Origin of the sequence: Trinickia mobilis, from assembly GCF_017315705.1 — a bacterium.
In the GTDB taxonomy this organism is placed as follows: Bacteria; Pseudomonadota; Gammaproteobacteria; order Burkholderiales; family Burkholderiaceae; genus Trinickia_A; species Trinickia_A mobilis.
The window spans coordinates 1-56217 of record NZ_JAFLRF010000032.1 but is presented as its reverse complement, the minus strand read 5'-3'; the positions used below and the strand labels follow the sequence as shown (position 1 = coordinate 56217).

At 65.4% G+C, this 56217-nt stretch carries 51 protein-coding genes, 2 pseudogenes and 1 riboswitch; of the genes and pseudogenes, 29 read left to right on the top strand and 24 right to left on the bottom strand.

Going from position 1 to position 56217, the window contains the following annotated elements; all coding sequences use genetic code 11:
* Positions 1-25: 25 nt before the first annotated feature.
* The 3 genes from J3489_RS28805 to J3489_RS28795 all read left to right on the top strand — a co-directional run bounded on the left by J3489_RS28805 (position 26) and on the right by J3489_RS28795 (position 3354).
* Positions 26-709, top strand: coding sequence for a DUF2848 domain-containing protein (locus J3489_RS28805; RefSeq protein WP_207004070.1), 684 nt, complete (start codon positions 26-28; stop codon positions 707-709).
* A gap of 5 nt (positions 710-714) precedes the next feature.
* Positions 715-2070: an amidase gene (locus tag J3489_RS28800; protein ID WP_207004069.1), complete on the top strand. Its 1356-nt coding sequence runs from the start codon at positions 715-717 to the stop codon at positions 2068-2070.
* Between the two features lie 159 nt (positions 2071-2229).
* On the top strand, positions 2230-3354 hold the full coding sequence (locus J3489_RS28795) for a branched-chain amino acid ABC transporter substrate-binding protein (RefSeq protein ID WP_374193499.1): 1125 nt from the start codon (positions 2230-2232) through the stop codon (positions 3352-3354).
* 123 nt (positions 3355-3477) lie between these two features.
* Here the strand turns inward: J3489_RS28795 and J3489_RS28790 are convergent, their stop codons facing one another.
* The gene (locus J3489_RS28790; protein WP_207004068.1) at positions 3478-5220 is read right to left on the bottom strand and encodes an IlvD/Edd family dehydratase; all 1743 of its coding nucleotides are present in this window, start codon (positions 5218-5220) and stop codon (positions 3478-3480) included.
* Positions 5221-5489: 269 nt separating this feature from the next.
* Here J3489_RS28790 and J3489_RS28785 point away from each other — a divergent pair, with 269 nt between their 5' ends.
* From J3489_RS28785 to J3489_RS28775, 3 genes are all read left to right on the top strand, one after another.
* On the top strand, positions 5490-6461 hold the full coding sequence (locus J3489_RS28785; RefSeq protein ID WP_207004104.1) for a dihydrodipicolinate synthase family protein: 972 nt from the start codon (positions 5490-5492) through the stop codon (positions 6459-6461).
* A gap of 80 nt (positions 6462-6541) precedes the next feature.
* A complete protein-coding gene (locus J3489_RS28780) occupies positions 6542-7468 on the top strand; it encodes a Gfo/Idh/MocA family protein (protein ID WP_207004062.1) in 927 nt (308 codons plus the stop codon).
* A gap of 325 nt (positions 7469-7793) precedes the next feature.
* The gene (locus J3489_RS28775; protein ID WP_207004060.1) at positions 7794-8255 is read left to right on the top strand and encodes a hypothetical protein; all 462 of its coding nucleotides are present in this window, start codon (positions 7794-7796) and stop codon (positions 8253-8255) included.
* A gap of 1 nt (position 8256) precedes the next feature.
* On the opposite strand, the gene J3489_RS28770 is transcribed toward J3489_RS28775, so the two are convergent.
* The 4 genes from J3489_RS28770 to J3489_RS28755 all read right to left on the bottom strand — a co-directional run bounded on the left by J3489_RS28770 (position 8257) and on the right by J3489_RS28755 (position 13685).
* Complete coding sequence (locus J3489_RS28770; protein ID WP_207004058.1) at positions 8257-8529, bottom strand: hypothetical protein; 273 nt, start codon at positions 8527-8529, stop codon at positions 8257-8259.
* A gap of 515 nt (positions 8530-9044) precedes the next feature.
* Positions 9045-9530 (bottom strand): SRPBCC family protein, encoded by a 486-nt coding sequence (locus tag J3489_RS28765; protein ID WP_207004055.1) that lies wholly within the window; start codon positions 9528-9530, stop codon positions 9045-9047.
* A gap of 58 nt (positions 9531-9588) precedes the next feature.
* Positions 9589-11856, bottom strand: coding sequence for an ATP-dependent DNA helicase (locus J3489_RS28760; RefSeq protein ID WP_207004053.1), 2268 nt, complete (start codon positions 11854-11856; stop codon positions 9589-9591).
* Positions 11853-13685 (bottom strand): VRR-NUC domain-containing protein, encoded by a 1833-nt coding sequence (locus J3489_RS28755; RefSeq protein ID WP_207004052.1) that lies wholly within the window; start codon positions 13683-13685, stop codon positions 11853-11855. The genes J3489_RS28760 and J3489_RS28755 overlap by 4 nt, the downstream gene beginning before the upstream one ends.
* Before the next feature lie 870 nt (positions 13686-14555).
* Here J3489_RS28755 and J3489_RS28750 point away from each other — a divergent pair.
* From J3489_RS28750 to J3489_RS28740, 3 genes are all read left to right on the top strand, one after another.
* Positions 14556-14696 (top strand): hypothetical protein, encoded by a 141-nt coding sequence (locus tag J3489_RS28750; protein WP_207004050.1) that lies wholly within the window; start codon positions 14556-14558, stop codon positions 14694-14696.
* 116 nt (positions 14697-14812) lie between these two features.
* Positions 14813-16483 (top strand): NRAMP family divalent metal transporter, encoded by a 1671-nt coding sequence (locus J3489_RS28745; protein ID WP_207004048.1) that lies wholly within the window; start codon positions 14813-14815, stop codon positions 16481-16483.
* 427 nt (positions 16484-16910) lie between these two features.
* Positions 16911-17141 carry a hypothetical protein gene (locus J3489_RS28740; protein ID WP_207004047.1) on the top strand — a complete coding sequence of 77 codons (231 nt, stop codon included), beginning with the start codon at positions 16911-16913 and terminating at the stop codon, positions 17139-17141.
* A gap of 94 nt (positions 17142-17235) precedes the next feature.
* On the opposite strand, the gene J3489_RS28735 is transcribed toward J3489_RS28740, so the two are convergent.
* On the bottom strand, positions 17236-18105 hold the full coding sequence (locus J3489_RS28735; RefSeq protein WP_207004046.1) for a DMT family transporter: 870 nt from the start codon (positions 18103-18105) through the stop codon (positions 17236-17238).
* A gap of 570 nt (positions 18106-18675) precedes the next feature.
* Between J3489_RS28735 and J3489_RS28730 the strand changes: the two genes are divergently transcribed.
* Together J3489_RS28730 and J3489_RS28725 are read left to right on the top strand one after the other, a co-directional pair.
* On the top strand, positions 18676-18999 hold the full coding sequence (locus J3489_RS28730) for a thioredoxin family protein (RefSeq protein WP_207004045.1): 324 nt from the start codon (positions 18676-18678) through the stop codon (positions 18997-18999).
* An 84-nt stretch (positions 19000-19083) separates the two neighbouring features.
* Complete coding sequence (locus tag J3489_RS28725; RefSeq protein WP_207004044.1) at positions 19084-19578, top strand: cupin domain-containing protein; 495 nt, start codon at positions 19084-19086, stop codon at positions 19576-19578.
* 97 nt (positions 19579-19675) lie between these two features.
* Here the strand turns inward: J3489_RS28725 and J3489_RS28720 are convergent, their stop codons facing one another.
* Positions 19676-19948, bottom strand: a complete 273-nt coding sequence (locus J3489_RS28720) for a hypothetical protein (protein WP_207004043.1) — start codon at positions 19946-19948, stop codon at positions 19676-19678.
* A 251-nt stretch (positions 19949-20199) separates the two neighbouring features.
* On the opposite strand from J3489_RS28720, the gene J3489_RS28715 reads away from it, so the two are divergent.
* From J3489_RS28715 to J3489_RS28700, 4 genes are all read left to right on the top strand, one after another.
* The gene (locus J3489_RS28715; protein WP_207004042.1) at positions 20200-21705 is read left to right on the top strand and encodes a hypothetical protein; all 1506 of its coding nucleotides are present in this window, start codon (positions 20200-20202) and stop codon (positions 21703-21705) included.
* A gap of 196 nt (positions 21706-21901) precedes the next feature.
* Positions 21902-22468: a TetR/AcrR family transcriptional regulator gene (locus J3489_RS28710; RefSeq protein ID WP_207004040.1), complete on the top strand. Its 567-nt coding sequence runs from the start codon at positions 21902-21904 to the stop codon at positions 22466-22468.
* Positions 22469-22640: 172 nt separating this feature from the next.
* The gene (locus J3489_RS28705; RefSeq protein WP_207004038.1) at positions 22641-23066 is read left to right on the top strand and encodes an organic hydroperoxide resistance protein; all 426 of its coding nucleotides are present in this window, start codon (positions 22641-22643) and stop codon (positions 23064-23066) included.
* Between the two features lie 37 nt (positions 23067-23103).
* Positions 23104-24132: an alpha/beta hydrolase gene (locus tag J3489_RS28700; protein ID WP_207004036.1), complete on the top strand. Its 1029-nt coding sequence runs from the start codon at positions 23104-23106 to the stop codon at positions 24130-24132.
* 215 nt (positions 24133-24347) lie between these two features.
* On the opposite strand, the pseudogene J3489_RS28695 reads toward J3489_RS28700, so the two are convergent.
* A pseudogene (locus J3489_RS28695) lies at positions 24348-24509 on the bottom strand (OmpA family protein); the annotation flags it as partial.
* Positions 24510-25301: 792 nt separating this feature from the next.
* Between J3489_RS28695 and J3489_RS28690 the strand changes: the two are divergent.
* Positions 25302-25547 carry an H-NS family nucleoid-associated regulatory protein gene (locus J3489_RS28690; protein WP_207004034.1) on the top strand — a complete coding sequence of 82 codons (246 nt, stop codon included), beginning with the start codon at positions 25302-25304 and terminating at the stop codon, positions 25545-25547.
* 180 nt (positions 25548-25727) lie between these two features.
* Here J3489_RS28690 and bluB read toward each other — a convergent pair whose 3' ends face one another.
* The 4 genes from bluB to J3489_RS28670 all read right to left on the bottom strand — a co-directional run bounded on the left by bluB (position 25728) and on the right by J3489_RS28670 (position 28743).
* Complete coding sequence (gene bluB, locus J3489_RS28685; RefSeq protein WP_207004033.1) at positions 25728-26384, bottom strand: 5,6-dimethylbenzimidazole synthase; 657 nt, start codon at positions 26382-26384, stop codon at positions 25728-25730.
* Positions 26368-27669, bottom strand: coding sequence for a cobyrinic acid a,c-diamide synthase CobB (locus tag J3489_RS28680; protein ID WP_207004032.1), 1302 nt, complete (start codon positions 27667-27669; stop codon positions 26368-26370). The genes bluB and J3489_RS28680 overlap by 17 nt, the downstream gene beginning before the upstream one ends.
* A 3-nt stretch (positions 27670-27672) precedes the next feature.
* Positions 27673-28275, bottom strand: a complete 603-nt coding sequence (gene cobO, locus J3489_RS28675; protein ID WP_207004030.1) for a cob(I)yrinic acid a,c-diamide adenosyltransferase — start codon at positions 28273-28275, stop codon at positions 27673-27675.
* A 69-nt stretch (positions 28276-28344) separates the two neighbouring features.
* Positions 28345-28743, bottom strand: a complete 399-nt coding sequence (locus J3489_RS28670; RefSeq protein ID WP_207004028.1) for a cobalamin biosynthesis protein — start codon at positions 28741-28743, stop codon at positions 28345-28347.
* Positions 28744-28883: 140 nt separating this feature from the next.
* Positions 28884-29151: riboswitch (cobalamin riboswitch) on the top strand.
* 150 nt (positions 29152-29301) lie between these two features.
* On the opposite strand from J3489_RS28670, the gene J3489_RS28665 reads away from it, so the two are divergent.
* From J3489_RS28665 to J3489_RS28645, 5 genes are all read left to right on the top strand, one after another.
* The gene (locus tag J3489_RS28665) at positions 29302-30363 is read left to right on the top strand and encodes a HoxN/HupN/NixA family nickel/cobalt transporter (RefSeq protein ID WP_207004026.1); all 1062 of its coding nucleotides are present in this window, start codon (positions 29302-29304) and stop codon (positions 30361-30363) included.
* A gap of 23 nt (positions 30364-30386) precedes the next feature.
* Complete coding sequence (gene cobW / locus J3489_RS28660) at positions 30387-31478, top strand: cobalamin biosynthesis protein CobW (RefSeq protein WP_207004024.1); 1092 nt, start codon at positions 30387-30389, stop codon at positions 31476-31478.
* Positions 31479-31500: 22 nt separating this feature from the next.
* The gene (gene cobN, locus J3489_RS28655) at positions 31501-35316 is read left to right on the top strand and encodes a cobaltochelatase subunit CobN (protein ID WP_207004022.1); all 3816 of its coding nucleotides are present in this window, start codon (positions 31501-31503) and stop codon (positions 35314-35316) included.
* Between the two features lie 83 nt (positions 35317-35399).
* Positions 35400-36437, top strand: a complete 1038-nt coding sequence (locus tag J3489_RS28650) for a magnesium chelatase ATPase subunit I (RefSeq protein WP_242540387.1) — start codon at positions 35400-35402, stop codon at positions 36435-36437.
* A gap of 86 nt (positions 36438-36523) precedes the next feature.
* Positions 36524-37108, top strand: a complete 585-nt coding sequence (locus J3489_RS28645; protein ID WP_309491437.1) for a vWA domain-containing protein — start codon at positions 36524-36526, stop codon at positions 37106-37108.
* Positions 37109-37161: 53 nt separating this feature from the next.
* Here the strand turns inward: J3489_RS28645 and J3489_RS28640 are convergent, their stop codons facing one another.
* The 3 genes from J3489_RS28640 to J3489_RS28630 form a co-directional block, all read right to left on the bottom strand.
* Positions 37162-38067, bottom strand: a complete 906-nt coding sequence (locus J3489_RS28640) for a flagellar brake protein (RefSeq protein ID WP_242540386.1) — start codon at positions 38065-38067, stop codon at positions 37162-37164.
* A 134-nt stretch (positions 38068-38201) separates the two neighbouring features.
* Entirely contained in the window at positions 38202-38546 is a 345-nt protein-coding gene (locus tag J3489_RS28635; protein WP_207004016.1) for a hypothetical protein, read from the bottom strand.
* A 241-nt stretch (positions 38547-38787) separates the two neighbouring features.
* Positions 38788-39327, bottom strand: coding sequence for a carboxymuconolactone decarboxylase family protein (locus tag J3489_RS28630; RefSeq protein ID WP_207004014.1), 540 nt, complete (start codon positions 39325-39327; stop codon positions 38788-38790).
* 203 nt (positions 39328-39530) lie between these two features.
* Here J3489_RS28630 and J3489_RS28625 point away from each other — a divergent pair, with 203 nt between their 5' ends.
* Positions 39531-40460, top strand: coding sequence for a LysR family transcriptional regulator (locus tag J3489_RS28625; RefSeq protein WP_207004012.1), 930 nt, complete (start codon positions 39531-39533; stop codon positions 40458-40460).
* Positions 40461-40564: 104 nt separating this feature from the next.
* Here the strand turns inward: J3489_RS28625 and J3489_RS28620 are convergent, their stop codons facing one another.
* Both J3489_RS28620 and J3489_RS28615 read right to left on the bottom strand, forming a co-directional pair.
* Positions 40565-40903: a superinfection immunity protein gene (locus J3489_RS28620; protein ID WP_255555295.1), complete on the bottom strand. Its 339-nt coding sequence runs from the start codon at positions 40901-40903 to the stop codon at positions 40565-40567.
* A 234-nt stretch (positions 40904-41137) separates the two neighbouring features.
* On the bottom strand, positions 41138-42874 hold the full coding sequence (locus J3489_RS28615) for an FAD-dependent oxidoreductase (RefSeq protein ID WP_207004008.1): 1737 nt from the start codon (positions 42872-42874) through the stop codon (positions 41138-41140).
* A gap of 291 nt (positions 42875-43165) precedes the next feature.
* On the opposite strand from J3489_RS28615, the gene J3489_RS28610 reads away from it, so the two are divergent.
* Entirely contained in the window at positions 43166-43471 is a 306-nt protein-coding gene (locus J3489_RS28610) for a HigA family addiction module antitoxin (RefSeq protein WP_207004007.1), read from the top strand.
* Positions 43472-43491: 20 nt separating this feature from the next.
* On the opposite strand, the gene J3489_RS28605 is transcribed toward J3489_RS28610, so the two are convergent.
* Entirely contained in the window at positions 43492-44259 is a 768-nt protein-coding gene (locus J3489_RS28605; RefSeq protein WP_207004005.1) for a ParA family protein, read from the bottom strand.
* A 487-nt stretch (positions 44260-44746) separates the two neighbouring features.
* On the opposite strand from J3489_RS28605, the gene J3489_RS28600 reads away from it, so the two are divergent.
* Both J3489_RS28600 and J3489_RS28595 read left to right on the top strand, forming a co-directional pair.
* The gene (locus J3489_RS28600; protein WP_207004003.1) at positions 44747-45109 is read left to right on the top strand and encodes a BON domain-containing protein; all 363 of its coding nucleotides are present in this window, start codon (positions 44747-44749) and stop codon (positions 45107-45109) included.
* A gap of 221 nt (positions 45110-45330) precedes the next feature.
* Complete coding sequence (locus tag J3489_RS28595) at positions 45331-45729, top strand: DUF427 domain-containing protein (RefSeq protein ID WP_207004001.1); 399 nt, start codon at positions 45331-45333, stop codon at positions 45727-45729.
* A 44-nt stretch (positions 45730-45773) separates the two neighbouring features.
* On the opposite strand, the gene cobJ is transcribed toward J3489_RS28595, so the two are convergent.
* Genes cobJ through cobG form a run of 4 tightly spaced genes read right to left on the bottom strand, consistent with a single transcriptional unit; the run spans position 45774 to position 50462 of the window.
* The gene (gene cobJ / locus J3489_RS28590) at positions 45774-47672 is read right to left on the bottom strand and encodes a precorrin-3B C(17)-methyltransferase (RefSeq protein WP_207003999.1); all 1899 of its coding nucleotides are present in this window, start codon (positions 47670-47672) and stop codon (positions 45774-45776) included.
* Positions 47669-48415, bottom strand: coding sequence for a precorrin-2 C(20)-methyltransferase (locus J3489_RS28585; RefSeq protein ID WP_207003997.1), 747 nt, complete (start codon positions 48413-48415; stop codon positions 47669-47671). Before J3489_RS28585 ends, cobJ begins: the two co-directional genes overlap by 4 nt.
* On the bottom strand, positions 48416-49042 hold the full coding sequence (locus J3489_RS28580) for a precorrin-8X methylmutase (RefSeq protein ID WP_207003995.1): 627 nt from the start codon (positions 49040-49042) through the stop codon (positions 48416-48418).
* On the bottom strand, positions 49035-50462 hold the full coding sequence (cobG, locus tag J3489_RS28575; RefSeq protein WP_374193498.1) for a precorrin-3B synthase: 1428 nt from the start codon (positions 50460-50462) through the stop codon (positions 49035-49037). The genes J3489_RS28580 and cobG overlap by 8 nt, the downstream gene beginning before the upstream one ends.
* A 214-nt stretch (positions 50463-50676) precedes the next feature.
* Here cobG and cbiE point away from each other — a divergent pair, with 214 nt between their 5' ends.
* The 4 genes from cbiE (at position 50677) to cobM (ending at position 54550) form a co-directional block, all read left to right on the top strand.
* Positions 50677-51918: a precorrin-6y C5,15-methyltransferase (decarboxylating) subunit CbiE gene (gene cbiE, locus J3489_RS28570; RefSeq protein ID WP_207003991.1), complete on the top strand. Its 1242-nt coding sequence runs from the start codon at positions 50677-50679 to the stop codon at positions 51916-51918.
* A complete protein-coding gene (locus J3489_RS28565) occupies positions 51911-53017 on the top strand; it encodes a cobalt-precorrin-5B (C(1))-methyltransferase (RefSeq protein WP_207004100.1) in 1107 nt (368 codons plus the stop codon). Before cbiE ends, J3489_RS28565 begins: the two co-directional genes overlap by 8 nt.
* The gene (locus tag J3489_RS28560; protein ID WP_207003990.1) at positions 53014-53745 is read left to right on the top strand and encodes a cobalt-precorrin-6A reductase; all 732 of its coding nucleotides are present in this window, start codon (positions 53014-53016) and stop codon (positions 53743-53745) included. The genes J3489_RS28565 and J3489_RS28560 overlap by 4 nt, the downstream gene beginning before the upstream one ends.
* 73 nt (positions 53746-53818) lie before the next feature.
* A complete protein-coding gene (gene cobM, locus J3489_RS28555) occupies positions 53819-54550 on the top strand; it encodes a precorrin-4 C(11)-methyltransferase (protein WP_207003988.1) in 732 nt (243 codons plus the stop codon).
* 82 nt (positions 54551-54632) lie between these two features.
* Here the strand turns inward: cobM and J3489_RS37940 are convergent.
* Positions 54633-54782 (bottom strand): annotated as a pseudogene (locus J3489_RS37940) (signal peptide protein); the annotation flags it as partial.
* Positions 54783-54904: 122 nt separating this feature from the next.
* Positions 54905-56143 (bottom strand): DUF3734 domain-containing protein, encoded by a 1239-nt coding sequence (locus J3489_RS28550; protein ID WP_207004098.1) that lies wholly within the window; start codon positions 56141-56143, stop codon positions 54905-54907.
* Positions 56144-56217: the final 74 nt, after the last annotated feature.

Sequence of the window (56217 nt, the reverse complement as noted above, 5' to 3'; positions counted from 1 at the left end):
GGTGGTCAAGCGAAAGGACGTTGCGATGAATAAAGTGACATGCGAAATCGAAGGCGGTCTACCGATGGAAGTGACGGCGAGCCGGCTCGTGATTGCGGGCTGGGCCGGCCGGGAGAGCGCCGAGGTCGAGCATCATATCCGCGAACTTGAAGCGCTCGGCGTGCGCAGGCCGTCGACCGTGCCGTGCTTCTATGAGGTCGCGCCTGCGTTGCTGACGACGTCGGACAGCATCGAAGTGATCGGCGAGCATTCGTCGGGTGAAGTCGAAGTCGTGCTGATACAGACGGAAGCGGCGGGTTTGCTGGTCGGCATCGGCTCCGATCACACGGACCGCAAGGTCGAAGGCTACGACGTTGCCGTGTCGAAACAGATGTGCGCGAAGCCCATCGGGCGGACGCTCTGGCGTTATGCGGAGGTGGCGGCGCATTGGGATGCGTTGATCGCGCGCAGCTGGCGCATCGATTCGAATGGCGCGCGCGTTCTCTATCAGGAGGGCACGCTTGCGCGGCTGATGCATCCGGAGCCGTTGATCCGGCGCGCGTTCGGCGCAGCTTCGATGATTCCGGAAACGGTGCTCTTTTGCGGCACGCAGCCCGTGCTCGGCTCGCTGATGTCCGCGCGCGCGTACGAACTGGAGCTGCACGATCCCGTCCTCGGGCGCAGCCTCCGGCACCGCTATTCGGTCGACGCGCTCGCGCATGCGGAGTGACGGCAATGCGCACTATCCGTCAATCAGGCAAGGCGCTCGCAACGAGGACCGTATCGGCGGGGGAATTGCTCGACGCCAGCCTCGAGGCCATCGATGCCGACTTCGCGCGAGGGGGGGCGGCCTATACGCATGTCGACCGGTCGGCGGCGCGCGAGGCGGCCGCGAGCAGCGACGCATTCCGCGATCGCGGTTATGTGCCTTCCGCGCTGGCAGGCGTGCCGATTTCCGTGAAAGACCTGTTCGACATCAAGGACCAGGTGACGACGGCGGGCTCGCGGATCTTGCGCGACGCCGCGCCCGCGGTTCGCGACGCGGCTGCGATCGCGCGTCTGCGCGAGGCGGGGGCCGTGTTCGCCGGCCGCACGAACATGAGTGAGTTCGCGTTCTCCGGCCTGGGCTTGAATCCGCACTTCGGAACGCCGGCGAATCCTATCGACCCGGCCCTTGTGGCGGGCGGTTCGAGCTCCGGAGCGGCGACCTCCGTCGCGCTCGGACATGTTGTCGCGGCGCTCGGCACCGACACGGGCGGTTCGGTCCGCATTCCCGCCGCATTTTGCGGGCTGGTCGGCTTCAAGCCGACCGCGCGGCGCGTGCCGCTTGACGGCATTGTGCCGCTGTCGGCGTCGTTCGATTCGATCGGGCCCATCGCGCGAAGCGTCGACTGTTGCGCGCTCATCGACGGTGTCATTTCAGGGCAGTCGCTCGATACGGTGCCGCGCGCGCTCGCAGCATTGCGGTTCGGCGTCACGTCGGACTATGTATCGGACGATCTGGACGAGACCGTGAGCACGGCGTTCAACCGGACGCTCGGCATGCTGAGGCGCGCGGGCGCGTCGGTCGAGAGCTTCGCGTTCCCCGAGCTGCACGAGGTTGCCGGTCGTTTCCCGCTCGCGGGCATCACCGCGGCGCAGGCGTGGGCGTGGCATCGCGAGCACGTCGCGCGCCGTGCCGATAGTTACGACCCGCGCGTGCTCAAGCGGCTGCGTGTCGGGGAAGCGCGCAGCGCGGCCGACTATATCCATCTGCTTGCCGCACGCGAGCGCTTCGTGCGCGACGCAAGAGCCAGGCTCGCAAGATTCGATGCATGGCTGATGCCGACAGTCGCGATCGTGCCGCCCGCGATTGCCGAAATCGAACATGACGACGGGGCTTTTTTTGCTGCGAACGCGAAGGTGCTGCGCAATCCCAGCATCGTGAACTTCATGGACGGTTGCGCGGTGACGCTCCCTTGCCATCGCGAAGACGAACTGCCTGTCGGCCTGTCGATCTGCGGACCGGCGCTCGCCGACGCGTCGATTCTTGCCGTGGCGCGCAGCGTCGAAGCGTTGTTGCAGGCGAGCGCGTTCGCCGTGCCGGCATAAGGTTTGTTTATCGCCGGCAAAAAGAATTTGTCGTTGGACGCGCATTTACGGCGAACGAATACTGGCTTTCAGGCGCAGCGATATCGACAGCGCGCCCTTTCAACCTTCATTACCGAAGTGAGGCAGCTCGTGAATCCTACTTTCCGCTCTTTTCGCTCGATAGCCGGCGTCGTTGCACTGGCCGCCATTCAGACGTCTGTGTATGCTGCCGACGGTTCTCCTGCCGTGGTGCTGATCGGTCACGCCGCGCCGCTCACCGGCCAGCTCGCCAACATGGGCAAGGATAGCGAGAATGCGGCGCGTCTTGCCATCGACGAAATCAACAGCCGGCACCCGGTTATCGGCGGCAAGCCGGTGCGCCTGCAACTGGACTCGCAGGACGATGCCGCTGACCCGCGCACGGGGACCCAGGTCGCTCAGAAACTGGTCGACGAAGGCGTGGTGGCCGTGGTTGGCGACATCAATTCCGGCGTGTCGATTCCTGCATCGCGCATCTATAGCGAAGCACACGTGGCGCAGATTTCCCAGGGTTCGACGAACCCCGCATTCACTCAGCAGGGCTACAAGACGACGTTTCGCGTGGTCGCGACCGACGCATTGCAGGGACCGGCCCTCGCGCGCTACGCGCTTAACTCGTTGCACGCGAAACGTTTTGCCGTGGTCGACGATTCGACGGCTTACGGGCAAGGGCTTGCCGACGAATTCGTGAAGGCTGCGACGGCGCACGGCGGCACCATCGTCACGCGCGAAGCGACCAACGACAAGGCAACCGACTTCCGCGCGATTCTCACGAAGATCAAGGGGTTGCGGCCCGACGTGATCATGTACGGCGGTTCGGATGCGACGGCCGGGCCGCTTGTGAAGCAGGCTGCGAACCTTGGCATTACCGCAAGCGTGCTCGGGGGCGACGGCGCATGCACGGACAAGATGGTGAGCCTTGCCGGCGACGCAATCGACAACGTCGTGTGTTCCGAAGCAGGACTTGCGCTCTCGAAGATGCCGAAAGGGCAAGAATTCGAGCGACGCTATACCGCTCGCTACAAGGTACCGATCGATGCGTATGCACCGTTCGCCTACGACGCTGTCTACGTGATCTACGACGCGATGAAGCGTGCCGATTCGACCGAGCGCGCCAACGTCCTGGCTGCGATGCCCGGCACGCAGTACGACGGTGTGATTGGAAGAATCGCGTTCGATTCGCACGGCGATTTGAAAGACGCCGCCATCACGATTTACCAGTTCAAGGACAAGAAGAAAACGGTGATGGACGTTATCAGAATGTAGGACAGCGCCTGAGACCGGCACCTTGTCGAGCGCGGTCTCGATTCGTCGAGCGGGCCGGCTTAGGCTTGTTGTTGGTCTGTGCGCGCCTAGGGCCTGTTATTAGCGTGAACAGGCCCTAGTGTCCTAGTGCGAATGCGCGGGCACCTCTGCGCCGCGGCAGCCCACCAGGAAATCGAAGTCGCAGCCTTCGTCGGCTTGCAGCACGTGCTCGACGTAGAGCTGTCCGTAGCCGCTCGTTTCGCTTGGCTTGCGCGCTTGCGCTTGCTTCCAGCCGGCGAGGCGTGCACTCATTTCCTCGTCGCCGATGTCGATGTGCAAGCGCCCCGCTTCGCAGTCGAGCTCGATCCAGTCGCCGTCGCGCACCACCGCGAGCGGGCCGCCCGCGCGCGCTTCGGGCGCCACGTGCAGCACCACCGTGCCGTATGCAGTGCCGCTCATGCGCGCGTCGGACACGCGCACCATGTCGGTCACGCCTTGCGCCAGCAGCTTCGGCGGCAGCCCCATGTTGCCCACCTCGGCCATGCCCGGATATCCCTTAGGCCCGCAGTTCTTCATCACGAGCACGGAGTTCGCGTCGACCTCGAGCTCCGGGTCGGCGATGCGCTCCTTGTAGTCGTCGAAGTTCTCGAACACCACGGCACGCCCGCGATGCGTCAGTAGCGAAGGCGTTGCCGCCGACGGCTTCAGCACCGCCCCGTTCGGCGCGAGATTGCCTCTTAGGACGCACAGGCCGCCGTCCGGCACGAGCGGTTTTTCCAGCGGCCGGATCACCTCGTCGTTGTAGATCGGCGCTTCTTTGCTGTTCTCCCAGAGCGTGTGGCCGTTGGCGGTCAACGCATCCGGATGCGGCAGCAGTCCCGCCTCGCCGAGCCGCCGCAGCACCGCAGGCAAACCGCCCGCGTAATAAAACTCCTCCATCAGAAAGCGCCCCGAAGGCTGCAAGTCGACGAGCGTCGGCGTGCCGCGTCCGATGCGCGTCCAGTCGTCCAATTGCAGCGCGACGCCGATGCGCCCCGCGATCGCCTTCAAGTGAATCGCCGCGTTGGTCGAGCCGCCGATCGCCGCGTTCACGCGGATCGCGTTCTCGAACGCCCCGCGCGTGAGCAGCTTCGAGAGCCGCAGATCCTCCCGCGCCATCTCGACGATGCGCATCCCCGACAAATGCGCGAGCACGTAGCGGCGCGAGTCGACCGCCGGAATCGCCGCGTTGTGCGGCAGCGTGACGCCGAGCGCCTCGGCCATGCAGGCCATCGTAGAGGCGGTGCCCATCGTGTTGCAGGTGCCCGCCGAGCGCGACATGCCGGCCTCTGCCGACATGAACTCGTGCAGCGTGATCTTGCCCGCCTTCACCTGCTCGCTGAGCTGCCACACCACCGTGCCCGAGCCGATGTCGCGCCCCTGGTGCTTGCCGTTGAGCATGGGCCCGCCCGACACCGCGATCGCGGGCACGTCGCAACTGGCCGCGCCCATCAGGAGCGCGGGCGTGGTCTTGTCGCAACCGACCAACAGCACGACCGCATCGATCGGATTGCCGCGGATCGACTCCTCGACGTCCATGCTCGCGAGATTGCGCGTGAACATCGCGGTCGGGCGCAGGTTCGATTCGCCGTTCGAGAACACCGGGAATTCGACCGGAAAGCCCCCGGCTTCGTACACGCCGCGCTTCACGTGCTCGGCGAGCTGGCGAAAGTGCGCATTGCACGGCGTGAGCTCGGACCACGTATTGCAGATGCCGATGATCGGGCGGCCGTCGAACGCGTGATCGGGGATGCCCTGGTTCTTCATCCAGCTGCGATACATGAAGCCGTTCTTGTCGGCGTTGCCGAACCATTGGGCGGAGCGGAGCTTGCGTTGTTTGTTGGTCATCTTGGAGAGGCTGTCAATCTTTTAATGGTAATACTAAATCGGACGGTTCAAAATCGAGGCACGCGCCTAAAAGCCAAACTTCTAGAGAGGCGGCTGAATGCACCCTGCGCAAGAATATTGGGAAAATCTGCGGAAGTATCACGTGATTGCGATAAGGTCGCATAGTAATAGCATTGCTATTAGGCGTGGTGATCTGGGGAAAACGCCAATCGATACCGGCCGAGTCGACAAATATAGTATGTCTATTTGGCGTCGCAGGCATGTCGACCATGCGAGCCCGTACGCAGATCAACCGCCTATCAGGAGCAAGCACCGTGACCCCCTTTGCCCGCCCGTTCTCGGGTGTCTTTCCCGTCGCGCCCACGCCCTTTACCGATTCGGGCGAACTCGATCTGGACGGTCAGCGGCGCGTGATCGACTGCATGGTCGATCAAGGCGTGGACGGCATCTGCATCCTTGCGAACTACTCCGAGCAATTCGTCCTGACCGACGCCGAGCGCGACACGCTCGTGGATCTGTGCCTCGAGCAGACGGCGGGGCGCGTGCCGGTGATGGTGACGTGCAGCCACTTCAGCACGGCCATCGCGAGCACGCGGGCCACACGCGCGGAGGCCGCGGGCGCGAGCCTCGTCATGCTGATGCCGCCTTATCACGGCGCTGCGTTGCGCGCAGACGAGCAATCGATGTTCGATCATTTCGCGCGCGTGGCCGAGGCGGCCGGCGTGCCGGTCATGGTGCAAGACGCGCCGCTTTCCGGCGTGACGCTCTCCGTGCCGTTTCTCGCGCGGCTCGCCCGCGAATTGCCGCTCGTGCGCTACTTCAAAATCGAAGTGCCGCAAGCCGCGGCGAAGCTGCGCGCGTTGATCGCGGCGGGCGGCGACGCGATCGAAGGTCCGTTCGACGGCGAAGAGGCCATCACGCTGCTGCCCGATCTCGACGCGGGCGCGACGGGCACGATGCCGAGCGCGCTGCTGCCCGACCTGATTCGCCCCGTGTTCGACGCGCATCGCGCAGGCGAACGCGATAAGGCGCGCGCGGGCTACGCGCGCATTCTCCCGCTCATCAACTATGAAAACCGCCAATGCGGCTTGCGCGCGGCGAAGACCGTCATGAAAGAGGGCGGCGTGATCAAGAGCGATGCCGTGCGGCATCCGCTCGAAGCGCTCGCGCCGGCCACGCGCGCCGAACTGCTCGAGCTGGCACGCGAGGCGAATCCGCTCGCGCTGCGCTGGGGCTGCTGATGAGGACCCCCACGCTCACTTCGTTCGCTGCCCCCCGAGGGGGCCGTCAGTCCGCTTGGGGCGGCCCGGCGCGTACTGACATGAAAAAGATTTCGCTGGGACTCGTCGGTGTCGGCAAGATCGCGCGCGATCAGCACCTGCCCGCAATCGCCGTGCACGAGGGCTTCGAATTGGTCGCCTGCGCGAGCCGGAACGCGCAGGTCGAGGGCGCGCGCAACTACACGACCATCGAAGCGATGCTCGCCGCCGAGCCGGAACTCGAAGCCGTATCGCTGTGCGCGCCGCCGCAGGTGCGTTTCGCGCAGGCTCGCGCGGCGTTGAAGGCCGGCCTGCACGTCATGCTCGAAAAGCCGCCGGGCGCGAGCCTCAACGAAGTCGAAGTCCTGCGGGCCCACGCGCTTGCCGCCGGCCGCACGCTCTTCGCGAGCTGGCATTCGCGTCACGCTCCCGCCGTCGAAGTGGCGCGCGCGTGGCTTGCGGCACGCGAGATCCGTTCGGTCGACGTGCGCTGGAAGGAAGACGTGCGTCGCTGGCACCCCGGGCAGGCCTGGATCTGGGAGCCGGGCGGCCTGGGCGTGTTCGATCCGGGCATCAACGCGCTTTCGATCGCGACGCGCATCTTGCCGCGCGAGATCGTCCTCACGGAAGCATCGCTTTTCACGCCGGCCAACCTGCAGACGCCGATCGCCGCCGACCTCAAGTTCGTCGACGAAGAAGGCGTGCCGGTCCGCGCGGGCTTCGATTGGCGGCACGGCCCGCGCGAGCAGTGGGAAATCGAAGTGCGGACGGACCGCGGTACGCTCTTGATCGTCGCGGGCGGCAAGCATCTCGAGATCGGCGGGGTGCCGGTCGAGATCGGTCCCGAGCGCGAATACCCCGCACTTTACGACCACTGGCGGCAATTGATCGAACGCGGCGAGAGCGATGTCGACGTGCGGCCGCTTCGGCTCGTCGCCGACGCCTTCATGCTCGGCCGCAAATACGAAGTCGAGCCGTTCGTCGAATGAATCGAATGGTTAGGATTCCGTTGGATAACGCATTAACCACACGCGGCCGCTAAGGACCATATTCGGTCTGGCGATCTCCGGCGAGATGAAGCGGCGCGGCTGGAACCCCGATGAAGTGGGCGCCGTTCGCATCATCGACTACGAACTGCCGAAGACGCAGGCCACGCCCGATCAATTGATCAAGCTGACTTTGCCGCAGTGAGTGCAGTGCGCGGATCAACACGGTTCAACATGCCGGCGTACCGCAACGAATGAGAGGAACCATGCAACAACCTCAAGCCCTATCGCAGCGCGGCGCGGGTGTAGTCGAGCGAGTCGCTTTGGAATGCAAATCGATCGTTTTGATGGCCATTTTCTGGCGCTCCGCTCGCTGCTGGGCGGCGGCTGGCGTCGATTGCCTGGGAGAATCGCGAAAGGTGAGGGAATTCGGGAGCCGCGTCTCGCAACGCTTTCGATTGGCACCGGAGACCGAAATTCGCCGCGTTTTCAGGCGGAAAAGCAGGTCCGGCCAATCGATATCCTTCGCCGCGCGGTACGTAAGGTGAGAGTTTTCGGGAGTATTCCGAGAGGGCGGTTTCTGCAATCCGATAACGGGATGGCTGGATTCGAACACTGTCCCAACGCAGTGCGCTGTCGTTATGCGGCTCTTTGGATTTTGATGGATGTGTTGACGCGCACGCTGAACACAGCACGCTTAGAGCGCGCCGTATTCAGCGTGCGCCGACGGCACCGCGAAGCAATGAAATCGCGCAACGGGTGCAACGATCTCATCGGCCTGCCGTTCTAGGCTACTGCGCCGCCGCGAGCTTCACACCAGGACGCAACCCTTGCGAACTCTCTTGCTGCCCCTTGCGCTGATCGGACACCTGCTCGATGCCCTTTTTCGTGACTTCTTCGAGGAAGGTCAAGCGGGCGCGATAGTAATCCGCGTGCATTTGTGCGTCGAGAACGCGCTGCTCGGCCTGAAACAGTTCCATGCGCAATTCGTTCAACGCTCGTTCCGCCTGTTTCTCGGGAGTCGGTGCGTGATTTGAAGCCCAGTTTGCGATCCACCGCAGCATGATGAAGCCCTCCTGTACGCAGATGCTCTTGCTCTGATGTGAAAACGGTTTCCTGCCGCATTCGCTCAGCAACCGGTCCGGAACATCAGCTCGATTAAGGCTAACAAAATCTAGACTTTGCTTGTGTGACTTTCACCACATGTTGCGAAACCGACGCACCGCTGAATTTACTTATTGGATTTGTCGCGGCCGTTATGCAAGATCGTCTGGAGTGGGGTATCTGCATTGTTTTATAGGCGATTGTCAGGTCAAGCAATAACCCGGTTGACACTAATTGACGACTGCCGATAAACGACTTTCGATTTTTGAAATTTTGTGGGCCTTCGTTATCGATGCGCGGCAGAAATTTCAAAGATGAACGTGCGCAGATAACCGCATTGTTCATAGATGCACCGTGCCGGCGCAATGCGGCTGCCCATATACCGGCTGAGCACGTAACCAGCGTAAGGTGAGGCTTTTCGGGAGCGCGCAGCATTGGCGCTCACGGTGAGTTCGGGTCGCACGGTGCTCGCACCTTACCTGTGCTCGACGCTGATCAACCGCGCGTCGAGCCGCCTCGCCAGGCCGGCTCCGCCTTCGCGCATCACGGCATCGTGATTCCATTGGAACACGGGTCTTGCCAACGGCGCCAATGCATTCATCCACGCGCGGGTGGTCCGCACACGCCAGTCGTAGCGAATCACGCTGATGCCGCGGTCCGTCGAGAAGCGCCAGCAACCGGTGCCTTCCACATCGCCGCTCGCTTCGCCTTCGAGCGCGACAAGCGGCTCGATGCGCGTCACGCGCATATCGAACACGAGCCGGTACGGCAGGCGGCCTTTCCACGTATAGCGTTGGATCGCGCCGACGCCTTCGCCGGAACCCGTTTCGATCTCGGCCACACCTTCGACGTTCTTCCACCACTCGGGCCAGTGCGCCGAGTCGTGGATCGCCGCCCATACGGCGGCCACCGGCGCGTCGATGCGCCAGATCGTGATGAACTGAAATTCGGCCACGCGCATAGGGTCTCCGGTTCCAGGGCTTGTTATTAGCGCCCCCAGACCTGGCGTTCCGGCGCGCTCAGGGCAATTGCCACCAGCCCGGCAAGAGGCGGCGGACTTCGGGGCGCCGGTAGCGATCGTCGATCAGATGCACGACGCCCGTATCGTCTTCGGTGCGAATCACGCGCCCCGCGGCCTGCACGACTTTCTGCAGCCCGGGATACAGGTACACGTAATCGTAGCCGTTGCCGAACTTCGCCTCCATCGTGCGGCGCATCTGTTCGTTGACGGCGTTCAGCTGCGGCAAGCCGAGCGTGGCGATGAACGCGCCGATCAACTGCTTGCCGACGAGATCGACCCCTTCGGAAAACGCGCCCCCCAGCACGGCGAAGCCGATGCCGCAGCGCGTAGCGCGAAAGCGGGCGAGGAATGCGTCGCGTGCGGCTTCGTCCATGCCGGGCGCCTGCGTCCAGATCGGGAGCATGGGATGGCGCTCGCGCAGCAACGCCGCGACGCGCTCGAGATAGTCGAAGCTGCTCAGAAAGCCGAGGTAGTTGCCGGGCTGCGCGGCGTATTGCTGCGCGATCAGCTCGACGATCGGCGCGAGCGAACGTTCGCGGTCGCGCCAGCGCGTCGAGACGTGCGCGGCCACATGCACTCTCAGTTGGTGCGCGCGAAACGGCCCGTCGACTTCGAGCCAGTTCGTCGCTTCCGGCAAGCCGAGCGTGTCGAGGTAGAAGTGCGACGGGCTCAGCGTGCCGGAGAACATCACCGTCGTGTGCGCGGCGGCATGGCGCGGTGCGAGGTACGGCGCCGGAATCACGTTGCGCACGCACAGCGTCGAAGCGGTTTGAGCACGCGCATCGCGTGGGTGCTCGTCGCGCGTCACGTCGAAGATCGAGTGCTCGCCGAACTGCTCGGCGAGCGCGACGAAATGCATGGCGTCGAAGAAAACGCGCAGCAGCGTGTCGTCGATCGAAAGCGGCGTTTCGACGACCTGATCCGTCACCGCGCCGATCAGGTTCTGTGCCGCCGAAAGCAGCCGCGCGGGCACTTCCGCATGCACCTGGTACGCGCCGGTCTGCGTGCGGTTCACCGCGTTCCACTCGCGCTGCAGCCGGTCGAGCGGTTTTTTCAGCGCGACGGGCGCGGTCTTGCGCGCCGCGCGAAAGTCGCTTTGCTCGAGCGCTGCCGTGTACATCTTGCGCGCGCGGTCGAGCAGGTTGTGCGCCTCGTCGACCAGCACCGCGACGCGCCACTGATTCAGCCGCGTGAGCGCGAAGAGCAGCGCACTGCTGTCGTAGAAGTAGTTGTAATCGCCGACGACGACGTCGGTCCAGCGCGCGAGTTCCTGCGCGAGGTAGTACGGGCAGACGTCGTGTGCGAGCGCCGCAGCACGCACTGCCTCGCGATCGAGCCGCGGGCCGGCGAGCGCGGCGCTGCGTGCGCGGTGAAGACGGTCGTAGAAGCCGCGCGCAAGCGGGCACGAATCGCCGTGGCAGGCGTTGTCCGGGTGCTCGCAGGCTTTGTCGCGCGCAACCAGCTCCAGCGTGCGCAATGGCAGCGCCGCGCCGGCGCTCGTGTGCAGCGTATCGATGGCTTCGAGCGCCAGCGCGCGGCCCGGGGTCTTTGCGGTCAGGAAGAAGATTCGCTCGACGCGATCCTCGCCGCATGCCTTCAGCACCGGAAAGATCGTCGCGAGCGTCTTGCCGATGCCGGTGGGCGCCTGCGCCATCAAGGTCTGCCCGTCGCGCGCGGCGCGGTAGACCGCGACCGCCAGTTCGCGCTGGCCGCAGCGAAAGCGTTCGTGCGGAAACTTGAGCGCGCTCAGCGCCGCGTTGCGTGCGTCGCGGTGGGCCGCTTCCTGCGCGGCCCAATCGAGAAAGCGCTCGCATTGTTCGACGAAAAACGATTCCAGCGATGCCGCGTCATGTGTTTGCGTCAGCACCGTTTCTTTCTGGCTGCCGATATCGAAGTACACGAGCGCGATGCCAAGCTGCGGGAGCTCACGCGTCTGACAAAGCAGATGCCCGTAGACGAGCGCCTGCGCCCAATGCAGCGCGCGATGATTGGCCGGCATCGCATCGAGATCGCCGCGATAGGTTTTCACTTCTTCGAGCCGGTTGAGCGCGGCGTCGTAGCCGTCGGCGCGTCCTCGCACTGTCAGATCGCGATACGTGCCGGTGAGCGCGATCTCCGCTTCGTAGCCGCTCGCCCGGCGCGCGGCGACGGTTGCGTGACCGGCGATGCCTTCGAGTGCGGTGGGGGCGGGCGTGAAGCGCAGGTCGAGATCGCCGCGTTTGGCCGTGAATTCGCAGAGTGCGCGCACCGCGACGACGTAGGTCACGATGCCTCCCGCCGGGCCGCCCCAAGGGAGGCATCCGCCCCCTCGGGGGGCAGCGAACGACAGTGAGCGTGGGGGCCGTTCGTCATCTCCCGCCGGGCCGCCCCAAGGGAGGCATCCGCCCCCTCGGGGGGCAGCGAACGACAGTGAGCGTGGGGGCCGTTCGTCATCTCCCGCCGGGCCGCCCCGGCGGCCTCGGTCCAGCGCACGTCGAGCACGCGCGCCGGCATGCCGTGCCGGACGCAATACTGAAGCCAGCGGATCTGATTGTCCTGCAGGCGGTCGCCCGGGCCTTTCACTTCGATCAGCTCGTAGCGCCGCTCGGCCGGCCAGAAGCGGATCAGGTCGGGCAAGCCCGAACGGTTGCTGCGAATGTCGCCGAGCAGCCGTTCGAACCAGAGCTTCAGATGCGCGGCGGGCAGGCAATCGAGCGCCTGTGCAACGAGTTCGGGCGTCAGCACGTCCCAGAACACGAACGGCGATTGCACGCCGGCTTTGCTCTCGAGATGGCGCAGGATCGTTTCGCGATACATGCCGTCATCGAGCTGGGCCAGACAGCGGCCGAACGGCTCGGCGCGGCGCGCGCGGAAATCGGGCGCGTGCAGATCGGCGGGGCTGCGCTGGAACGGGTGGAAGAACGCGCCGGGGATGGCCGCGAACACCGGCTCCCAGCACAGCAGGCCGAACAGTGAGTTGATGAGCGCGTTCTCGACGTAGTGAACGGGCGCTTCAATGGAGCTGAGCGCATCGCGCGCGGCGTACTCCACGGTTATCGGCGCAGCGGGCCGTGCGAGTTCGATGCTGCTGCGCTCGACGGGCCGCACGGCCGCGGCGCGCGTAACCGGCTTCCCCGTGTGGCGCTGCAGCCTCGGCAGCATTCGCGCTATACGCTGGCTTTCCTCTTCGCTCTCCGGCGCGGCGGCCGATTGCAACGCGAGCGTCAGCGCATCGTCGAAACGGCCGCAGCGCTCCAGCACCCGCATGCGCCGATGACGCGCACCGGGCCACGCGCAGCAAGCGAAGACGCTCAGCGCGGCGTCCCAGTCTTGCCGCCGCTCGGCGTGCTGGCCGATGCGGAACAGCAGCTTCGCGCGGCGTGTTTCCAGCCACGCGTTGTCGATATCGACGGCAAGGACGGCGGCGACCAGCGCCTCGACCGGTTCGCCGACGGCTGCCGCGTCGAGCGCTTCGCGGCAGGCGTGCAGCGCGAGATAGGCGTCGATGTCCGCGCGCCGCTGAAACGCCCGCGACGACAGCGAGAACGGCACGCTTTCGTACTTGAACACGCCAAGATCCGCGAGCACGAACTCGGACCAGTCCTGATGCAGGTTGCCGAAGAACATGAGCCTCAGCCGATCGCAAAGCGGCGCGATCGTGACGCGGAACACCGGATCGGCGCATGGCGCGCCCCAGGCGGCGTAGCTGCGCGCGCCATCATGGATGGTCCGCAGCGCGTCGAGCAGATCCGATTTGCGAGCCTGCTTGCCGAGCGCGGTGGAGGGAAACATTTGCAGCACTTCAGGCCGCGTCGCGAGCGCGAACAATTCATCGAGCGTGAGCAGCGGCTCGGAGTCGAGCCAGCCAAGCTCGATGAGCGGCTGTGCGGCGGCCAGCGGGCAACCGATCTCCTCGTACGACAGCCGGCTGGCCCGAAACAGCGTGCCCTTGCGCATCAGCATCCGCACCAGCAGCGCGCGCGCACCTTGCGGCAACGCGGCGAACGCCTCGAAAAACGCGCGCTCACCGGTGCTGAACAGGTCGCCATAACGTTCGGCGACCCACGCGAGGGCGCGCTCGAAGTTCAGCAAGTAGTAGGGAACGTCGGTCGGCACGGGGAGTCACGGGGCTGTATATTTATACAGGGGTGATAGCAAACTGGGCGGTGCGAAACGTCAGGTGAGTGTTTTCGGGAGCCGATGTTCCTGGTGACGAGCCTCGTTAAAAGTTGTTCGGATATTCGCCGCCTGTATAAAACAAAAGTAAAAACCAAGGAATGAGATCGCGTGCGAAACGTTAAATCGAAGCGTCGAGATAAATGCGATTGCTTTGCGTTTGCAAAACCACATTGGTCTTTCAATCATATTTTTCCGTTGTGCTTCTGAAAGCCTTGAGCCTTGTGCGGCAAGGCTTCGAAGGCCATTGAAGGACGCCTTGAAAATATATTTGTTCTGCTTAGCGAATCATGTTGACTCGCGATTATCCCGGCGCCTAGAATTTAAGTATCTTCACAAAAGGGGCCTCTGCCTTGGACAGTTGTAGTTGTCGACCTTCGAACAGTTTCGCTGCCTGACCGGCAGAACGTCTGCGCTCCCGTATTTCAGCCACCGTTCTGCCAGCAGGCGGGCGGTGCGCGCCGTAGCAACATTCCCCGTGCACCCTGATTAGCGCCATCTGGACGCGGCGTCTGCGCGCGTCCGCATGGCACCGCGCCGCGATCGCCGAATCGCGGCGTTCGTGCGCGCTCGTGCGATTCGTTCGCAGGCGAGCGCGTGGATAAACACGCGTGCAGCAGACGCGTACCCAAACCGTAAAGGAGCCGAAATGCCGGACAGTGACAGTTATCCCATACGCCGCTCAACACGACTTTTGTCATTCACCGTGAAAAGCGAGTAGACCTCTGCCGCCGCGCTCATGACGGGCCCGGTCTCCGTGTCTGCTGGCTTTCCGCACAACGCGTCAAGCCAGACGCACGGAGCAACACCATGAACTTCGGTCTACTTCTAGCAAACCTGCCGCACGTCGAAGAATCGCGTGCCAAATACGACGCGATGCTGTCGTTGCAACCCTGTGAATCGCACCGGCTCGCCGCTTTCTGGCGCAGCCTCAAAGCGCTCATTTCGTAAGCACTGCGCCCGTTCCGCCATACGTAAGCGACGGTGTCGTTCGACGACTCACGCCCCTACGTATGGCAGGTTGCGCACTTTGGCTCCGTCAACCCGTCATCAGGGAAGAAAACAAAATGTCCACGCCAACCGATCTCTCACCACGCGGTGCCGTGCTGGAACGCAGCGCGGTTCTCGACGACGCCCATCTGGGCGACATCCAGGGCGCGCTCGGCACGATCGCACGCCACGACGTCGCGCCGCGCACCAACTGGTGGGCGCGTCTTCGAACGCTGCTCGCCATCCTCGGCCCAGGCCTCATCGTGATGGTGGGCGACAACGATGCAGGCGCCTTCGGCACCTACACGCAGGCCGGCCAGAACTACGGCACGACGCTGCTATGGACGATGCTGCTGCTGGTGCCGGTCCTCTTCGTGAACCAGGAAATGGTGCTGCGGCTCGGCGCGGTGTCGGGTGTCGGGCACGCGCGTCTCATCTTCGAGCGCTTCGGCAAGTTCTGGGGCGCGTTCAGTGTCATCGACCTCTTCATCCTCAACGCGCTGACGATCGTGACCGAGTTCATCGGCATCACCTTCGTGCTCGACTTCTTCGGCGTGTCCAAGATTGCAGGCGTGTGCATCGCAGCCGCGCTCACGATGGCAGCTGTCAGTACCGGCAACTTCAGGCGATTTGAACGCTTTGCGGTGTTCCTGTGCATGCTGAGCTTGCTGCTCGTGCCGGTGCTCGTGTCGATTCATCCGCCCGTTGGCCAGATGACGCGCGATTTCTTCATCCCGAACTGGCCCGCGCACTCGAAGCTCTCCGATGTGATGCTGCTCGTCATCGGCATCGTCGGCACGACGGTGGCGCCGTGGCAGCTGTTCTTCCAGCAGAGCTATGTGGTCGACAAGCGCATCACGCCGCGCTTCATGAAGTACGAGAAGGCCGACTTGTGGATCGGCATCGTCTTCGTGCTGATCGGCGCGGTCGCCATGATTGCGTTCTGCGCGCAGCTCTATGCCGCCAAGCCCGAGTTCGGCAACTTCACGGACGCGGGCGGCATCATCGCCGGCCTCGAGAAATACGCGGGCCGCACGTCGGCGGTGCTCTTTGCGATCGCCCTGTTCGACGCGGCCATCATCGGCGCGGCGGCGGTATCGCTCGCAACCGCTTACGCCATCGGCGACGTATTCAAGATTCGCCATTCGCTCCATCGCAGCGTGACCGACGCGAAGGGTTTCTATCTCGTGTATTTCGGCATCGTCGCCGCCGCAGCCGCCATCGTGCTGATTCCCGGCAGCCCGCTCGGCCTCTTGACCGAAGCGGTGCAGACGCTCGCCGGCGTGCTGCTGCCGAGCGCCACCGTGTTCCTGCTCCTGCTGTGCAACGACCGTGCCGTGCTCGGTCCGTGGGTCAACTCGAAAAAGCTGAACCTGTTCACGGGCGCCGTCATTTCGGTGCTGGTGATGCTGTCCATTATCTTGACAGCTTCGGTGATGTACCCCGACATGACGGGGGAAACGATACTCGAGCTGCTCGGCGGCGGGACCTTGCTGGCCGTCGTCGGCTATGCGGTGACGGTCGGCCTGCGTAAGCTGCGCCGCGAACCGGCGGACGGCGCCGATGCAGCGCAAGCCTCCTGGCCGAAAGACGCGCGCGATACGTGGCGCATGCCGCCCCTCGACGAGCTGCCGCCGCCGAATCTCACGCTCGCCAAGCGCGTCTGGATGGGCGTATTGCGGGGCTATCTGCTGATTGCCGTCGCGCTCGTCATCGTGAAGGTGGTGCAAATGACGCTTATGAAATAGCGGCGGCATCGTGCAGTTTGCAGGCGCCGGCCGTTAAGGCGCGTGCGACGTACGCCCGCCCGCCCCATTCGCGGGCGTGCGTACCAGCCGAAAAGGTGGGCAACGTGAGCCGAATTCGATCTCTTTCGGCACGCGCCTTCCGGCTTGCGGGGCGACGCACTCGCAGCCGGCTGACGCGCGTTCGCCGGAGCTTGCGTGACAAGCCGCTCAGCCGTCTGGAGTGGACGCTGCTCTTCCTGTGGGCTTGCATGTTGACATCGATTGTCTGGGTATCGCTGCTTATCGGGTTGATCCGCGCGCTTCAGGAAGCACCGTGACGCTTCAGCCGAACAGGGGCGACGCAGGCATGCAGTACTCGAAAACAACATTCATTTCACACCCATAAGTAAAAGGGCTTGTGCGAAACCGATAGATAGGAGCCACGGCCATGAATCGCTTGCATTTCCATCACTGGGCGGCACTGGTGCCGCTCTTCCTCGGGGCATTGATACTGTTTGTCACGCTGACGTCCATCAACCAGGCTTGCCTGGCACCCGCGGCCGATGACCTGCGCCCCACGTCCGGCGCAATGGCCAAAAACGGCGAGACGAACAGCAAGCCTTCCCACTGCCTCGTCTACGGAAAATATTGCCTCGGCGATACGCTCCGCGGCCGGTAGTGTCGAAAGCATCGAGCGCGTTACCAAGGGGATGTCCGCGCGAAACGGAGGCCGCGCGAACATTCCCGAACCGCCCATCGCGCAGCGGCGCGGATCAGCGCCTGCGCTCCGGCCCGGCGCGCAGCGCAAGCGCCAGTCCGAGCAGAATCGCGCTCATGCCCGCCATCCCCGACGGCAGCAACCGATTGCCGAGAAACAAGTAGTCCATCAACGCGGTCACGATGGGCACGAGATAGAAGAGACTCGTCACGTTGACCAGATTGCCGCCTCGCACGAGGCGATAGAACAGCAGTTGCGCGAAGACCGAGATCACGACGCCCAGCCACAGCAGCGGCACGAGCACGCTCACGCTCGGCTTGAATGCGAGCGGCTCGAACGGCGCAAACGACATGCACAGCACCAGGCTCACCGCGTTTTGCAGCGGCAGGACGTCGATCGGCGCCTGTTTCAAGCCCTTTTGGAAAATCGCGCCGAACGTCATGCACGCGAGCGCGGCCAGCGCGAACAGCACGCCGCCTGCCGGCAGCCGCACGGCATCGGCGCCGCGAAAGACGACGAGCGCAAGGCCGCCTAGCGCGACGCAGAGGCCGGCGATGCGCGCCGCCGAGTAACGGCGCTCGACGAGCAGCAGCGTGAGAATCGGCTGCACGCCGAGGATCGTCGCGAGCACGCCCGGCGTAAGACCGCGCGCGAGCGAGAGCAGATAGCAGATCGAGTAGCCGCCTGTCAGCAATGCGCCGGTGCCGGCGACTTGCAGCCGCGTGCCGGGGGCGGGAAGCCAGCGCCGCCGCCATACGCCGAAAAGCGCCAGCACCGACGACGCAAGCGCGAAACGCAGCACCAGAAACGCGAACGCGCTCGCGTGCTGCACGCCCACTTCCGCGAAGATCGCGCCGCTGCTCCAAAGCAAGACGAACAGCGAGGTCGCGCCATAGGCCGCAAATGCGGCTCGTAAAGAAGTCATGAGTTGTCACCTGTCAGGAAAACGCGGACTCCGGCGAACTCGAACGACGCGCGCGTGCCAGCGCGGCTGTGTATCACGCGCAGTTGCACTTCTTCGAGTTGCGGGAGACTTTCGGGGCGGCCGGAGAAGCTCAGCCGAGAGCCGTCGAACACGGCGGCGGCGCAGTGCCGGCGCCGACGAGGCTCGGAGGGGACGCGACAGGTGGAGGAGAAGCGGCGAGACCGCAAGCGCGCGCGCCGCCGACGACGTTCAGATCGCGGCGGCTACCCGCAGAGCAAGGGCGCGCAAGGTTCGTCATGAGAGAAGAATTGAATTCGGCGACGGCGAAAAAAGCCTGTGGCGAGGTTACGCGTTATGAGCGAGTCGCGCAACCGCTGCAGTGCCCGCACATTTTCGCCCCGTCTTGCCGCGCTGAAGCGCCGGCGTCTTTGCGTCACAATACCTGCTGACTTTGCGAGCGCCATTCGCTTCGCGCGCCAACCGACGCACGCGATTTCAACGGCGAATATCCCCGGCGCAAACGACTGTCCGCGCAAATCGGACGCTGGCCGCTAGCCATTCGGAGCCAAGATGCAAAACGATACCGCCTATTCAAAGACTGCGCCGACACGCGCAGAAGTCGACGCGCTCGCCGGCGCGACAGTTCTCGAATTCGGCACCGATTGGTGCGGCTATTGCCAAGGCGCGCAGCCTGCGATCAGGCAGGCGCTCGCCAAGTTCGCGCACGCGCGTCATCTGAAGATCGAAGACGGCCCGGGCCGGCCCCTGGGACGCTCGTTCAAGGTCAAGCTCTGGCCCACGCTGATCTTCCTGCGCGACGGCGCGGAAGTGGCGCGCGTGGTGCGTCCTTCGGACATCGCCGCGATCGACGACGGCATCGCGGCGCTCGGATAACCGCCCGCATAACTTCGCGCGCCGTCAACGCACGCACGGCCGAGTCCGATTTCTTTCCGGCAACCCCACATCGCAGGAGGACGAATGGAACGACCCGATTTCATCCGGCACTGGACAGCGCTCGAGGGCGAAGACAACAAGCACTATCCGGGCGATACCGAGCTGCAGGGCATCGGCGCGCCGCTCGCCAGCAAGCTCGGGCTGACGCGCATCGGCATTCACCACGTGCGGCTCTTGCCGGGGCGCCGGACGTCGTACCCGCATGCGGAAAGCGCGGAAGAAGAGTTCGCGTTCGTGATCGAAGGTGCGCCGGACGTGTGGATCGACGGTCATCTGCATCGCCTCGCGCCCGGCGATTCGGTTGCATTTCCGGCGGGCACCGGTATCTGCCACACGTTTCTCAACAACACGGATCAAGAGGTCCGGCTGCTCGTGATCGGCGAAAGGCCGAAGGACGAAAACCGCATCCGCTATCCGATGAACGAAGCGTATGAGGCGACGCGCGAGGATCGCTGGGTCGATTGGCCGGCGCGTCCGATGGGGCCGCACGACGGCAGGCCGGCGCGCAAATCGTCGTAGGAGCGCATCGATAAAACGACGCCGGGCGTTCGTCGCGAACGCCCGGCGGTACTTCACGGTGTTGCCAAGCGCGGCTCAGCCGCGCTGGTTGCGGCAATTAATGGCGGCCGAAGTAGATCGAACCCGGGCCGTCGACCTGCGCATGGGCGCCCGATTGCGACGACGAATCCCTCACGCCGCCGAAGGCGACGTTCGCCGCGTTGTCGCGTTGTTCGACAGCGAGGGTTTGCACGCTCTGGCCGCGTTGGGCAGCCGGTGCGCCGTCTTGCGGCTTGTAGAACGGTGCCGGGCCATAGCCGCTCGCGAACGCGGGGGCGGCGATCGAGGCGGACACGGCGACGAGCAGGGCGGCGAGCAGCTTGGTCTTCATGACGGACTCCAATGATCGTTACGACTTCAGTTTCGGGATGACGCTGCGGTCGCGAGGGTGGATGCGCAACGTCGATGGGAGCCAGTGTATACACGTACTATGGATTTATTGTATTAATAGCTTGAAATGACTATTAGGTGGATTCGAATAATCCGGAAAGCCCCGCCGGACGGGGCTTTCAGGGTCGCCGGGCGTCTGTCGGCGGCGAAAAAATAAAGGGGGGCAAATTAGCTTTCTGAACGGAGATGCCCATGTCCATCGGCAGACCGATTACGCGTCTTCTTGCGCTTTGCGGATGGCTGACGTGCGCGCTGTGCGGCACGGCAGGCGCACAGGGCGCCGATGCCGTTCCCGGCTATCACCGCGCTGACGATCGAAGCGGCCAATACGTCGTGCCCGGCCTGACGTGGCAGAGCGCGTCGCGCCTGCATCGCGATGCGGGCTTCGACGGCAGGGTCGACGGCCATGTCTACGCGCAACCCCTCTATTGGCGGCCGCCCGGCTCCGCGAACGGGCTTTTGATCGTCGCGACGGAGGCAAACGTCGTCGATGCGCTCGATGCCGTGACCGGCCGCGCCGTCTGGCGGACCGTCCTCGGCACGCCGGCGCCGCGCTCCGCGCTGCCGTGCGGAAACATCGATCCGCTCGGCATTACGGGGACGCCGGTGATCGATCCGGCAACTGGCGCGCTGTATCTCGACGCCCTGGTGGTTCGCCAAAACGGGTTGGCGCACCTCGTGTACGGATTGTCGTTACGGGACGGATCGGTGCTGCCGGGCTGGCCGGTCGACGTGGCAGCGGGCCTGCAAGCGCGCGGCATGTCGTTTACGGCGGACGTGCAGAACCAGCGCGGCGCGCTGATGCTCGCCGAGGGCCGGCTCTTCGTGCCCTACGGCGGCCATTGGGGCGACTGCGGCGATTACCACGGCTGGGTCGTGGGCCTGCGGCTCGACAAGCCAGGCGTGTCCGGCGCCTGGCAAACGCGGGCGAGCAAAGGCGGCATCTGGGCGCCGGGCGGCATCGCCGCGTCGGACGGCTCGCTCTTCGTCTCGACCGGCAACACCGAGGGCACCTCGACTTGGGGCGACGGCGAAGCGGTCATCCGCCTCGCGCCCGATTTGCATCGCCCCGCGAGCACGCGCGACGCGTTCGCGCCGCGCGACTGGCTCGAACTCGACGAGCGCGATCTCGACCTCGGCGGCGCGAACCCGATGCCGGTCGAGTTGCACGGCCGGCGGCTGATCGTCGCGCTGGGCAAGGACGGCAAGGCGTATCTGCTCGACCGCGAGAACCTGGGCGGCATTGGCGGCGCGCTCGATGTCCAGCAGGTCGCGCGCAGGCCGATCCGCACCGGGCCGGCATCGTTCGCGGCGCAGGATGGCGTTTTCGTCGTGTACCAGGGCGACGGCGCCGCCTGCCCTGGCGGCGCGAGAATTGACGGCTTGATCGCGCTCAAAGTCGGCGCGGCGGCTCGCGGCGGGATCAGCACCGCGTGGTGCGCGGCGGTGGACGGCGCGGGCAGTCCGATCACGACGACCAGCGACGGCAGCGCCGACCGCATCGCGTGGATCGCGGGCGCCGAGGGCGACGACCGCCTGCATGGATTTCGCGCGGACAACGGCCAACCCGTGTTCACGGGCGGCGGCGCGGACGGGCGCATGCCGGGGCTGCGGCATTTCGTGACTGCGATGGCGGCGGAGCGAAGGCTCTATGTGGCGGGGGACGGCAGGGTTTATGCGTTCAGCGTGGGGCCTTAAATGGACGCGGCAATGAAACGGTCGCCAAGTAGCGAGCCTTCGGCTTGGCTTCCCGATATTTCCTTCGAATTGCCGGCAACTTACGCGGCGTGAGACTTCAGCGCTTTTTTCACACATTGCGATGTCTTGTTACCGTCCCGCCCCACGGCAACCCAACCCCTTGACAATCTATCTATGAGTAGATATAGTTCGGCACATGGAAACGACAACGACAGTGCGCGAACAGATCCTCGAGCATGCAATCACGCTCATCATGCTGCATGGTTACAACGGTTTTAGCTACCGTGATCTGTCCAACCTGGTCGGAGTGAAGACCTCGAGCATCCATTACTACTTTCCGTCGAAAGACGATCTGGTGCTGGAAGCGGTCAACGAGTACAGCAAAGACGTATTCAATGCCCTGCACGCCATCGACGCTTCGTTTCCTGCCGATGTCAAGCTCAGCAAGTACACGAAGTTGTTTGGCAGGGTCCTCGGTGACGGCAATCAGATCTGCCTGTGCGGCATGCTCGCTGCCGATATCGAGTCGCTGCCGGACACCATCCGGCGAGCCGTGCAGGCGTTTTTCAAGGCCAACGAAAGCTGGCTTGCGAAGGTTCTGGCACAAGGCGCGCAGGAACGTACGCTGGCAGTGAACGGCAAACCGGAAAACGCGGCGCGTGCGCTGTTTGCAGCGTTTCAGGGCAGTGTGCTGACGAGCCGGTTGTTTCACACGAAGTCTCGACTCGAAGATGTAGAGGCTTCAATGAGGATTGCGCGGTAAAGCAGTCAAAACGAGGTGGCTGGCCACCTCTTTGTTTGGTTCACATATCTATCTGTGAGTAGATAGATATGTGAGGGATGTGAAATAGAAGGCGGTATTTATTTTCCCGCTTATCTATCTAGTAGTAGATAAATTGCCATTGGCAAATCAGTCTTTTTAAAGGAGCTTCATCATGTCGATCGAAAAAGTCCTCTACCGCGCCCATGCTCACGCCACGGGCGGTCGTGACGGCCGTGCCGTCGTCCCCGCAGGCAATCTCGACTTCAAGCTGACCACGCCCAAAGAGCTGGGCGGCGCGGGCGGCGAAGGCGCCAATCCCGAGCAGTTGTTTGCCGCTGGCTATAGCGCCTGTTTTCTCGGGGCGATGAAGTTCGTGGCCGCGCGCGACAAGATCGCCATCCCCGCGGATGTCTCGATTGACGGCAGCGTCGGCATCGGCTTGATTCCGAACGGCTTCGGCATCGAGGTCGAACTGAAGATCTCCCTGCCCGGCATGGCGCGCGAAGCGGCGCAGGCCCTGGTCGAGAAGGCACATATCGTCTGCCCGTACTCGAACGCGACCCGCGGCAACGTCGACGTCACCCTGACGATCGTTTAACCCCACGTCAGTCATTCATCTTGAACCGGAAGAAGACATGAAGACTTTCAAGCCCCTGCTCCTCGCCGCCGCGCTCGCAGCCAGCACCACCGTCGCGCTCGCGGCGAGCTCGGTGGCACCCGCCACGCCCGATCGGGTGACGAGTCAGTTCCTCCATGCGCTGAACGGCGGCACGGGACCGGCAATCAACACCTTGCCCCCGGCGCAAGCGCGCCAGGTGCTGATCGACGCGCAGAACAGCGTGAAGGTCGACCTGTCCGGCATTGACGTGTCGAACAAGACCATCGAGCAGGACGGCATCACCGTGCCGATCACGATCGTGCGGCCGCAAGGCGCAACGGGTACGCTGCCGGTCTTCATGTTCTTCCACGGCGGCGGCTGGATCCTTGGTGACTTCCAGACCCATGAGCGGCTGGTGCGTGACCTCGTCGTGCAATCCGGGGCAGCGGCGGTGTTCGTCAATTACACGCCGTCGCCCGAAGCGCACTATCCGGTGGCGATCAACCAGGCGTACGCGGCCACCAAATGGGCCGCTGCACATGGCAATGAGATCGGTGTGGACGGCAGCCGCCTCGCGGTGGTGGGCAACAGCGTCGGCGGCAACATGGCCGCGGTCGTTGCCCTCATGGCGAAGAACAAGCAAGGCCCGGCGATCCGCTTTCAAGGTCTGATGTGGCCGGTGACGGACAACGATCTCAGCGACGGCTCGTACAACGCCTATCCGGAAGGCCACTTCCTGACGCGTCCGATGATGAAGTGGTTCTGGGATGCTTATACAAAGGATCCGAAGCAGCGTAACGAGATTTACGCCTCGCCGTTGCGTGCTTCAGTGGATCAGTTGAAAGGTCTGCCGCCAGCGCTGATTCAGGTGGCACAGCTCGACGTGCTGCGCGATGAAGGCGAGGCCTACGGCCGCAAACTCGATGCCGCGGGCAATGAAGTCACCACGACCCGCTACAACGGCACGATCCACGACTTCGGCTTGCTCAACGCGCTCGCCGAAGACGCGCTGACCAAAGCTGCAACCAAGCAGCTTGCCGACCAGTTGCAAGCGCGTTTGAAGTAGGCCTCGCAGCCTGACCGCGGCGCATTCGCGCAACTGCCGTGCGCCGCGGCTATTCTGCGCCCGCTCCGGCGGGCCAATCAATGGCTGCTGGTGGTTCGTCCGGTCTCGCCCGTTCACTATCGCATTCCTGGGCTCAGGAAGCGCAAGGCGAGGCCAACTTACCGCCCCACCCGAAACTCAATCCGCCGATTCCTGGCCCGCCCATCAGCCGTGTTGTTCGACGCCCAATTCGCCGGTGTCGAGATGCTGCCTACTTCGATCTGATCGACCACGCTCGCCGCGCCATAGGTATCGCGTAGACGCTGGAGCACGGCATCGCGCGCCGCTTCGTCCGGCACTTTGCTGGTCTCGACCACTTGCCCTGGCGTGGCATTGGCTGCGAGCGCCGTGCGATGAATCGTCAATTAAGGTGAGTCTTTTCGGGAGCCTCCGGCCTTACGCTCGCGGCCTTGCCGCACTCGCTTGCTGGACGGGCGTTTGCGGGGGGGCGGTAAAGCGCCGTTCGCGATCAAAGGTGAGCGTTTTCGGGAGTGCGCGTTCGGCTGCGCATGGCACCGGTCGATCGATTGGCGCGCCCGCGCCGCGTGCGTCGAGGCCGTCATCCGCGATCGAACCACAGCGCATGACAGCCGCAAAGCCCGAATAGCCGCCGACTTTCGCAGCGCCAAACGGGTTGACCGCAAATGTCTCCGAACATGCGCGATGGAATCCGCCCGCGATGGCTGGCGTGGCGCGTTTAATTCGATCCACGGATTTGCGCATTTTTACGATGTTGCCGAACGAAGCGCTAACATCGTGTTGCGAAACCTTAGCGTTTCGATATACGCTTTGGCACCGGAAAGTGCCGCAAACTAATCCGGCGCGCATAATGTGTAAATCGGCGCGATTGCAGTTTCAGATTGTCTATCTATTTGCGGGGATCATGAGGGCGCTGGCGTGCTGCAATGCAGTGGCGCCAAAAGAACGCCTCGGTAATCTTCGCTAAGAACGTCCAACGGCAGGGTGCGCCGGATCCCCGGGTCTCGCTCGGCGCCAGCGTGCACCGCAGCCGCTAGTGTCTTGATTCGCATTAAGGGATCGGCAACGCTGTTTAGCCACGTGTCGAGTATGATTCGGCTCTATTCCTCTGGAGCCGGCGCGCTCCCGCATCAACCGTATCGGAATCATCGATGGAACAACTCAATGGCGAAGCCCGCGACCGGCTCATTCGTTGGCTGCGACGCCGAATGGAAGAATATGGCATTACCGAAGAGGCGCTCGCGGCGTCCGTGCTGGCCGACCGCCAGGCGGAGCGCGAAGTGCTGTACCGGGATGCCTATGGAAATACCTGGGACGGTCACGGCGATTTGCCCGACTGGCTGCGCCGCGCCGTGGCGGCCGGGCAGCATGTAGAACATTTTCGAATCGGAAGTTAGAAAACCCTCGCGCTTTCGAGGGTTCGATTCGAACGCCCGGATTGCGCATTCAAGCGGTGCAGCCGGAATGTTCTGAACAATCCGCATCGCCGCCGCAGGTTCAGCGGCAACCGTTCTGGTCTTTTTTGTTTCCTGTTTTGTTTGCGGTGTCGTTTGTACGGCAGCGCGCAAAGGCGCTTTTCAGGCGTTGTCTTCCGCGCACGGCCAATAGTTCTCGAATACGCATTCGGCGACCGGCATTCTCTGTGCCCAGCGCTCCATTTCGAGCATCGGCTTTTGATAGAACTGCTCCACGTGCCCGAGGCAGAGAATGGCCACCGGCTTCGCGCCGGCCGGCATCTTCAGCAAACTGCGCACTTCATCGACATCGAATAGGGACACCCATCCCATGCCGAGTCCTTCCGCGCGCGCCGCGAGCCACATGTTCTGAATCGCGCAGGCGACCGATGCGAGGTCCATCTCGGGCATCGTGCGCCGTCCGAAGACGTGCTTTTCGCGGCCGTCCATCAGCGCCATCACGAGCAGTTCGCCGCAGTCGCGCATGCCTTCGACCTTGAGCTTCATGAATTCGTCGTGCCGCTCGCCGAGTGCTTCGGCGGTCTTCACGCGTTCGCGCTCCACCGCGGCACGCAACGCCGCGCGCAGATTCTCGTCCGTTACGCGCAGGATGCGCCACGGTTGCATGAAGCCGACGCTCGGCGCGTGATGCGCCGCGTCGATGAGACGCCGCAGCACGGCCGCATCGACCGGCTCGCGCACGAAATGCCGCATGTCGCGCCGTTCGTAAATGGCGCGGTAGACAGCGGCTCGTTCCAATTCGTCAAATTGCATCGCCATGAAATAGTGCGGCCGCGAAGGCCGGGTTCGAGGGCCAATAGCCGTGCATATACGTTGCGACGATCGAGCCTGAGCGAAACACGGCTTCGCCAGGCGCGCCCGAATGCGGATGCACGGCGGCAAGCACCGGCGCGAGCGGCGTGCTGACACGCGAATAGTGGAACGTGTGCCCCGTCATCGCGCCGTGCAAGCCGTTCAATTGCTGCATGCCGAGCGCCGACAGACGCGTTTGCAGCGCGGCCTGCCCGGGCACGAGGCCCAGCATCGGCGTCGTCGTGCCCGCGCTGTCCGTCAGTGCATCGAGCAGATACAGCATGCCGCCGCATTCCGCGTAGATCGGCTTGGCGGATGCCGCGTGCGCGCGAATCGCATCGGCACTGCGAGTGTGACGGGCAAGCGCCGGCGCGTGCAACTCGGGATAACCACCCGGTAGATACAGCGCATCGCTCGCATCGGGCAGCGGCTCGTCGGCGAGCGGGGAGAAATAGCGCACGCGTGCGCCGAGCGCTTCGAGCAGCCGGATGTTGGCCGGATAGATGAACGAGAACGCGGCGTCGCGCGCGACCGCGATTTGCATGCCGTCCAGGAGGCGCGGCAAGGGCGCCGGGGCCTGCGGCTCGGCGAATTCGACCGGCGGGGGCAATTCGGCGAGCGGGGTCGAGGCGAGCGCGTCCGCGGCGCGTTCGAGCCGCGCATCGAGGTCGCCGATTTCGCCCGCTGTGTGCAAGCCGAGATGCCGCTCGGGCAATTCGATCTCACCGGCGCTCGCGATATAGCCGAGCCATCGCATCCCTTGCGGCACCGCTTCTTCAAGCATGCGCGCGTGGCGTTCCGAGCCGACGCGATTGGCGAACACCCCGAAAAACGGCACCTGTGGCCGGAAATTCGCGAGGCCGAAGGCGATCGCGCCGAACGTCTGCGCCATCGCCTTCGCCCCGATCACCGCGGCCACCGGCACGCCGAGCGTGGCCGCGAGATCCGCGCTCGACGGCGTGCCGTCGTAAAGACCCATCACGCCTTCGATCAGAATCAAATCCGCTTCGCGCGCGGCCTCTGCGAGCAATTGCCGGCACGCGCTTTCGCCGACCATCCACAAGTCGAGCGATTCGACCGGCGCGCCGCTTGCGCGCGCGAGAATCATCGGGTCCAGAAAATCGGGGCCGGTCTTGAAAACGCGCACGCGCCGCCCTTGCCGCCGATGGAGCCGCGCAAGCCCCGCGGTGATCGTGGTCTTGCCTTGGCCCGATGCAGGTGCGCTGATGAGCAGCGCAGGACACGCAGACATCGTTCAGAACTCCACGCCGCGCTGCGCCTTCACGTGCTGCTCGCGATAGGGGTGCTTGACGAGCCGCATTTCAGTGACGAGATCGGCTGCCTCGACCAGCGCGTCGGGCGCATGCCGCCCCGTCACGACGACGTGCAGCATCCCGGGCCGCGACGTGAGCACGCCGAGCACTTCGTCGAGCGGCAGGTACTCGTACTTCAGCACCGTATTGAGCTCGTCGAGGATCACCATCTGGTATTCGCCGCTTTCGATCATCTTGCACGCCGCATCCCAGCCTTTGCGTGCGGTGGCGACGTCGGCGTCGCGATTCTGCGTATTCCACGTGTAGCCGTCGCCCATCGTGACGAAGTCGCAATTCGGCAGGTTGCCGAGGAAATCGCGCTCCGACGTGTGCAGCGCGCCCTTGATGAATTGCACGACGCCAAGCCGCATGCCGTGCCCGAGCACGCGCACGGCCATGCCGAACGCGGCCGTGCTCTTGCCCTTGCCGGTGCCGGTATTGACGATCAAAAGGCCCTTTTCGACGGTGGCGGCGGCCTGCTTTTTCTCGTGGCCTTCGCGGCGGCGCTGGGTCATGCGTTGGTGCGATTCGGGATCGGTTTTCATGGAGTGTCCTGGTCGTGTGGTTCGAGCGTAGCGCGCGGCGCGTTCGATGCCGGCGCATTTGAGCAATGATCAAGCGGCGTCGCCGGTCGAGGTGGCGACGGCTACCGTCACCCCGCCGTGCACGGTCTTGCCGACGACGAGACGCCCGCCCTGCGCCGCGAGCAGCGCGCACGGCTCGCAGACGCCGTCGACGCCGAGATGCGCACGCGCCGCGGGCGAAGGCGTGAGCGTGGGCATCGCGGCCAGCCCCGCGATTTGCGCGCGCGTGAAGGCCACGAGCGGCAGACGGTGCCGGGCGCAAAACGCGACGAGTCCCGGCTCTTGCGCCTTCGTATCGATCGTCGCGACGGCGCGGACCTCGTCGAGCGAATGCGCGCCGAGCGCAGCGCGGACGGCGGCGTCGATCTGTTCGGCCGACGCGAGGCGCCGGCAGCCGATGCCAAGCGTGAGCGGCTTTTGCGATTGCATCAGAGGTGGCGGTGACGAGCAATACGGGAATGAACGCCCGGGACGGTGCGGGAAAGGTGCCGAAAATCGCGCGCATACGATAGCACAAGGCAAATCTTTAATATCGCTTACATCGCCTTGACGGTGCGTGATGGCGCGCCTACACTCGCACGCACTTTGGTGCTCGTGTGCGCGTTCATCGCGCACGCAGTTAAACGGGAAACAGGGCGCAAGGCCGCTTCGGCCGAGCCAACCTGTGCTGCCCCCGCAACGGTAAGCGAAGGCATCGCTCAACGCGATGCAGAGCCGTCTTCGATGTGCGTACGCAAGGCCGTGCCCACATTAGCCACTGCGCGAGAAATGCCTCGTGCGGGAAGGTGAAGCGGCGCTTTCGCCAGCCCGGATACCGGCCAAGGCAAGGGGTTGGCGCCGCGGGGATGCGGCGCGACTGCCACGAACCGCACCGCGCTTTTCCGTTAGTGCCACGATGTCGTGACGATGCTCCGCACGCCGGGCAATCGCCGGTGCTGTTCGTGTTGGCAATCCATGTGTTTGTCGACCGTTCATCAAGGAGCAATCGTGCTCAAGTCTGTTCCCCAGTTGTTCAACGACAGCCCGGCCGAACTGCGCGGCAAGATCGTCGGGATCTACATGCTGTTGATTGCGTTCAATATCGGCGCGTGGATCTGGGCCTTCGCGGCCTTTCACGGCCGGCCGGTGCTGCTCGGCACGGCGCTCCTCGCCTATACGTTCGGCTTGCGCCATGCGGTCGATGCGGACCATATCGCGGCGATCGACAACGTCACGCGCAAGTTGCTGCAGGAAAAGCGCAATCCGCTCGGGGTCGGCTTCTTCTTTTCGCTCGGGCATTCGACGGTGGTGATCGCGATGACGGTCGTGGTGGCGTTGACCACGGCGTCGCTCTCGAACCACTTTTCCGAGTTGAAAGACATTGGCGGCGTGATCAGCACTTGCGCCTCCGCTTTCTTCCTCTTTGTGCTCGCAGCGGCGAACCTCGTCGTGCTGCGAGCCGTCTATCGCACGTTCCGCGCCGTGCAGCGCGGCGAGCCGCTCGTCGAGGAGGATCTCGATCTGCTGCTCGGCAGCCGCGGGTTGCTTGCCCGCCTCTTCCGGCCGTTGTTCAAGCTCGCTTCGCGAAGCTGGCACATGTACCCGATCGGCTTCCTGTTCGGGCTCGGCTTCGACACGGCCACCGAGATCGCACTGTTCGGCATTTCCGCGACGCAAGTCTCGAGCGGCATGTCGTTCTGGCCGGTGCTGGTGCTGCCGGTCCTGTTCACCGCGGGCATGTCGCTCGTCGATACCACCGACGGCATCATGATGATGGGCGCCTACAAGTGGGCGTTCGTGCGTCCGATCCGCAAGATCTACTACAACATGACGATTACATTCGTGTCGGTGCTGGTGGCAGTGCTGATCGGCGGTATCGAATCGCTGGCCTTGATCGCCGATAAGCTCGAATTGAAGGGGGCGTTCTGGGATTTCGTCGGCATGCTGTCCGACCATTTCGGCATGCTCGGCTATCTCGTCATCGGTCTTTTCTTCCTGAGCTGGATCGTGTCCGCGCTCGTGTATCGCTTGAAGCGCTACGACGAGATCGAAGTCACGCTATCCACCTGAACACCTGAACTGGAGTCGGCTGAATGCAAACGCGCAAAATTCCCGTGACCGTCGTCACGGGCTTTCTCGGCAGCGGCAAGACCACGTTGCTGCGGCACATCCTCAAACACGCGGACGGCAAGCGCATTGCCGTGATCGTCAACGAGTTCGGCGAGCTCGGCATCGACGGCGAGATCCTCAAGGGCTGCGGCATCGGCTGCGATGCTGAAGGCAACGAACAAGCCGGGCAGCTCTATGAGCTTGCGAACGGATGCCTGTGCTGCACCGTGCAGGAAGAATTTTTTCCGGTCATGGAAGAACTCGTCGAGCGGCGTGGCGGCATCGATCACGTGCTGATCGAAACGTCCGGCCTCGCGTTGCCGAAGCCGCTCGTGCAGGCGTTCAACTGGCCGTCGATCAAGAACAGCTTTACCGTCGATGCGGTCGTGACGGTGGTCGACGGTCCCGCCGCCGCGAGCGGGCAGTTCGCGGAGAATCCGCAAGCCGTCGACGCGCAGCGCCTGGCCGATCCGAATCTCGATCACGAATCGCCGCTGCACGAACTCTTTGCCGATCAGCTTTCCGCTGCGGATCTCGTCATCCTCAACAAGACCGATTTGCTCGACAGCGCGCGTCACGAAGCCGTCGTCGCTGCGATTCGCGAAGAGATTCCGCCGCAAGTGAAGATCGTGCCCGCGCAAATGGGGCAGCTCGACGTGCATGGGTTGCTTGGGCTTGCGTCGGCGTCGGAAGAAACGATTCACTTGCGTCACGACCATCACGGTTCCGCGGACGACGCCGACCACCATCACGACGAGTTCGATTCGGTCGTCGTGGCAGGCGAGACGCGTTCGCGCGAGGCCGCGGTCGCCGCGCTGCAAAGGCTCGTCGAGCAGCACACGATCTATCGCGTGAAGGGTTTCGCGGCGCTGCCCGGCGCGCCGATGCGTCTTGTCGTGCAGGGCGTGGGCCGGCGCTTCGACAGCTATTTCGACCGCCGCTGGCAGGACGGCGAGGCCACGGCGAGCCGCTTCGTGCTGATCGGCGAGGATCTCGATCAGCCGGCGTTGCAGCGCGCGTTCAGCGCAGCGCTCGCAGCCGAGGCGCAACAGGCGCAACCGCCGCAACAGGCGTAACGCTGCCGCAACAGGAAACGTCATGCACTTGCTGCGCACCACGCCGGGCGGTTTCGTCGACGACACGGCCGGCGTCATCCGCATCGATCAGCGGCCCGCCGACATCGTCGTGCTCAGTTCGGCCGACACGACGCTGTCGCTTTTGGCGAGCGTGTTTCCGCGCTTGGGCGAGGGCTTTCCGAGCGTGCGGCTCGCGAACGTGACGTTCCTGCGGCAGCCGGCGTCGGTGGATTTCTACATTGACGACGTGCTGAAGCATGCGCGCGTCGTGGTGGTCGATCATCTTGGCGGCGAGGCTTACTGGCCGTACGGGATCGAGCAGGTGGTCGCCCTCGCCGAGCGCAACGGGCAGTTGCTCGCGATGTTCTCCGGCGATTTGCAGGAGGACCCGAACCTGCTCGCCAAGAGCACGGCGGACGCCGCGTTCTGCCACGAGCTATGGCGCTACTTGCGCGAGGGCGGCGCGCAGAACGCGGAGGCGTTCCTGCGCTGCATCGCGTACCGAGGGCTCGGATGGGGTGAGGAGCCGCCGCCGCCGCGTCCGCTGCCCGCGGTCGCGCTCTATCACCCTGCTCACGATCTGGCGACGATCGAGCATTGGCAGGCCGATTGGCGCGCGTTCGCGCCGGTCGTTGCGGTGCTGTTTTACAAGGCGCATTTGCAAGCCGCGAATACGGCGGTGTTCGACGCGCTCTTGAAAGCGCTTGCCGACGAGGGGATGAACCCGCTGCCGATCGCGATCACGTCGCTCAAGGATGCGTTAAGCCGCGACGTGGTCCAACAGTTGTGCGCGCAACAGGATGCCGTGCTCGTATTGAACACGACGGCGTTCGCGGCGTCGGCGATCGACGATCCCGAACCGCTCGCGCTCGCCGGCGACGCTCCCGTCATGCAGGTGATCCTGAGCGGCGGCAATCGCGACGATTGGCTCAAGGACAACCACGGCCTGAACTCGCGCGATATCGCGATGCATGTCGCGCTGCCGGAAGTCGACGGGCGCATCATCACGCGCGCGATCAGCTTCAAGGGGCTGGCGTACCGGTGCCCGCATACGGAAGTCGATGTCGTGCGCTATCAGCCGGACCTGGAGCGGATCGCGTTTGTCGCGGAGTTGAGCCGGCGCTGGTGCCGGCTAAGGCGCACCGATAACGCCGACAAGAAGCTCGCGTTGATCCTCGCGAACTATCCGGTCAGTGAAGGGCGGATCGGCAACGGCGTGGGTCTCGATACGCCGGCGTCGGTCGTGAACATTCTCGCGATGCTGCGCGACGAAGGGTATCGCGTCGCGGACTTGCCGGCCGATGGCGAGGCGCTGATGCGCACCCTTACGCAGGGCGTGACGAACGATCCCGCGGTTCGCGACGCGCGGCCGGCGCTGCAAAGCCTTGCGCTCGACGACTATCTGCGGTACTTCCAGCAGCTTCCCGCCGAGGCGCGCGATGCGTTGAACGCGCGCTGGGGGCGTCCCGAGCAAGACCCGACGATCCGCCACGGCCGCTTCATGATCGCGGGCTGGCGCTGCGGACAGGTGTTCGTCGGCATTCAACCGGCGCGCACGCGCGCCGAAGGCGACTACGCGAGCTATCACGACGCGGAACTCGTGCCGCCGCACGCGTACCTTGCGTTCTATTTCTGGCTGCGGCACCGGTTCGGCATCGATGCGGTGGTCCATGTCGGCAAGCACGGCAACCTCGAATGGCTGCCGGGCAAGAGCGTCGCGTTGAGCGCTGCATGCTGGCCCGATCTCGTGCTCGGCCCGATGCCGCACCTCTATCCGTTCATCGTCAACGATCCCGGCGAAGGCAGCCAGGCGAAGCGCCGCGCGCAGGCGGTCATCATCGATCATCTGATGCCGCCGCTCACGCGCGCCGAGAACTACGGCCCGCTGCAGGACCTCGAACGGCAAGTCGACGAATACTACGAAGCGCTGATGGTCGATCCGCGCCGCGCGAAGCTGCTGCGCAAGACGATCCTCGCGACGATCGTCGAACATCGGCTGCACGAGGAGCTGAGCTTCGGGTTGCCTTCTGATCAAAACGAGGAAGACGCGCTGCTCACGCGCGCCGATGCCTACCTCTGCGAGCTGAAGGAGGCCCAGATTCGCGACGGCTTGCATACGTTCGGCGAGTCGCCGCGACGCGAGCAGCGGCGCGATACGCTGCTTGCGCTCGCGCGCTTTCCGGTCGGCGGCGGGCAGGGTGCGAATGCCGGGCTGATCGAGGCGCTCGCGAAGGACCTGCAGGTCGACGCGATCTTCGATCCGCTCGCGCCGGATTGGTCGGCGGTGTGGGAAGGGCCGCGTCCCGCGTTGCTGCAGCAGATGAGCGACGCGCCTTGGCGCCACAACGGCGATACGCGCGAACGGCTCGAATGGCTGGCCGCCGAGTTGTTGAAAGACATTTGCCGCGACGCGGATGGCGAGCGTTTAGCCGCAGCCATCGCGCCGCCCGCCCCCGGCACGCTGCTGCAAACCGAACGCGTGCTCGAACGTGTGCGCCACGATCTCTTGCCGCGACTCGACGCTTGCGGCGCGCACGAAATGCGTCACTTGAAGCGCGGACTCGAAGGCCGCTTCGTGCCGCCGGGACCGAGCGGTTCACCCTCGCGCGGACGCCCCGACGTGTTGCCTACGGGCCGCAACTTCTATTCGGTCGACACCCGCGCCGTGCCGACGCAATCGGCCTGGGCGCTCGGCTTGAAGTCCGCGCAGCAGTTGATCGAACGGCACGTGCAGGAACACGGCGACTATCCGCGCGCGATCGGCCTGTCGGTGTGGGGCACGGCGACGATGCGCACGGGCGGCGACGACATCGCGCAGGCGATGGCGCTGATCGGTGTGCGCCCGAAGTGGGCGCCGGGCAGCCATCGCGTGACCGACTTCGAGATCATGCCGATCGAGGCCTTCGACCGGCCTCGCATCGACGTGACGCTGCGCGTCTCCGGCTTTTTCCGCGATGCGTTCACGAACGTCATGCATCTGTTCGACGCGGCGGTGCAGGCCGTGGCCGAGCTCGACGAGCCCGAGCCGCTGAATCCGATCCGCGCGCGCGTGCTGCGCGAGCGCGATGCGCTGATCGCGCGCGGCGTCGAAGCGAGCGAGGCGCGGCGCCGCGCGGGCTGGCGCGTCTTCAGCGCGCGTCCCGGCGCCTACGGCGCGGGCTTGCAGGAACTGATCGACACGAAGCAGTGGCAGACCGATGCCGATCTCTCCGGCGCGTATCAGGCCTGGGGCGGCTATGCGTACGCGCAGCACAGCGCGGGCGTCGAAGCGCGGCAGGCGTTCGGCACGCGGCTCGCGGCGCTCGACGTGGTCCTGCAGAACCAGGACAACCGCGAGCACGACGTGCTCGATTCGAACGACTACTACCAGTTTCAAGGCGGGATGGTGGCGGCCGTGCGGCATCTCGCGGGCAGCCAGCCGCATGTGTACCACGCCGATCACGCGAACCCCGCCGCGCCGCGCATCCGCACGCTGCAGGAAGAGATCGCGCGCGTGATCCGTTCGCGCGTCGTCAATCCGAAGTGGCTCGACGGCGTGAAGCGGCACGGTTACAAGGGCGCGGCGGAAATCGCGGCGACCGTCGATTACCTGTACGGCTACGACGCGACTGCGCGCGTGATCGCCGGCCATCAGTACGCGCTCGTCACCGATGCCTATTTGAACGACGAAGATACGCGGGCTTTCCTGCAACGTCACAATCCGCATGCGCTGCATTCGATTTGCGAGCGTCTGCTCGAAGCGATGCAGCGCGGGCTGTGGCAGGCGCCCGGCGCTTATCGCGAGCAAGTCGAGCAGCATCTGCTCGCGAGCGAGCAGCACATCGAAGGATCACGGTAATGAACGACCCCCACGCTCACGTACGTTCGCTGCCCCCCGAGGGGGCGGATGCCTCCCTTGGGGGCGGCCCGGCGGGAGGCATCATGAACGACCCCCACGCTCACTATCCGTTTGCCGCGCTCGTCGGCCAGCAGCCGTTGCAGCAGGCGTTGCTGCTCGCGGCGATCGACCCGGGGATCGGCGGCGTGCTGGTCAGCGGGCCGCGCGGCACCGCGAAATCGACCGCGGCGCGCGCACTCGCCGAGTTGCTGCCCGACGGACGGCTCGTGACCTTGCCGCTCGGCGCGAGCGAAGACCGCTTGATCGGCACGCTCGATATCGAAGCGGCGCTGCGCGACGGCTCGGTGAGGTTCTCGCCGGGGCTGCTCGCACGCGCGCATCGGGGCGTGCTGTATGTCGATGAAATCAATCTGCTGCCCGACGCGCTCGTCGATGCGATGCTCGACGCGGCCGCAAGCGGCGTGAACACCGTCGAGCGCGATGGCGTCTCGCACAGTCACGAAGCGCGCTTCGTGCTGATCGGCACGATGAATCCCGAAGAGGGAGAGTTGCGGCCGCAACTGATCGACCGCTTCGGTCTCGCGGTCGAATTGCAAAACTGCTTCGATTCGAAAGTGCGGCAGCAGATCGTCAAGACGCGTCTCGCCTTCGATGCCGACCCGCAGGCGTTTCGTGCGCGATATGCCGCGCAGCAGGCGGCGTGTGCGGAGCGCATTCGCGCGGCGCGTGAAGCGTTGCCGCGTCTCGCGTTCGACGACGCCGTGCACGCGCGCGTGAGCGAATTGTGCATCGAGGCTGCGGTCGACGGATTGCGTGCCGACCTCGTGATGCTGCGCGCAGCGCGCGCGCTCGCCGCGCTCGAACAAAGCGACGCGGTGACGACCGGGCATGTGGAGCGCGTGGCCGTTGCGGTGCTGTGGCATCGGCGGCGCAAGCATGACGAATCGCGGGCAGATACGCCGGCGCAATCGGCCTCATCGCAGCAATCCGAAGCGTTGCCGGATACCTCGCGCACACCGGAGCCCGACGGAGACTGGGGCTACCTGCCGCCCGAGCCGGCAGGTCTCACGAAAGTCAAAGGCGTCATCCCGCTGCCCGCGCATCCGGCAAAAAAACGCTGAGCCATCGAAAGCGCGCCGCCGCTCGCCCGAACTCGACGAGCGGTCTTCGATGGCTGAGGGGCGGAGGAAGTGTCGCACGCGACGGCGTGCCGGGCACGCGCATCGCGTGGCCGCAAACGCTCGCCGCCAAGCGCGCCGAACGCTTGCGCGCCGAGCATCTGCGTTACGTGCGTGAAGCGTCGCGGGAGAGCGTGCTGCATTGCTTCGTGCTCGACTGTTCCGGCTCGATGCTGACGGGCCAGCGGCTCGCGCTCGCGAAAGGCATGCTGCTCGCGATGTTCGAGCACGCGGCGACGACGCGCGCCGAAACGGCGCTCGTGTGCTTCGGCGGCGCGCGCGCCGACGTGCGCTTCGGTCCGCTCGTGCCGCGCTGGTGGAACGAGCGCTGGCTGCAGCCGGTGGGCGGCGGCGGCGGCACGCCGCTTGCGCTGGGCGTGCGCCGTGCGGCGCAATTGCTCGAACGCACGAAGCGGCGCAAGCCTGCGCAAGCACGCTGGCTGTGGATACTGTCGGACGGCCGCAGCCGCGATTGGCCGGCGCGGCCCGATGCGGCCGATCAGATCGTCGTCGTCGACTTCGAAACCGGCGCGCTCAAGCTGAACCGCTGCGCGCGCCTTGCGAGCGAGTGGGGTGCGAGGCTGTGCCGGCCGGAGGATTTGCTCGCTCGTTGAAATGACCTAAGGAAAACCCTGGAGGACCTTCGGGCTTGATGCAACGCAATTTGTCAACGGCCCGCGCCCGTCCAATACTCCGCATCTTCCTGACGATCGAACACGAACGACTTCAGCGCCAACTGCTGCACCGGTTCCAGCCGGTCGAATTCGAGGCCGTGCGTCGTGGTGACGCCATCGGAATCCGGCACCTGATGCACGTTGCGGATGACGGCGGTCGTTTCGATTTTTGCGTCGAGGTCTTGCGAGCACAACTGGAACGCCAGCTTCAGGCGCTCGCCGGCCGACCCCAGCGCGCGTGGCGCAATCAACGACATTCCCGATGCGCTGATCCCGCTTGCCAGCGCGAGGCCGCCGTAGACGTCGCCCGCCTCGTTGGTCGCATACCGCACCGGCAGCCGCGTGCGAACGCGGATGGTCTTGCGCTCGCGCAGGCGGCGAATCGCGCCCGGCGCGGACAGCACCGCGTAATCGAACGGATGGCTGCACAGCGCTTCCACCGTGCACGCGAAGCGGAACACCGCCTGGCTCGCGATCGCCACCACGTCGACGTTCTCGCCGACCATCAACGGCGCCGGACGGCCGCCCGCGAGCGGCGGCGTGACAAAGAGCGCCTGGTTCGGCGAGAAGCCGATGAGCCGGCTCGGCTGCATTGCGCTGCCGCCCGCGCGCGAGCGGATGCCGAGCAGGCCGCCGATCGCCAAGTGCATGTCCTTGAGCGTCGCGGGCTGCGATGCGCCGGGTTCGTCTTCGTTGCGGCGCGCGCATTGCGCTTCGGCATCCTGCTGCGTCAGACGGCGCGGACGAAAATGCGCGAACAGAAACGCGCGATCCCGCTCGCCCGCGACCGTGATGCCGCGATCGAACAGCAGCGCGCCGCTCTCGTCGACGATAGGCCATTCGAGCGGCGTGCCGACCGGTACCTCTTCCTGGTTCAAGCCCTGTCCTGGTGTCCCCATGCTCCGTGCTCCCATGTTTTGGCGGCGCCGCACTTCGCCTTGGCGGGCGCTTTTTTTAGGGCATGCTTACCTATGAACGTTTTACGTCAGGATGACAAGAAAGTTTAGGGCTTTCGCGCTAGGGTCGACCCTGCTCAGCACGGAAACGCCGACTGCAGCGAGCGCAGTATCGCAAGGCCGATCGGAAAATTGTCGGGAAGGTCGGGGTGATTGGTGAAGAACTGGTCCAAGAGCGGATACACGTTCTGGTTGCTGACGATCACGTCTTTCGGCTGGCAATAGAGCGGGGGATGCTTCTTCGCGATCAGATCCCCGTTGGCCCAGCCGAACGCGTTGATCGTGCCGGTGATGTAGGCGGCGTACACCGAGTTGTTGTCTACGTGCGCCCATTGCTTGTATTGCGCTGCGGTCATTTCGGCGTGCGCGTTGACGGCGAAACAAGCCGTAAGCAACGCCAGCGCGCTGGTTCGTATCTGCATGGTGTGGTTCTTCCCTGTGCCCTTTGTACTGATGTCGGCTTCGCCGAGCATTGTAGGGCAGGCGGGCAGGGGCATGCAGATTCGCGCTGCGCGTGCGGCGGGCGAGACGGGCACAACTGTCGGCCGGAGTCAGTGCTTCAGCACTGAATCCGGCCGCCTGCAGAGCACTTACTCGGGTCCCATGCAACGCTCGCGTCGAGCGATGTGCGCGGCTCGCCTGGCACCCGCGATTTACCGGCGATTACGCGGGCAGCTTCGGCGCGGCAGGAAGGTCCACCGGCACGCGCGTCGTTGCGTGCAGGTAGTTGGTCACCGTCTTGTCGCCGATCACGACGATTGCGTCGACGAGGTTCTCCTTCGTCCATCCCGCCGCGAAGAACGCATCGACGAGCGATTGCTCGGCGTGGCCGCGATGGCTCGCGATGGTCTTCACGAGGCGGGCGAGCGCATCGAACTTCGCGTCGAAGCTCGCGCGGCCGCTGCGGATCTCGAGAACCTGCTCGTCGGTGAAGCCGCTCATCTTGCCGATCATCGTATGCGCAGCAAGACAGTATTCGCAGGCATTGACCTGACTCACGACGAGGTTGACGATTTCGCGCGCCTTGCCGGTGATGCTGCTCTTGCCGTTCTGGAACGCGAGGTAGTTGCCGAGCGCGTGCTCCGAATGCGCGAACGTCGCGTACAGGTTGGGGACCGAGCCGATGCTGCGCTTGAGATTGTCGAAGATCGCTTGATTGGCCGGCGAGACTTCGTCGCGGGTCGGGACATTGATCGTTGCCATGAGGTTCTCCTGATGCAAATAGTCAGTAAGGGGGGGTTACTTGAACGCATTTGCGTTGGGGGAACTGTGCCTGAATCGAGGCGGCTGAAGAAGCCGGGCGGCGCGCCTAACATCTATTCCAGCCAGGCATATATCGAGGGTGCGGCGCGCCGTTTGACGGTGCGCCGCGCGAGCCTCTACCATTCGCACGAGGAGGAACGATCATGGACCGTCTGACGGCGATGGAGACGTATGTTTGCGTAGTGGAGTCAGGGTCTTTCTCGGCCGCGGCACGGCTGCTCGACGTCGGGCAGCCTGCCGTTTCCAAATCGATCGCGCTGCTCGAAGAACGGCTCGCGGTTCGGCTGCTCCTGCGCTCCACGCGCGGCCTGATGCCCACCGAGGCGGGCCTCGCCTTCTACGAGCGCGCGAAACGCGCGATCGAAGAGACGGACGAAGCCGAGCTTGCGGCACGCGGCGCGGGCGCCAATTTGTCCGGCAGGCTGCGCGTCTGCGCGGCCGTCACGTTCTCGCGACTGCACATCGTGCCCGCCATGGGCCGCTTTCTCGACAAGTATCCGGATCTCACCCTCGAGGTCGTGCTCGACGATCGCAACGTGGATCTGCGCGAAGAAGGCATCGACGTCGCGCTGCGCATGGGCAAGCTCGACGATTCGGGCATGACGGCACGCAAGGTCAGCGAGGCGCGCCGGCTCGTCGTCGGGACGCCGGCGTACTTCGAGAAGGCGGGCGTGCCGGCCACGCCTGCGGAGCTCGCGTCGCACCAGGCCATCGTCTACAGCCGGCGCTACGGCGGCACGGGGTGGACGTTCCGGCGCAAAAGTTCGGAAGTGTCGGTCGCCGTATCGGGGCGCGTGTCCGTGACCGCCGCGGAAGGCGTGCGCGAGGCGGTGCTGGCCGATCTCGGGGTCGCGGTCGCGTCCGAATGGATGTTTGCCGCCGAGTTGCGCAACGGCCGTGTGCGCTCGGTCCTCAACGACTGGATGTTGCCGCCGATCGAACTGTGGGCGGTGTTCCCCGCGGGCCGGATGGTCAGCGCAAAGGCGCGCGCCTTCGTCAGCTTCGTCGAAGAGACGCTGGAGTCGGCGAGCGCGGCGCAGTCCGAGTCGCCCCGTCATTCTTTCCGGCAATAAGTGTTATGTGCGCCGGCGGGTAGGGCGAAACGTGCCGCGAAGATAGACTCGATCGCATCACATTCCGTCCTGTGTCGCTCGCGATCGATGCGGGCGTCGAGCATTCAACGCGTTACGCAGTGCCCCGGCATCGCGCGACGCCCTTCCTTGGACTGACGCTGAAACGGTGCGCAGTTCTTTGCGTGCGCAACGATCTTGTCGACGGTGGCATGCGCGGCCGCGCGCCGGATCCGGATGGCGACACGCGCTACGCGCTTTTCGCTGGACGGCGAACGCGCCGCGCGCAAGGCGGCGAACCAGCCGATGACGGTCCAGCCGAGAAAGATGTTGACCAGCGTGATCCCGAGCGCGTGGTCGTGCTCGCGTGCGTCGGCTTCCATTGCCGGCGCCAGATACACAATCAATGCGCACACCAAAGCGACACTTTCAAGCACATGCAACATGGCATCACCTCTTGTTCGAACCGCTGCCGTGGCGCTGGGCCCAGATGCGCGGTCACGCTAAAGCCGCGCAGCGCACACGCCGCGAAGTTGGATAAATGGCCGCTAAGCCCAAGAGGCAGCGGCCGTGGGTAACAATTTAAGCCTGAATCCGCGAATATCTATGCCCGCATTTCGAAAACTTAGTCGCGGATTCGAGAACAATCATGCTGCGCGGCGGGCATGCGACGGCGCTTTTCAGCGCGCTGCGACGAGAAATCGATGGATCTGCGCGACCACCGCCGCGCCTTCGCCGACCGCGGCGGCCACGCGCTTGGTCGATCCCGCGCGCGCATCGCCGATTGCGAACACGCCGTCGACGCTCGTCTGCAGGGGCAGCGAGCGCTGCGCTTCGCCTGGAATGTCGGTGCCGGTCAGCACGAAGCCCTTGGCGTCGAGCGAGACGCGGCAGGTGCGCAGCCAGCGCGTGTTGGGCTCCGCGCCGGTGAAAAGGAAAAGGTGCCGGACCCTCATGATTTCGTCGCCGGCGCCGTCGCGGCGATAGTGGATCTGTTCGAGCCGGTCGCCGCCTTCGAGCTCGGTGATCTCGACGTGCGAGTGAAGCGTCACGTTGGGCTGCGACGCGACGCGTTCGATCAGATAACGCGACATGCTTTGCTCGAGATTCGCGGCGCGAATGAACAGATGCACGTGCTCTGCGTGGGATGCGAGAAATACGGTGGCCTGTCCAGCCGAATTGCCGCCGCCGACGAGCAGCACCGGCTCGTTGCGGCACAGCCGCGCTTCGATCGGCGAGGCCCAGTAATAGACGCCGCGGCCTTCGAAACGCGCGAGGCCTTCGATCGGAGGGCGCCGGTACTCGGCGCCGCTCGCGATGACGACAGTGCGAGCGTGGATGCGCCGGCTGTCGGCCAGTTCGACCGAAAGCGGAGACGTCTCGCAATGCAGCGCCTTGACCTCGCACGGAATGCCGATATGCGCGCCGAACTTCTGCGCCTGATGGAAGGCGCGGCCGGCAAGCGCTTGTCCCGAGATGCCGGTCGGAAAGCCCAGATAGTTCTCGATGCGCGCGCTCGTGCCGGCTTGGCCGCCCGGTGCGCGGCAGTCGAATACCGCCGCGGACAATCCTTCGGATGCCGCATACACGGCAGCCGCAAGCCCCGACGGTCCGGCGCCCACGATCGCGACGTCGTAGACGTGCGCCGGGTCGAATTCAGGAAGGATGCCTAAGCAAGATGCGAGTTGTCCTTCGTCCGGGTTGCGCAGCACCGCGCCGTTCGGGCAGATCACGAGCGGGAAATCGTCGAGCTTCGCGGCCAGGCGTTCGAGCAGGGCGATGACGCTCGCATCGTGCTCCGCGTCGAGCGCGACGTGCGGCTGGCCGTTGCGCCTCAGGAAAGTCTGCAGCGCGACCAGCCGCGCGTTGTTGGCGGCGCCCACCAGCACGGGGCCGTCGCCGCGCTCGATGGCCGCGACGCGCCGGAGTATTAGCGCACGCGTAATCCGCTCGCCGAGTTCGGCCTCGGCGATCATCAGCGCACGCAGCCCCGCCGAGGGCAGCAGCAGCGCTTCGACGTCTTCGATCACGCGCGCATCCACGAGCGCGGGCTTGCCGGACAACTGCCCGATATCGGAGCTGAATTCGCCGCGCTGCATCTTCGAGCGGACCACGCGTTCGCGGCCCAGTCCGTCGCGGCCGATCGCGCTCACGGTGCCGGACAGCAGCACGAACATGCCGGGGCTCGAACTGCCGGCGCGATAGAGCACGTCGCCCGCCGCCACGCGGCACAGGCTGCCGAAGCGGCGCATCTTGTCGATTTCCGCGTCGGTGAGCGTGGGGTACATCTGGTAGTAGCGCGGGTTGTTGCGCACGCTCGGATCGTCGTCGGCGGCGGCGCCGGTCCTGGCGCCGCCCGTGCCGTCTGCCGCTTCATGACGCGGTTCGCCGCGTGGCGGCGTGAAGTCGCTACTCATCGTGAGCCTCGCAGCCGCGCGCGGGATACGGTGCCGATGCCCGCTATGCCCTCGATTGGCAATGACATCGTGGCCGCTCGCGCGGAGTCACGGCCACGGCGGGATGCGCCGGGTCAGCACGCCTGCGCTGTCCGGCGCCAACGTTCGACATTATCAACCTGCCCGCCGGAGTCAGCGCCAGAGAATCGGCGCTGAAGAACGATCTCCCGGCGTTCAAAGGCGTCGAGCGCATGTCGACAAGCGATTCTTGTCGGTTGACGGGTCTTGATTTCGCCCGTATTGTTTCGACCCATGGCCGATTCCGAATTCATCCATCCCGGCGTGACTGTTCGCCAGAACTGTCTCGCTCGATTCAACTTGAGCGTCACTGAAGGCGCGAAGATTCTTGGCGTGAGCCGTCAAGCGTTGACGAACTTGTTAAGCGGCAAGGCGGGAATCTCGCCTGAAATGGCGCTCCGGCTCGATAAGGCGTTCGGCGGCGGTGCTGAAATGTGGTTGCAGAGGCAACTGCTGCATGATCTTGCCAGGGCGCGCCTGCGGTTTCATGAGCTTGACGTCGTGGCGATGGTGCGGGCGCAGCAGGGGGCGTTGTTTTAGGCAACGCCTCGCTTTGCCTACTAGCCCGCCAATTCCCGATGCAACGCCAGATATTCCTGAGCAAGCTTATGCTTCGGTTCCAGGTGGATCATCGGCATCGCATGCTGATGCGATTCGCGAATCTTCACGGATGAAGACAGCCGCGAATCCAGCACCGGCAATCCCTCGCTGACCAGTTCGTCGACCAGTTGCTGCGGCAGGCTGGCACGAGGCTGAAACTGGTTGATGACGATCCCTTCGACTTCCAGTGCCGCGTTATGGTCCTGTTGGATTTCTTTGACGTTATCCAGCAGCGCGTACAAAGCACGGCGCGAAAAGTCGTCGCAATCGAACGGAATCAGGCAGCGCTCAACCGCAATCAACGCAGAGCGCGTGTAGAAATTCAAAGCGGGCGGCGTGTCGATATAGATCGCGTCGTAAATCTCGTCCAGCTCGGTTAATGCGTCGCGCAACTTATAGATCTTGTAGCGCGATTCGAGTTTGCCGTGCAGGGAGTCGAGATCGGGATGCGCCGGCATGACATCGAGGTTTTCGAACGGCGTCGGATGCACGAACGACGCGACATTCACCGGTTTGAAGCTGAACGTCAACGCGGTTTCGAAGAACGAGGCCGCGTTCGGACTGGCTTCGCTTGCGCGTGCGCCGAGCAGGTATTGACTTGAGTTGCTTTGCGCATCGAGATCGATGACCAGGGTGCGCAGACCCTCGAACGCACTGATGGCCGCGAGATTGCACACGATGGTCGACTTGCCGACACCGCCCTTTTGATTGAATACGACGCGCCGCATCTGTCCCTCTCGGTATGAACGTGTCAAAGGGAGCAGCATACCTCAGCAATTGGGCCGTTCGTGTGGCTAACTCGGTCGCAGCGCAACGCGAAGCCGACATGCCGCCCGAGCGGGCGATCAAAGGGGCTGCGAGCGTTGCGCCGGCAACCTCATTTGAATGTAGCGAACGCTTAGCTGATGCGCTGGACGCCGGCCGGCCAACCGCCCGCTCGATGCCCCGCGTTGTCGCGCGCAATAAACACGCCTCTTGCGGGCCCCATTAAATGCTTTGCGCTTATCGCTTGGCTGGATTACATTGGCTTTCGCCGTCGTAGGGTCGGCGCCCTTGCGCACAAGCTTGATTTCACAGGCCGGGGCAGGACAGGGCGCATGACACCGCTTCAATATTTGAGTCGCAGTGCAAATATTGTTGCCCGGCCTGGCTGTCGTTGGTTCGTTTCTTCCATCTGCAACACGCGTAGTTTTCAAGCGAAGCAAAAGGAGAATCATGAAAGCAACCGATATATTGAAAGCGCTGGGCGTGGTCGTGTGTATCGCTGTGGCATCGAGCGCCTATGCACAGAGCGACGCCATGGCCAGCTCGGGCACGATGGCCGCACCGTCTGCGAAGGCCGTCAAGCAGGCCAACCGTAAGCTGGGCCTTGCCGTGCGCAAGGCGTTGGCTAAAGCGCAAGGCTTCGACGTGTCGAACGTCTTCGTTCGCGCACGCGGCGGCGCGGTCACTCTGACCGGCACCGTGCCGGACAGCTCGCAGATCGGCCAAGCCGAAGAAGTGGCGAAGGGCGTGCCTGGCGTGACGTCGGTCACGAACAAGATCACGCTTGGCGTGCAAGGCGGCGGAGGCGGTTGAGGCCAAGCAGCCGGGCCAAGCACAGCACAAGGGGACGCCGGGCGTCCCCTTTTTGTATCCCGTCGCCGGTCACGGCGCTTTTGTCTGAAGAGACTCCATCGATTCATCGGCCCTCCACAGAAACCGCTTCAGCACGGGCGACGTGTTTGCCCGGGCTCGAAGCGCTGAGCAAGGAACGTCTGTTTGCGGGATCATTAAGCGACCCCACAAGGAGTTCGACCATGTCAAGCACCGACACCATCACGACCCGGACCGTCAGGATTCCGGGCCCGGATCATCCGATCACCATCGAGCGCAATACGTCGCGCGTGGTGGTCACGCTGGCGGGGAACGTCATCGCCGATACGCGCGACGCACTGACCCTGAGCGAGGCCGCCTATCCCCCCGTCTTCTATATCCCGAGAAAAGACGTGGACATGAAGCTGCTGGAACGCAGCGCGCACGCGACTTACTGCCCTTACAAGGGCGATTGCGCGTACTTCTCGATTCCGTCAGGCGGCGAGCGCTCGGTGAACGCGGTCTGGACGTATGAGAACCCGTACGAAGCGGTCGCGGCGATCAAGGACCATCTCGCGTTTTATCCGGATCGCGTCGATGCGATCGAAGAGCGGGCGGACTAGAGCGCCGCCGCGACCGCGCTTCAAACGACGGCGCAAGGACGCCGTCACTCATACCATCGCGGCGTATAGACCCATACGCGCCCGGGTTCGCGCGCAAAGGCGCGCGTCGTCGACGAACCGACGATCACCATCGTCCGCATGTCCACTTGGTCCGAGCGAAGCTCGCCGAGCGTCGTCGTCGTGAGCGCGGCGCCGGGGCGGCCGATGTCGCGTCCGAGCACGATCTTCGTCGCGGGCGACCGGTATTCGCGGACGATGTCGAGTGCCTTGTCCAACTGCCACGGACGCGCCCGCGAGATCGGGTTGTAGAACGCCATCACGAGGTCGGCGCTGGCCGCGTGCCGCAGGCGCGTTTCGATGATCGACCACGACTTCAGGTTGTCCGAGAGCGACAGCATGCAGAAGTCGTGGCCAAGCGGCGCGCCGGCAAGCGCGGCCGTCGCCATGGCAGCGGAGACACCGGGCACGATCGCGAGTTCGACGGCTGCCCAGCGCGCGTTGCCCGACGTTTCGAGCGCTTCGAGGACGGCCGCCGCCATCGCGAACACACCCGGGTCGCCCGACGACACGACGGCGACCGATCGCCCCGCGCTCGCAAGCTCGAACGCGTCGCGCGCGCGTTGCAGCTCTTGACGGTTGTCGGTGCAATGGAGGCGCTGATCGGCGCGAAACGGGCCGGCCATCTTCACGTAGGTTTCGTAGCCGAGGATGTCGGCCGCTTCGTTCAAAGCGGTGCGCGCGGCGGGAACCATCAGCGCGGCGTCGCCCGGGCCGAGGCCGATCACCGTCAGACGGCCGCGCGCCTGGCCGATGGCTTGCAGATCGACGGGGGCATCGCCGACTGCGAGAGCGATGCTTCGATCCGGCGTCGACAATACGTCCAGCACGCGATGCGGCGTGTGCATCGCGGCGGAGATTAGCGCTTGTGCGTTGTGCGCGCCGGCCGGCTGGTCGCAGCTGGCGAAACGGAGCGGCACGCTCAAGACTTCAGCCGCCCGTGCGAGCGCAGGGTCCGTCATTCGCTCCGACGGCGCGAGCAATGCGGCAAGGGAAAGCGGTGCGAGCCGATGGGCGTTCAACGCGTTGCGCACGGCATCGACGATGCGGCGCGCGTCGCCATCGTCGTCGATCTCATGACCAGCGTCGCCGAGCCGCGCTCCAGACCTGACCGCAGCCACGACACAACGCGGATGAATCAGCAACTGATCGCTGCTGCCGTCCCACGCATCCGGGCTTACGCGTATCGCCAGCCGCGCGGTCGATGACTTCGGCAAGCGTGCTGCGTCGAGCCACGGCGCGTCGCCTTCGATGCGCGTGCTTTCCCCCGCCAGCAGATCCGACACGAAGCGCTTGCCCTGTTCGAGGCTCGACAGCGCGTAGCCGTCCGGCGGATTGAGCACGCAAGTGCCGAAACGCAACTCGCCGCTCGTCGTGATGGCGGGCGCGACGGCGAGCGCGTCGCCGATCTCGCGTGCCATCACGTTGACGCCGCCCAGGCCGCCCAAGAGCGGCACGACGGCGCTGCCGTCCTCGGCGACGGCCAGCACCGGCGGCTCGGCACCCTTGTCGGCGAGGAGCGGCGCGAGCGCGCGGATCACGATACCCGCCGCGCACAGCGCGACGATCGGCGTGCCGCGCGTGTAGAGGCCGCGCAGATGCGGGCCGAGTTCGGCATACGCGAGATCGGCGCCATCGTTGCCGCCGCCGCTTGCGACGCGCCCCGTCAGGCCGTGCACCTGCGCGCCGGGGTAGCGGGCGGCGATGCGCCGGGCCGTCGCGAGCGCACCCGGTCCAAGAATGACGACGGCGGGCGTGACCGGCGTCGCGGCTGCCTCAGTACGCGCCGGGCCGCCCCAAGCGTACTGAGACGCCCCCTCGCGCCCCGAAGGAAGTCCCCTTGGGGGAGGGGGCAGCGAACGAAGTGAGCGTGGGGGTTGTTTCATCCCTGCCATTTTTCCCCCGGCACGACGAGCAGCGAGAAATACGGCGACGCCATCGGATCGACTTCGGCGAGCGGCACGATGCGCTGGTTCGCCATCGTCGCGCGCTCCACGTACAGCGCGCGCTCGGCGAGGCCGAGCGAATCGAGCACGCGGCGCACCTTGTCGAAATTGCGTCCGAGCTTCATCACGACGGCGGCGTCGGCATCGGCGAGACGCCGCTTCAATTCGTCCTCCGGGAGCACGCCTGACAGCACCGAAAGCGTCTGATTCCGATAGACGAGCGGCGAGCCGAGCACGGCCGCGCCGCCGAGCATCGAGCAGACGCCGGGCACCACTTGCGTCTCGAAGCGCGCGGCGAGACGGTCGTGCAGGTACATGTACGAGCCGTAGAAGAACGGGTCGCCTTCGCAGATCACGGCGACGTCGCGGCCCGCATCGAGATGGCCGGCCACGACCGCGGATGCCGTGTCGTAGAAATCGGCGATCACCGCTTCATACGAGAGCGGCGGTTCGAGGGCTTCGGTCGTGACCGGATAGACGAGCGGCAGGCGCCTTTGCGCGTCGCTCAAGTGCGCTTCGATGATGCCGAAGGCGTTGCCCTTCTTGCCCTTGGCGACGAAGTACGCGACGACCGGCGCGGCTTGCAGGAGCCGCAGCGCCTTTACGGTGATGAGCTCGGGGTCGCCGGGGCCGACGCCGAGGCCGAAGAGCCGTCCCGGCTGCGGGCGATCGATCAGCGCCATTTACTCGGCCTCCGATGCCAAGGCGTTGACGGCAGCGGCGACCATCGCGCTGCCGCCGCGTCGACCTTCAACGATCACATAGGGCACGCCGCGGCTGTCCTCGGCGAGCATCGCCTTCGATTCCGCCGCGCCGACGAAGCCGACCGGAAAACCGAGAATCAGCGCGGGGCGCGGCGCGCCGGCGTCGAGCATGTCGAGCAGGTGAAAGAGCGCGGTCGGCGCGTTGCCGATCGCGACGACGCTGCCGGCCAGATGCGGCCGCCACAGTTCGAGCGCCGCGGCCGAGCGCGTGTTGCCCATCTCTTTTGCAAGCGACGGCACCGACGGATCGCCGAGCATGCAGATCACGTCGTTACCCGCAGGCAAACGCGCGCGCGTGATGCCCTCGGCGACCATGCGCGCGTCGCACAGGATCGGCGCGCCGATGGCGAGCGCGCGGCGGCCGGCGGCACCGGCGCCTTCGGAAAAGCGCAGCGCGTCGACGATGTCGACCATCCCGCACGCATGGATCACGCGTACGGCGAGCTTTTCGAGGTCGGGGGGAATGCGGGCGAGGTCGGCCTCCGTGCGGATCGCGGCGAAGGATTGGCGGTAGATCTCCTGACCGTCGCGGATGTAGTCAAGCATCAATGGGGCTCCCGGGCTGCCGTCTCAGATGGGCGGCAGCCTCGTCGATGGTCAGATGGCGCGCGACGCAATGGCCGAAGCCCGGTTCCGGCTGTGCGTCGCGCCGGTAAAGGTCGTAGCGGCCGGGCGCCACGGCGAGCAGCGTATGCGGCGCGCAGTGCGCGGCGGCGCAGGAGCGCGGGCAGCCGCTTAGATGAACCTCCGCGCCTGCGGGCAGACGTGACGCCAGGCGCACGGCGTCTGCCTTCGTGTCGGCGAGACCTTTTGCGCAACCGGTCGAGCCTGCGCAGGCGATGAGGCGCGTCAGCGGATCATCCGGGCTGCATGCGAGGCCGAGCGCGGTCAGTCCCGCGATGGCCGCCGCCACGTTGCAGCTCGGGACGTCGGGCAGCAGCACGCTTTGCCACGGCGTCATGCGCAGCGTCGCGTTGCCGAGTTCGCGTGCAAGCGTGGCGAGGCCGCGCAGGGATGTCACGTTCAAGCGGCCGAGCGGCGGCTGGCCGCCTGCGTGCCATAGGTCTTCCGTGCGCTGCGGGTGAGCGCCGAGGCGCAATGAAGCGTCGGCGGGCGCGCGGCGCCACGCGCCGATGGTCTCGTCGCGCAAGAGCGGGAAATCGAGGCGCGCTTCGACGTGCCGCATCAATTCGTCGGCGCAACGAACGGCGAGCAGATCGCGCATGCGCGTGATGCCCGGCCCGGCGAGATCGAGGAACGTGTGCAACAACGCGGCGACCCATGCGCTGGCTTGTTGCAGCGGGACGGCTGCGAGCGCGGTGCGATTCGCCCCGCCGCTGCCCGCAACCGGCGGGCAGCCTGCGAGGCCGAACGCGAACAACGGGGCATCGCCGTCCGACGCGGGCATCGCGGCGAGCCAGATGTCGTGCGGATGGTCGAGCATCGCGAGGCGCTCGCCGCCGTCGAGCAGCAGCGCAAATTTCGCGGACAGCGCGTGAAGGCGCGTGTCGGTTCGCAGCCGCTCGAGGATCTCGCGCGCGAGCCCGGCCGTGTCGGCCAGCGCCTGCGGATCGCGTCCGGCCGCCGGGCTGACCATGATGTTGCGGACGTCGTCGGCTGCGAGGCTCGTGGCCGATTGCGCAGGCCGATCCGGCGATTGAAGCGAATCCGGCCGTCCGCCCGGCCCGAGCCCGGCATCGACAAGCGCTTCCGTCAACGCGTGTTCAGCGCCCGCCTGCACGCCGCGCAGCTGCAGATTCGCCCGATTGGTCACCTCGATGACGCCCGACGCATGGCGCTCGGCCGCGTCCGCCAGCGCGCAGGCCTGCTCCGCGCTCAGCTCGCCGCACGGCAGCTTGACCCGGCAGATTCCGCCATCGAGCGCGGCCGCGATGCGCGCGAGCCCGGGGCAGCCCGTGGGGCGTGGCGCAATGGACGGCGTGGCGGGGGGCATGGATCGATTCAAGCGTGCATGGGGTTGGCTTCGCGCTGCAGCTCGAGCACCCCGCAAAGCGGGGGAGGCTTGCGGCAGCCGCAGTTGCGCTGTGTGCCCTCTTAGACCCTGAAGGGGCGCCGGCGAACGCTGTATTATGCCTTTTTTCCCCATGGACAAACCCGCTGCGGCCCTCACCAGGCATGCCGCGGACGAATTAATCGAGTTCGAAAGAGAGGATGGGCAGATGCCGGCGTGGCTGACCGTGGTAGGCATTGGAGATGACGGTTACGCCGGATTGGGGCGGGCGGCGCGGCGGGCGCTCGTCGAAGCGTCGGTGGTGTTCGGCGGCGAGCGGCATCTCGCGATGCTGCCCGCGCGACTTGCCGCGCGCCGCAAAGCGTGGGCGCGTCCGTTCGATCTCGCGCCCGTGCTCGAACAGCGCGACGCGCCCGTGTGCGTGCTCGCGAGCGGCGACCCGATGCTGTTCGGCGTCGGCGCGACGCTCGCTCGCCAGTTGCCCGCGGGCGAACTGCGCGTGCTGCCCGCGCCGTCGTCGCTGTCGCTCGCGGCGGCGCGTCTTGGCTGGCCGCTGCAGGAAGTGGCGGCGATCTCGCTGGTCGGCCGGCCGCTTGCCGCGTTGAACGCGCAATTCAGGCACGGCGCGCGCCTTTTCGTATTGAGCGCCGATGGCGACACGCCCGCCGCAATCGCGGCGCTGGCTGCCGCGCGCGGCTTCGGGCCGAGCCGCATGATCGTGCTGGAACACCTGGGCGGCGCGCGAGAGCGCATGACCGAAGCGCGCGCCGACGCATGGCGCGATCGGGCCGGCAGGGCGGGGGCCGAGCCGATCGCCGCATTGAACCTCGTCGCCCTGGACTGCCGCGCCGCGCCGGGCGCCTCGAATTTGCCGCTGACGCCCGGCTTGCCCGACGACGCTTATCTTCACGACGGCCAATTGACCAAGCGCGACGTGCGCGCCATGACGCTCGCGCGTCTCGCGCCGCGACCCGGCGAGTTGCTGTGGGACGTCGGCGCGGGCTGCGGCTCGATCGGCATCGAATGGATGCGCTCGCATCCCGCGTGCCGTGCCATCGCGATCGAAGCGAACGCCGAGCGCCAGGGTTTCATCGAACACAATCGCGACGCGCTGGGCGTCCCCGGGCTGCAGCTCGTGGCGGGACGCGCGCCCGGCGCGCTCGACGGCCTGCCCGCGCCCGACGCCGTCTTCATCGGCGGCGGCGTGACCGTGCCCGGCGTGCTCGATATCTGCTGGCAGCGCCTCGCGGGCGGCGGGCGGCTCGTCGCGAACGCGGTCACGCTGCAAAGCGAAGCGGTGCTCGTGCAGTGGCGCGAGCGGCATGGCGGGACGCTCACGCGCGTCGCCGTCGCCGAGGCGCAACCGCTCGGCGGCTTCGACGCCTGGCGGCCGGCGCTGCCGATCACGCTGCTCGAGATCGCCAAGCCGCGCGACGAACATGATGCGTGACGAGACCTCCGAACACCCCGGGCCGCTCAGAAGCGGCTACACGACAGGCAGCTGCGCGACGGCGACGTCGCTCGCCGCGGCGCGCCTGCTGCTGGCCGGCATCGCGAGCGACGTCGCGGAAATCGTGCTGCCCAAGGGCCGGCACGTGCCGATGCCGCTGACCTTCTGCCGGCTGATCGACGAGGCCGCGGGCGCTGCGGGCGGCGCCGAAGCGGGCACCGTCAAGGACGCGGGCGACGATCCCGACGTCACGCACGGCGCCGTCGTGTTTGCGCGCGTGCGTTTGTCGCCGGAACCCGGCGTGCGCTTTTACGCGGGGCCCGGCGTCGGCACGGTCACGCGGGCGGGGCTGACGCTCGCGGTCGGCGAGCCCGCGATCAACCCTGTGCCGCGCAAGATGATGACCGATCACCTCACCGGGCTCGCGGCCGAACACGGCTATGCGGGCGGCTTCGAGGTCACGATCGGCGTCGAGGGCGGCGAGGCGCTCGCGTTGAAGACGATGAACCCGCGTCTCGGGATTGTCGGCGGCTTGTCGATACTCGGCACGACCGGCATCGTGCGGCCGTTTTCGTGCTCGGCCTATATCGCGTCGATCCATCAAGGCATCGACGTGGCGCGCGCGAACGGCTATCGGCACATCGCGGCGTGCACGGGCAATGCGAGCGAAGATGCGATGCGCGCGCACTACGGTCTGCCCGATATCGCGCTGATCGAAATGGGCGACTTCGCCGGCGCCGTGTTCAAGCACTTGCGCCGCGCGCCCGTCGACAAGCTCAGCATGTGCGGCGGCTTCGGCAAGCTGAGCAAGCTCGCTGCGGGACACCTCGATTTGCACAGCAGCCATTCGAGCATCGACTTGGCTCAGCTTGCCGCGTGGGCCGCGGAGCACGGTGCGCTCGCGCCGCTGCAAGAGGCGATTCGCGCGGCCAACACGAGTCAACAAGCGCTGGCGCTCGCGCGGCAGGAAGGCGTGGCGCTCGGCGACATCGTGTGCGCGCACGCGTTGCGCGTCGCGCGCGAGATCGTGCCGCCGCAGGTCGCCGTCGAGATGTTTGCGATCGACCGCCAAGGCCACATCGTCGGAGTCGCGCGATGACGGCGGCGCGCATCCTGCTTCTCGGCGGCACCGGCGACGCGTTGAAGATCGCACGGCAGCTTTCGAGCGAACACGTCTACAGCCTCGCCGGGCTCGGCAAGGTGCCGCACGATCTGTCTTGCACGGTCCGCGTGGGCGGATTCGGCGGCGAAGAAGGGCTCGCGCGCTACCTGCGCGACGAAGGCATCGGGCTGGTCGTCGACGCGACCCACCCTTACGCGGCGCAAATCAGCGCGAACGCGGCAACGGCGAGCCGCGCGGCTCGCGTGCCGTGCTGGGCAATGCGCCGTGCAGCGTGGGAGCCGCAAGCCGGCGACGACTGGCGCATGGTCAATGGCTGGGGCGGGATTGTCGACGCGCTTGCGGCATTTGCGCGCCCGCTCTTTACGCTCGGCCGCGAACCGCTCGTGCATCTCGACGAGATTCCCGCGCATCAGTTCTGGACCGTGCGCTGCCTCGACGCGCATCCCGGCAGCGCGCGCGCGCGCGTGATCGACGCGCGCGGGCCGTTCACCGAAGCAGGCGAGCGCGCGCTGTTCGATGCGCAAGCGATCGACGTCATCGTCAGCAAGAACAGCGGCGGCCGCGCGACCGAAGCGAAGCTAGCCGTCGCGCGCGAACGGGGGCTGCCGGTCGTGATGTTGCGGCGTCCGCCGCTGTCCGCCGCCGATCGCGAATTCGACAGCCCCGAGAGTGTGTGGCTGGCGATCGAGGCGTTGTCGCGATGACACCGAAAATGCCGCAAGCTCGCAAGCGAACTCTCCGGCAATCACTGAACATCACAACATCACGGAGCTTTGCATGACGGTATTTTTCATCGGCGCGGGACCCGGCGACCCGGAGCTCATCACGGTCAAGGGGCAGCGCCTCCTGCGCAGCTGTCCGGTGATTCTGTACGCGGGGTCGCTCGTGCCGCCGGCGGTGCTCGATGGCAATCGCGCCGAGGCCGTGGTGAATACCGCCGACCTCGATCTCGACGAGATCGTCACGTTGCTCGACGAGGCGCACCGCAAAGGACAGGACGTCGCGCGCGTGCACTCCGGCGACCCGTCGCTATACGGCGCTGTCGGCGAGCAGATCCGGCGCCTGCGCGAGCTGGCGATTCCGTACGAGATCGTGCCGGGCGTGACGGCGACGGCCGCGTGCGCGGCCGCGCTCGGCTGCGAGCTGACGCTGCCGGACATCTCGCAGACGCTGATCCTCACGCGCTATGCGACGAAGACAACGATGCCCGAGGGCGAGCAGCTCGCCGATCTGGCGCGCCATCGCGCGACGATGGCGATTCATCTCGGCGTGCGGCACCTCGCCCGCATCGTCGACGAATTGCAGCCGCACTACGGCGCCGATTGCCCGATCGCAGTGATCTACCGCGCGAGCTGGCCCGACGAAGAACGCGTGACGGGCACGCTCGCCGATATCGTCGGCAAGGTGCAGTCGACGAACATCGAGCGCACCGCGCTGATTCTGGTCGGGCGCGTGCTGTCGGCGGAAGGGTTCAGTGAATCGACGTTGTATGCGAAGGCGGGAGGGTGACGGGGGTTGAATCAACTCGTGCGCGGGTGTGGCCCTCGTGAATCAGCGCATCGCGGATTGAAAAATCATCGCCTGCCCACATTCATAGCCGCTGCGCCTGCGCCAGCGTCAAAATCCGCGTCCACCGATCCGCGTCGCGCTTGTTCGACATCGGCAGCTTCCACTCTGCCCGCACCTTTTCGCGAACCTTCACGATCAGGTACCAGCGCCCGTCCATATCCTTCGCGGCGCAATCGTTGTGTGTTCGACCCAAACGGACCACGCCGGCGCGGCCCGCGGCCGCCCGGCGTCGTCGTTCAAGCGCCTCCCCGCGATCCCGCGCGAGCGCGGGTCGACTGACGCTTATTTGCTGAATTACTTGCCGATTCGATGCACGTCGTGCGTCACGAAGCCCGCGTCGTTATCCGGCAACTCGAGCCACGATTCGTGCTCGAGCGTCTTGCGGATATCGGCGAGACCGACCGACCAGTGGCTGCGCATCGTCGATGCGCCGAACTGGTAGTCCTTGTAGTCGTGCTCGAACTTCTGCTGCTGATAGATCAAGTGCATCACGTTGTAGCGCTTGCCGCACGACAGGTCATGGGCGAGCTTGCACCATGGGTCTTCCTTGCGGACTGTTTCCGGCACCTTGTCGAGCACTTCGCGCAGCACGTTGCGATAGCGCTGCTCGCGCTGCAGGACGTCGGTGACGAAGCGTGTGCGGCTCGAATACTGGATGTCTTTCGTGCGCTCGGCGACATCCGACAAGCTGTCCGGCACCGGTCCGCGCGCGCTCCACAAGTCGACCTGGAAAGCGAGCGTGTCGCGGCGCGGCGTGGCGTGCAGCACTTCCTGCAACGGCGTGTTCGATACGACGCCGCCGTCCCAGTAGTACTGGCCGTCGATCTCCATCGGCGCGAACGCGGGCGGGAGCGCGCCCGAGGCCATGAAGTGCTCGGCGCGCAGCGTGATGCGCGTGTTGTCGAAGTACGAGAAGTTGCCCGTGCCGACGTTCACGGCGCCGACCGACACCCGCGTTTCGCCCGAGTTGATCCGGTCGAAATCGCAGAGCCGCTCGAGCGTGGCCTTGAGCGGCGCGGTGTCGTACCAGCTCGCCGTATCGGGGCTGCTCGACACCCACGGAAACGGCGTCGGCTTGCGCGGCTGAAAGAAGCCGTATTGCCCCTGCATCACGGCGCTTGCCGCCTGGAACGCGGTGAGCATCGCGCGCGTCGCTTCGGTGCCGTTGAACAGCGCGTATTCGAAGGCGCGCGGCAGCGGCAGCGTGGCGGCCGGCTTGCAGATCGTGTCCCAGAACTCATGCAGGCGCTGGACGCGATGCTCCGGCGCGTTGCCCGCGATGATCGCCGTGTTGAGCGCGCCGATCGAAATGCCGGCGAGCCAGGTCAGCGCGATGCCGGCGTCGTGCAGGCCTTCGAACACGCCGGCCTGATACGCGCCGAGCGCGCCGCCGCCCTGCAGCACGAGCGCCACCGTTTCATACGGCAGGTGGCGCCCGCGCCGTTCGTGATGCGCGTGCGGGACAGCGCCGGTCTCGACATTGACGCCGGACGGGTCGGTCGCCTGCCTTTCTGTTTTGGCGTGCGGCTTCATTGCATGAACCAGCCGTGGCTGACGATGAACGACTGGCCGGTGAGCGCCGCGCTCGGGAACGCCGAGAGGAACAG

Excerpts from the sequence above, each read along its gene's own strand:
- J3489_RS28565 (WP_207004100.1), top strand. The coding sequence starts at position 51,911 with ATGCGTGACGAGACCTCCGAACACCCCGGGCCGCTCAGAAGCGGCTAC.
- J3489_RS28610 (WP_207004007.1), top strand. The coding sequence starts at position 43,166 with ATGGCCGATTCCGAATTCATCCATCCCGGCGTGACTGTTCGCCAGAAC.
- cobO (WP_207004030.1), bottom strand. The coding sequence starts at position 28,275 with ATGAAAACCGATCCCGAATCGCACCAACGCATGACCCAGCGCCGCCGC.
- J3489_RS28715 (WP_207004042.1), top strand. The coding sequence starts at position 20,200 with ATGTCCATCGGCAGACCGATTACGCGTCTTCTTGCGCTTTGCGGATGG.
- J3489_RS28620 (WP_255555295.1), bottom strand. The coding sequence starts at position 40,903 with ATGTTGCATGTGCTTGAAAGTGTCGCTTTGGTGTGCGCATTGATTGTG.
- J3489_RS28800 (WP_207004069.1), top strand. The coding sequence starts at position 715 with ATGCGCACTATCCGTCAATCAGGCAAGGCGCTCGCAACGAGGACCGTA.
- J3489_RS28790 (WP_207004068.1), bottom strand. The coding sequence starts at position 5,220 with ATGACCAACAAACAACGCAAGCTCCGCTCCGCCCAATGGTTCGGCAAC.
- J3489_RS28585 (WP_207003997.1), bottom strand. The coding sequence starts at position 48,415 with ATGGCGCTGATCGATCGCCCGCAGCCGGGACGGCTCTTCGGCCTCGGC.
- J3489_RS28720 (WP_207004043.1), bottom strand. The coding sequence starts at position 19,948 with ATGAAGACCAAGCTGCTCGCCGCCCTGCTCGTCGCCGTGTCCGCCTCG.
- J3489_RS28775 (WP_207004060.1), top strand. The coding sequence starts at position 7,794 with ATGCAAATCGATCGTTTTGATGGCCATTTTCTGGCGCTCCGCTCGCTG.
- cobM (WP_207003988.1), top strand. The coding sequence starts at position 53,819 with ATGACGGTATTTTTCATCGGCGCGGGACCCGGCGACCCGGAGCTCATC.
- J3489_RS28580 (WP_207003995.1), bottom strand. The coding sequence starts at position 49,042 with ATGCTTGACTACATCCGCGACGGTCAGGAGATCTACCGCCAATCCTTC.
- J3489_RS28605 (WP_207004005.1), bottom strand. The coding sequence starts at position 44,259 with ATGCGGCGCGTCGTATTCAATCAAAAGGGCGGTGTCGGCAAGTCGACC.
- cobW (WP_207004024.1), top strand. The coding sequence starts at position 30,387 with ATGCAAACGCGCAAAATTCCCGTGACCGTCGTCACGGGCTTTCTCGGC.
- J3489_RS28710 (WP_207004040.1), top strand. The coding sequence starts at position 21,902 with ATGGAAACGACAACGACAGTGCGCGAACAGATCCTCGAGCATGCAATC.
- J3489_RS28600 (WP_207004003.1), top strand. The coding sequence starts at position 44,747 with ATGAAAGCAACCGATATATTGAAAGCGCTGGGCGTGGTCGTGTGTATC.
- J3489_RS28805 (WP_207004070.1), top strand. The coding sequence starts at position 26 with ATGAATAAAGTGACATGCGAAATCGAAGGCGGTCTACCGATGGAAGTG.
- J3489_RS28750 (WP_207004050.1), top strand. The coding sequence starts at position 14,556 with ATGAACTTCGGTCTACTTCTAGCAAACCTGCCGCACGTCGAAGAATCG.
- J3489_RS28745 (WP_207004048.1), top strand. The coding sequence starts at position 14,813 with ATGTCCACGCCAACCGATCTCTCACCACGCGGTGCCGTGCTGGAACGC.
- J3489_RS28780 (WP_207004062.1), top strand. The coding sequence starts at position 6,542 with ATGAAAAAGATTTCGCTGGGACTCGTCGGTGTCGGCAAGATCGCGCGC.
- J3489_RS28735 (WP_207004046.1), bottom strand. The coding sequence starts at position 18,105 with ATGACTTCTTTACGAGCCGCATTTGCGGCCTATGGCGCGACCTCGCTG.
- J3489_RS28765 (WP_207004055.1), bottom strand. The coding sequence starts at position 9,530 with ATGCGCGTGGCCGAATTTCAGTTCATCACGATCTGGCGCATCGACGCG.
- J3489_RS28560 (WP_207003990.1), top strand. The coding sequence starts at position 53,014 with ATGACGGCGGCGCGCATCCTGCTTCTCGGCGGCACCGGCGACGCGTTG.
- cbiE (WP_207003991.1), top strand. The coding sequence starts at position 50,677 with ATGCCGGCGTGGCTGACCGTGGTAGGCATTGGAGATGACGGTTACGCC.
- J3489_RS28650 (WP_242540387.1), top strand. The coding sequence starts at position 35,400 with ATGAACGACCCCCACGCTCACTATCCGTTTGCCGCGCTCGTCGGCCAG.
- cobN (WP_207004022.1), top strand. The coding sequence starts at position 31,501 with ATGCACTTGCTGCGCACCACGCCGGGCGGTTTCGTCGACGACACGGCC.
- J3489_RS28670 (WP_207004028.1), bottom strand. The coding sequence starts at position 28,743 with ATGCAATCGCAAAAGCCGCTCACGCTTGGCATCGGCTGCCGGCGCCTC.
- J3489_RS28635 (WP_207004016.1), bottom strand. The coding sequence starts at position 38,546 with ATGCAGATACGAACCAGCGCGCTGGCGTTGCTTACGGCTTGTTTCGCC.
- bluB (WP_207004033.1), bottom strand. The coding sequence starts at position 26,384 with ATGGCGATGCAATTTGACGAATTGGAACGAGCCGCTGTCTACCGCGCC.
- J3489_RS28595 (WP_207004001.1), top strand. The coding sequence starts at position 45,331 with ATGTCAAGCACCGACACCATCACGACCCGGACCGTCAGGATTCCGGGC.
- J3489_RS28615 (WP_207004008.1), bottom strand. The coding sequence starts at position 42,874 with ATGAGTAGCGACTTCACGCCGCCACGCGGCGAACCGCGTCATGAAGCG.
- J3489_RS28700 (WP_207004036.1), top strand. The coding sequence starts at position 23,104 with ATGAAGACTTTCAAGCCCCTGCTCCTCGCCGCCGCGCTCGCAGCCAGC.
- J3489_RS28730 (WP_207004045.1), top strand. The coding sequence starts at position 18,676 with ATGCAAAACGATACCGCCTATTCAAAGACTGCGCCGACACGCGCAGAA.
- J3489_RS28550 (WP_207004098.1), bottom strand. The coding sequence starts at position 56,143 with ATGAAGCCGCACGCCAAAACAGAAAGGCAGGCGACCGACCCGTCCGGC.
- J3489_RS28625 (WP_207004012.1), top strand. The coding sequence starts at position 39,531 with ATGGACCGTCTGACGGCGATGGAGACGTATGTTTGCGTAGTGGAGTCA.
- J3489_RS28785 (WP_207004104.1), top strand. The coding sequence starts at position 5,490 with ATGCGAGCCCGTACGCAGATCAACCGCCTATCAGGAGCAAGCACCGTG.
- J3489_RS28740 (WP_207004047.1), top strand. The coding sequence starts at position 16,911 with ATGAATCGCTTGCATTTCCATCACTGGGCGGCACTGGTGCCGCTCTTC.
- J3489_RS28630 (WP_207004014.1), bottom strand. The coding sequence starts at position 39,327 with ATGGCAACGATCAATGTCCCGACCCGCGACGAAGTCTCGCCGGCCAAT.
- J3489_RS28725 (WP_207004044.1), top strand. The coding sequence starts at position 19,084 with ATGGAACGACCCGATTTCATCCGGCACTGGACAGCGCTCGAGGGCGAA.
- J3489_RS28690 (WP_207004034.1), top strand. The coding sequence starts at position 25,302 with ATGGAACAACTCAATGGCGAAGCCCGCGACCGGCTCATTCGTTGGCTG.
- J3489_RS28705 (WP_207004038.1), top strand. The coding sequence starts at position 22,641 with ATGTCGATCGAAAAAGTCCTCTACCGCGCCCATGCTCACGCCACGGGC.
- J3489_RS28680 (WP_207004032.1), bottom strand. The coding sequence starts at position 27,669 with ATGTCTGCGTGTCCTGCGCTGCTCATCAGCGCACCTGCATCGGGCCAA.
- J3489_RS28770 (WP_207004058.1), bottom strand. The coding sequence starts at position 8,529 with ATGCTGCGGTGGATCGCAAACTGGGCTTCAAATCACGCACCGACTCCC.
- cobJ (WP_207003999.1), bottom strand. The coding sequence starts at position 47,672 with ATGAAACAACCCCCACGCTCACTTCGTTCGCTGCCCCCTCCCCCAAGG.
- J3489_RS28640 (WP_242540386.1), bottom strand. The coding sequence starts at position 38,067 with ATGGGGACACCAGGACAGGGCTTGAACCAGGAAGAGGTACCGGTCGGC.